Here is a 49,351-nt window from a genome sequence, read left to right on the forward strand (position 1 = left end):
TGGGCGGAGGCGACATCCCTCACGCGCCGGGACAGGCCCTGCCGGATATGAAAACGGTCGCTGACCTGGAGGGCGTCGGGAGCGCCCGCGGCGCTGCCTTGCCGGTAGGCGAGTGACCCGTCGCGGCAGGCGATCTCGACGCCGGGGTGCCCACGCAACCATCGGCCGAGCTGTTCGGCTTCCCGGCCTTCCCGGAGGGTGAGCGGGAGCCGGGTGGTGGCGTCCACCAGGAGGGTGCCGTAGGTGTCCAGTACAGCGCGAAGTCGTCCACCTCCAGGACGCGGGGTGTGACGAGCGGGGGGAGCGGCATGCGCATCAGCTGGGCGAGCACGGTACTTCGCGAGAGCGCGACGTCGACGACCCGCAGCATCCGGCCCCGCCGCGGCCCGCCAGGAGGATGCCGACCTCCTCGACCACGCGCTGCAGCAGCGGAGTGCGTCGTTGGCAGCGCTCGGTCCACCCCGGCACCTGTTCGGCGAAGGTCACCTTCGGGCAGGACGGATTCTCGCAGTACAGACGGCGCACACTCAGGTCGATCCGCACCGGCCGACCCCCGACCGCGGTATCTGCAAGGTGACGCACGTAGCGACTGTGGCTCCACTCGCTCGGCACACCACACCCCGTACACGTCGCTGCGGCACGGGAGTTCGTGCGAGCCCGGATCCCGATCACGGGGCCCGTGAGATCGGTCGAGGTCACCAGGACGTCGGCCAAGTTCGGTATCAATTGCGACAGTTCGATAGAACATAGTCAGAGGTTTCCCGCCGCCGACCCGGCAGACCATCATCTCGGGATGATCTCCGGCTACGAAAATCTTGCCAGAGTCGCATTCATTGGTACGCCGACAGCGGGGTCGTTGATCCATGCGGTGGTGGGGATCTCGGGTGGTGTGGGGCGTCGTCCGAAGCGTTCGGGGTGGGCGGCATACGCGTCGGGCGGGGTCACGGCTCGCTGGTCGCGGACCTGATCGGCGGTGCCGAAGTGCACGGAAGCGGGTGTGTGGTAGCCGATCCCGGAGTGTCGGTGCTCGTGGTTGTAGTGGGCGATGAGCGCCTCGAAACAACTCGCGGGCGTGCGCGAGCGAGTCGAAGGAGGCGGGAAAGTCTCCCGTGTACTTGACGGTAGTGCGCCTCGCTGTAGGGGTTGTCGTTGGGGACCCTCGGCCGGGGAGGGCTCCGGGCGATCCCGAGGTCGAGCAGGAGTTGGGAGACCTTCCTCGAGGTCATCGACGTTCCGCGGTCGGCGTGGACGATCTCGGGGACGAGACCGTTGCGAGTTATCGTCTCGGCGACGAACTCCCTTGCCCTGTCCGCGGATTCGGCTCTTTCGACGGTGTGGCCGACCACGCTTTCGCGAGGAAGGCCGTTGCCCGGCCGCTCGCCCGGTGAGCGGCGCGATCGCGCCACGAGAAGCGCCGTGAGGTACACCCTCAGGGCGATGCCGCGCGTGACGCCGAACGCGTGGCCGGTGGCCTTTCGCGCGGAGCCGGAAGTCGACAATCCGGGGGGGCGCCCAGGAAACGGGCGGACTCGGATCGATAGGCGAAGGAGGACGCCGCCGCCGACCACCTCGCCATTGACTTGTCGCAATCCTTGACGCATCCTATTGAGGCAAGACATGAGACAAGGGGGCGTCATGTCGAAAGGAACGACTCCCGATGGTGCCCGGTCGATGCGCCCGGCGGATCTCGAGCGGGCCGGCGTGTGGCTGGCCGGGCACGGCCTGGCCGACGTCCGACCGACACCTTTGCTGGCCGCGCGTCTGGCGGCACGGCGAGGTACCCGTCTGGCCGCTCACGTCCTGCTGGCCATGTTCGTCATGGTGGTCGCCCTCCTCTACGTCACCGACCGGCCCGCCGACGCCGCGGATGACGGGTCCGGGCCCTACCGGCACTGGTCGTTGCCGGTCCTGACGGCGACGGTGGCCGCTCTGGTGCTGGCCCAGTCGCTGCTGGACAGGTGGGTACGGCGGGTCGATCTACGGGCCGGCGCGACGTTGCCGCGACGGGTCGCCCACCCGGTCCGGCTCGGCTGGCGCACCGTTCTCGGCGTGCCGCGTGCCGCGTGTGCGGTTGCCACGTTCGCGGGCGCGACGGCGTTGGCGATCGCCGCCCTTACCGTGCGGGACTCCACCGCGCGCTACGCGGCTCTCGTCCTGCTCATCGCCCTGTGCGGGGTCGCGGTCGGCATGGTCGTGCAGTTGCGCCATATTCTGACGCACCCGGTCGTGGCCGACGACGAGGTCTCGCTGACCGCCGACGTCATCATGCGGGTCGAGGACGCCCGCGAGGTTGCCACGCCCACCGTGGTGTGGTGCCTGCCGGTTGCGTCGGTGTTCGACACCGCGCTCGGCTGGTGGAACGCCGCCTGGCTCGTCTTCGTCCTCCTGGGCGCCGTCACGCTCGCCCTGATCACCGTGCGGACCGCGCGGAGCAGCACGGTGGCGCGGCACGGCACGAGCGGCCGGTGAACCGGTGATCGTCATCGAGTCGGCCTCGCCCGTCCCGCCGTTCGAGCAGCTCCGCGCGCAGCTCGCCCGGCAGATCCGGGACCACACGCTAGCCGTGGGCACCCGGCTGCCGACCATCCGTCGCCTGGCCGCGGACCTCGGCCTGGCCGCCAACACCGTCGGCCGGGCCTACCGGGAGTTGGAGGAGGCAGGGCTGATCGAGACCCGCAGAGCGGCCGGCTCGTTCGTGGCCGCGGCCGGCGAGGAGGGACGCGAACGGGCACGCCGCGCCGCCGCCGAGTACGCCGCCGTCATCGCCGGTACCGGCATCGACGCAACCGAGGCCATCCGCATCGTCCGAGCGGCACTGACCAACGGCACCGCGACATCGCCCTCGTCCTGACCGAGAGGGGCGACGGGGCCCGGCTGGACGACGTCGGCCTGGACGTCGCCGCCCGTGGGAGCGGGATCGGGTGGTGGGTCGCCCGGCAGCGATCGGGGTGGGACCGGCTCAACCAGGCACAGCGCGAACAGTAGTTCGCATTGGGGCCGACTGCGTCGGGACGGTCGACACCGCGGCCGATGCCTCGGCGGCGACGATGCCGACGCAGGGTTGGCCATGGCGCGTGCATTCGCGCGCAGGCACGCCACACTTGCCGCGCCGATCGATGCCGTGGTCGACGGATACCCGATCGGGAAGTGGTTGGAGAACCGGCGGGCCCAGGACCGGCGGGGCGGCCTGGCCGCCGGGCGCCGCGTGAGGCTCAACGCCCTGGACGAGGGCGAGGAGTGGCACCCGGCGCACTGGCCCGTCGCGTGGCAGCGCCACGCCCCCACGTCGCCCTGAACCAGCGCGGCGCCCTCGTGAGCATGAGGCGATCCGTCGGCACCGAGAGCGCCGAAACCCGAGTACTCGCCCCGGGGTTGCCGTGGAACGACCTGCGGAAGCGAGTCGTCCCCAAGCGTTCGGGTGTGGGCGCGGCCCATCTCTGGAAACACTACGGGGAGTAGCTGCGAAGTACCGGTCGATGTCGCCGCAGGGTGGACGAGTGGCACGTGCCTGCCGGTTGGATTCGACACAGTGCCTTGACGCTCACGTTCCGGGGCTTCCAGTGCCGCGTCCGGCAACGTTTGCCCCGTCGCGGTGTCCGGTGCGGTGCCTCGGCGTGCCGCCGGAACGAGCCTCGTACCCGTCGTACTCGGCCGTTTCGGCGGTGCGGCGAGAGGCCGTGCCGGGCGCCGCGACGGGGTGAACGTTGCCGGACGCGGCACTAGGCCGCGTATCCAGTTGAGATCAACAGGTGCTCCGGCTGAGGTCCTTGAGCCAGATCATTGCGGCGCGAAGGTGGAGGCCGGCGAGGTAGCTCTCGGGGGTTTTGTCATAGCGGGTCGCGATGCCTCTCCATGCCTTCAGCTTGTTGATCAGGCACTCGACCGTGTTCCGTTCCTTGTAGAGGTCGGCGTCGTGGCGGACGGGCCTGCCGCCGCCACTGCCCTTCCTCTTGCGGTTGGCGGCCTGGTCGTCCTTTTCCGGGATGACCGCCTTGATCCGGCGTTTCCACAGGTGGGCGCGGTTGCCGCGGGAGGAGTAGGCCTTGTCCCCGGCGACCGCGTCAGGCCGGGTGCGGGGGCGCCCGACGGGCCCGCGGACCCGTATCCTCCCGAGGACGGGGACGAACTGCGGGCTGTCGGCTGCCTGTCCCGGGGTCGGGACGAACGCCAACGGCCGGCCGTTCCGGTCGCAGGCGAGGTGGATCTTCGTGGTCTGCCCGCCCCGCGAGCGTCCGAGCAGGGCGGCCCTCAGCCGGATTCGGTGACGGCGCCGGACGCGTCGTCGTTCCTCCCGGTCCGGGTCGATTCCGACTTCGTTCCCGTCTCGTCCCTCCGGCCCGCCCCCTTTTGTCGCGCCTTCTCCTCCTCTGCCGCGGCCTTCTCCAGGGCGGTGAGCGTGTCGGGGTCGAGATGCACCCCGGCGGCGTCGTGGTGTGCCCGGACGGTGGTCGAGTCCACGCTCACCAGCGACGGATCCACCCCGCCCCGTCTCGCGGCCTCCGCGATCAGGCCCTCCGGCAGGGCCTCGAAGACACCGGCGTCGCGCCACTGCCGGAAACGGTTGTGCACGGTCGGCCACGCACCGAACCGCTCCGGCACCTCACGCCACTGCGCACCCGTCCGGAACTTCCGGATCACGCCCTCGAACTGCTGCCGCAGCCGCTCGGGATACGGGCCGTACGCACCGATCGGCAGGTACGGCCCGATGAACTCCCACTCCACGTCCGTCAGTTGCTCTCGCGTCACACCAAGACGATCTACCAGATCACGATCGCCCTGACGACGAATCCCACAGATTGATCACAACCCGATACAGGCCCTAGTGAAGGTTCCGACGTCCTGGGGTCGACTGTCGGAATCGACCAGGGCGAGGGTCATGTTGTTGAGCAGATGTGTCTTGCCGACGCCGTTGCGCCCGATGAGCACATGGATGTTCGTCGGCGGGTCCGACTCGGGTACGACGTCGAGGGAGATCCTCGCTGCTTTGCCTCCCGGCGACGTGGGAGGTTTGTACCGCAGGAGATAGGGCGTCAGGCGTGCGCGCCCGTTGGCCAGACGGTGGAACTGGCCCTCCACCGCCGCCTGCGACACCGAACGCAACAGGGAAGTGCCGGTGACGGGTTCCTCCAAGGCGCGAACGAACCGGGCCGGGTCCAGGGCCACGTCGTTCAGGGCTTCCAGAACCTCGTGTCGGCCGTCGTCCCCGAGCAACTCGGTGAGGTCCAGGTAGTAGCTGTCATCCTGCCCGAGCGAGAAGAAATCCTCACCGAGCCGGATGAAGGACCGCGGCAGGCGCGGTCGCCGTGCCGCTGGCGCGCCGCCACCGGGAAGCGGCTCGGTCGAGAGTTCGACGCCGCTGCTCAGTCCCTGCCCCATGCCGAACTGCCCGATCTTGACCTGACCGATCAGGTGCGTCTCGCCTTCGAACCTGACGTAGAGGACGTATGTCGTCTCGTAGCGAAACCAGTCGTCCCAGTCGTTGGGGACCAGGAAGGCGACCTTCTGCGCCACCCCCGACACCGGCACCGAGTCAACCACTTCGAACTGCACAATCCCGCCCCTCCGGCTTCGCTCCGCCCCCGCTCGGCATCATGCGCCGATGCACACACGACGGCGATGAATCTAGTGATCGGGCAGGCGAGTTGGCGATGGAAACACGTGTAACGCCTCGTTCGTCGCCCGCGCGTCTTCGAAGGCACGAAAGAACACTGACGATCAGGATCACCGCGAAGCCTGATAGTACGACTTCACTGGTGCACGGGGCCCGCTCCCGCAGGCTACGCAAGGCATAGAGCGAAGGGCCCGGCAACCTCGGGCCGCGCTCGGCCGGCTCCCTGCACCATCCCTGTGGCAATGTGCCTGCCCCCCAGCAGGAAAATCCCACCGCGGGGCACGGGCCGGGCGGGCCGACTTCGCTCGGCGAAGGGACCATTTCACGTTGTGAGCCCCGTCGGGGCGGCGTCGGATGTCAAGCCGGTGGTCGTGGAAAACCTTGCCGGGAGGGCGCCAGCCGGGGCACGGGTCTGTTCCCGCGGGCACATCACGCGTAGTCCGTTGAACGTCGCTCCGAGTCCTGGCGCGCCTCGTCCCTCATCGAGGAGGCAGCCCGATGTCCGAGGGTGCTCGTTCCAGTCCGCGTCCGTGGGGTTTGCGTCATCTGACCGGGCACGGCCCCGGGGCGACGGTGAATCTGCTGTACTGCGGCGTCGAGCTCGATCCGGTGACCCAGACCACCCGTTACCGCGACGTCGACGGGCGGATCGTGACGATGAGCGATCACGCCAAGACCGCGCCGGCCACCAACACCATGGAGGCGACCGGCGGTTCGGACGGCAGGGATCCGGGGCAGGGCGGGGCACCGGACCACCGCCCGGTGACGAAGACCGACGAGGATTGAGTACGCATCCGCGCGGGGCGGGGACGTGCCGCCCGGTGCTGGTGTGTGCCCCGCTCGGCGATCGCAGCGCGGACGCCGTGATCGAGGCGCTGGGCCGACGCGGAGTGCCCGTGGCGCGCATCGACCCGGGCGTGGATTTCCCGCTCGGGTCGACCCTGTCCGCCTGCTTCGACCCCGGCCGCGGAATGACGGGCGTACTGGAGACGACGAGTCGTCGCGTCCTTCTGGACACGGTGCGCGCGGTGTATCACCGGCACGCGACGGACTACGGGCCGGCGTTCACGCATTTGTCCGACCAGGACACCCCGTTCGCCGTCGCGCAGGCGCGGCACGGCCTGGGAGGTGTGTTGGCCGCGTTGCCGTGTCTGCACGTGAACCATCCGCACGCGGTGACGGCCGCCTCGTACAAGCCGGTCGGTCTGGCCGCCGCCCTGCGTGTGGGTCTGACCGTGCCGCCGACTCTGATCACCTCGGATCCCGACGCGGCCCGGGCGTTCGCGAAGCGGCACGGGCCGATCGTCTACAAGGTGCTGCGGACCGTGCGCTATCGAGACCCTGACGACCGGCCGCTGACGGTGTGGACGACGGCGGTGGACCCCGGCGACATCGACGACGCCGTTGCCGGAACGGCCCACCTGTTCCAGGCACGGGTGGATGCCGTCGCCGATCTGCGGGTGACGTTCGTAGGTGGGCGGATGTTCGTCGCGCGCATCTACTCGGGCCTGCTGGACTGGCGCAGCGACTACGACCGGCACCGGTACGACGTGGTCGATCTTCCCGAGTCGGTGGCGGCGGCCGTCACCCGGTACATGCGCGATCAACGCCTGTCCTACGGAGCCCTCGACCTCGCTCTCACCGCCTCCGGGGAGCACGTGTTCTACGAGTGCAATCCCCTGGGTCAGTACGGGTGGATCGAGGCGGCGACGGGGATGTCGATCTCGGCGGCGATCGCCGACCTTCTTCAGAACGGATCCCCGACGTGAACGCTCCCTCCTCCCCCGTCTCGGCCGCGGACGCCGTCGCGTTGCGGCGGCGCCTCGCGGACCGGCTGGCCGCGGCCGGTGATCTGCGCGGTCCGGCGTGGCGGGCGGCGGTGGAGGCGGTGCCTAGGGAGGTGTTCGCGCCCGCGTGGTTCGAGCGCGTCGATACCGAGCGGGGCACGATGTGGTCCCCCGTGATCGGGGGCGCCGCGACGTTGGCGCGGGTGTACGAGGACGCCACGCTGGTGACCCAGCTCGACGGCGGGGTGGCCCCCGGGGATGTAGAGGGTCCGGTGTTCGGCGCGCCGTCGTCGTCGTCGACGCTGCCCGGCCTGGTCGTGGGGATGTTGGAGGATCTGGGTGTCGAGGACGGTGATCGCGTTCTGGAGATCGGCAGCGGCACCGGATATTCCACCGCCCTGCTGGCCCGGCGCCTGGGCGACGACCTCGTGACGTCGATCGAGGTCGATCCGGAGACCGCGCGACGGGCGGCCGCGGCTCTGAAAGCGGCCGGATTCGAGCCGCACCTGGTGGTGGGTGACGGCCTCGACGGGGTCCCGGATCGGGCCCCGTTCGATCGGCTGGTCGCGACCTGCTCGGTACGCGAGATCCCGCGCGCGTGGCTGAAGCAGTCCCGGCCCGGCACGGTGATCCTCGCCAACCTCACGGGCTGGCTCTACGCGTTCGGGCAGGCCCGTGTGACGGTGACCGGGCCCGGTCGTGCCGTCGGCGAGTTCCTGTCCGGCACCGTGTCGTTCATGCCCGCCCGCCGGCACTCCCCGCCCGCCCTCGACACCGGGGCGGCCCCGGCCGCCGCAGGCTCGGGCAGGCCCACCGAGCTCGGGCCGGAGATCCTGCGGAACTGGGTCGGCCGATTCGTCCTCCAGGGGGTGTTGCCAAACTCGCAGCAGGTCACCGCGCAGGTCGGCGACGGCCCCTTTCTCGACCACGTCCTGGACGTCGACGGCTCCCACGCCACGCTCCTGCCGCAGGACGACGGATCGTGGCGGGTTCGCGAGGGCGGGCCCCGCCGACTCTGGTCCCTCGCGGAGCGGGCCGTGACCGCGTGGCGGGCCCAGGGTTCGCCGCCCATCGACGCCTTCCGCCTGTCGATCGCCCCCGACCGGCAGACGATCCACCTCCGGATCACTCGCTGAGCTGGGACCTCCCCCGCCTCGAACAGCGGCGCCGCTGACCCGTTCCTCCAGGGCACACGTACGTTTCGGGGCCGGGACTCTCGTCGAGTCCCGGCCCCGAAACGTACGCGGCACCGCCGTTGCGCGTCAGGCGCGTAGTCGGGCACATCGCGCGCGGAACTCGTCCGGACGGCGCACCAGGGGCGAAGAGTTGCAGCCAGGGCCAGCCAGTCCCACACCCGCCCCGTCGGCCGCTGCGGTGCCGAAGCGCTCGTTCGCCATGTGCGCGGTGGCGTGGCACCGCGTCGCGGTTGGCGAGCCATCGGCACACGCCGGCGCTCGTAACCCAGGACCAGGACGTCCAGGCGTGTGCCCTTCACGGACCAGGCGTCCGGATGCGTGGGTCGGGTTGGAGGTATTGCCGCTCGAGGAGGGCGCGTTCGCCGTTGGGCGAACGCACCATCACCCTGTACGGCATCGACATCCGGACAGTGTTCCGCCAGGTCCGGGCGGGTGCGGACGGCAAGAGCGACGTTCCGTCGGAGTCCAACCTGACGAAGTTGGAGCGAAGCAGGACGCCGAACGTTTGGGTCACGCGCTCGTCCCTGGAGGCCGGGGAAGCGAACGGCTCGACAATGCGGTGTCCGGAGCGCTCGCGCGCAGCGTGGAGTGCCCGCGCGTCCGGGGTGATCTCGGCGGCTACCGCCGCACCCACGACCCCGGTCCGACACCGCCGCACCGGGTCCCACCCACCAACGGCCGTCGGAAAGAACGTGGGCCGGCCGTTGGTGAGTCATGTGACGACCCTCAGGCAGGTGGGGCCGTGGGAGAAGGCGGTACCGACTGCGCTGCGGCTACGCTCACTCGCGCCGCAGCGCGAATCTCCGCGTTGTCCGTTCGGCGGATGACGAACAACTTGGCCAGGGCTATCACGCTCGGTCCGGAGAGCACTGCGGCCAGCCACACATGCCCTTCCACACCGACCACCGCCGCCGCCGACATCGTTGCCAGCGCAATGACGAACCCGAACACCTGACCCGTCATCAGCAGCCGGAACGCACGTCGATCCCGGGCCTCCGCAGCTCGTGCCTGCGTCAGATGGACCTCGTGGTCGCGGACCAGCTGCGGCTCGAGCGCCTTGAGCGCGATGCGCATGTGTTCCGGCGGAAGCCCGGCCCACTGTGCCGCGATCACCGCTCCACTGGTTGCCGCACCCACCGGCACAGGACCTCCTGCGGAGGATGGCACCGCCCGCGGTTCCGACCCGGTCACCGTCGACTCCCACCCGGACGCTGGACCCGGGACGGTCGCGCAGCACGGCTCGGGTGGGGCGGCGGCCCCAGAGCGCGAAACAGGCGATCCAGGCCATCGGCGACAACCGCGTACCCTACGAGGCCTGGCGTCGGGGGCGGCATCGGGCGCAGCCGACCGATCGGGTCCACGACACCTGCGGCCGTTGTCGTGTCCGTGTGGTCATCACCCGGCCGACCGGCTTCGGCCGCGTCGAATCGGCTCTCGAGACAGGGAAGGACCCCCCGGCGCAGCAGCGCCGCGTGCCACGCGTCCAGCGCGCGCAGTGCGGAGCCGATCGCGTCGTCCTCCCGGGCGTTGCGCATCGCCCGATCCACCATCGCTGCCGCCGCGCCGACGCCGGCCGTCAACGCCACGGCGGTGCAGGCTGCGGTCGCCAGCAACCACGGTGCGGGGGAGCCGCCGGCGAGCGCAATCACACCGGCCACGGTGGCCAGGGCGATCGCGGCCGCGCCTCCGGCAAGGATCACGAGTGCGCTCCCGAGAGCAATCCGGCCGCTTCTCTCCAACTCGCGCATCGTGACGCCGGCTTCCCGCTCGGCGCGCAGCAGCATCTCGTACTCGGGCCACGCGGCCTCGGCGATGTCGGCGGCGTGGTCCAGTGCGAAGGTCCGCGCCTGTTCCGTGGTGGCCCAGGCCCGTTCCGTGTCGTGACCGGCGTCTTGAGACAGGCGGGCCTGGATCCCGGGAGAGCGCACGGCCTCATCGACGACGTCCTCGAAGTGCCGACGGTGCTCTTCCCTCTGGAACGGTCCGTGTTCGTCCATGCGGCCCCCACCGTGGAACGCGGAGAATCTCCCGTCGGTCAGTGTGCGGCGGGCTCCCGGCCGGGGCCACCGCCTTTGCCAACTCCGTACCCGTGGGCGTCCTCCCCTGTAGTGCACGTACCCGACGATCCACGGAGGAGCGCGGGCTGTGGAGGGGCCCCGGCCAAAGGGGAAAGGCTGTTCGGCATCGATCGCCCGGACACGATGACCGCCCGGGCGAACCTGGCTGCCTCGTATCGCCGGATGGGCCGTACCGAGGAAGCGATCAGGGCTCATGGACGAGTCCTCGCAGACCGTGAACGGTTGCCGGGCGTCGATGATCCCGACACGGTGGCCGCTCGGCGACACCCGGCCGTCTTGTTCCGGGAGACCGGTCACACCCGAAGGAGCGATCGAAAGCGGGGAGCGGATTGCGGCGGACTACGAGCGGTTGCTCGGCGTCGAACATCCCGGCACCGATTCGCCGGTCGACGTTTTCGAGGCCCCGACGCGACGGTTCAGATTTCGTTCGTGTTGCCATGGCGGCTCCCGTCCCCGGCCCGGTTCCCTGGAAAGGCCGGGACCCGGAGCTCTTGCGGAGGAGGGCGTCATCGCAAGGCGACGTCGAGTCGGCGTATCTGCTCGACGAGTTCGGGGGCACCGTCGGTCGCTCCGGCGGCCGCATGGCGCAGGGTCGTCAGGTCGTTGGCCACGCACTCGCGCCGATCGGGGCTGCTTTGTCCGTGGGCGAAACTTTCGAAGTCGGCGAGGGCGTGCGAGTAGTCGTCGAGGGGGGAGAGCACGGCGATCTCGGACGTAGTCAGGGCGGGTCTGCCTCGATCACGTTCCAGGGAGACCGTGAACCGGTAGGCCCACCATCCGCCACCCGCGACGACGGTGTCCGGGCCCAGGGTGAAGGAGATGTTCTCGAAGTTCTTGGGGGCGACCTGCCATCCGGGAAAGTCGACCGTGTGCCTGAAGGGCACCGGCGGCACGGGATCGATGGGGATCCTGACGCTGTAGCCGGGCAGGACCACTCCCTCGCCGCCGATGTTGCGGCAGTCCGCGATCCGGCCGATGTAGGTCACGGTGACGACGGCGTTGCGGATGAACGCGATCTCCGCACTGGTGTTGTGCAGTGAGATGTGGATCTGCGGTTGCCTGGGCATCGGCGCCACGGCGGAACCGTCCTCGGCTTTCCCGGGGACGTCGGCCGCCCCGAAACTCACGTCCGCGACCTCGAGATCGGAAGGCGGGCCGGTGGCTCCCAAAGGGCCCGTGCCGCCGGGGGCGCCCGTCCGACCGCGGGCCCCGTCGGAGTGGTCGTCGAGCAACGGGATCACGTCCGTGACGCTCAGGACGACCAGAGCCAGCACGACGACGGTCGCGATCACACCGGACCACACGGCGGTTCGTCGCCTTCGCGGGGTCGACGGGTGTGTGGCGCCCCGGAAGGGAGTTGCAGGGCGCAGGACGGGGGCAAGTTCGGGGAATTCGCGTAGCAGGGCCCTGGTGCGCAGGACGAACGTCTGCTGGGCGTCGCGGGCGGGTTGGGCGGCGACCATGAGGCCGACCGCTGCGCCGAGGTCGTCGTCCCAGACGGGGCTTCCGCTGAAGCCGGGTCTGACGTGCGCGGCTTCTGTAGTGGTGCGGGAGAGTTGGACCCAGCCGCGGCCGGTGGGGCCGCTGAAGGTCCCCTTGTGCCAGATTCCGTCGGGGTGGTCGTCGGTGAAGCCGACCACCCGGGCCCGGTGGTCCCACACGCTCTCGGCGTCGGCCATTGGCAGCGAAACGGCGCCCGGGAGGACGTCGCGCAGGCGCAGCAGGGCCGCGTCCCCGCTCTGGTCCGCCCGGATCGGCACCCACCGCAGTACCTCGGCCGTCGCCGTGGGAATGACCCCCGTCCCATCGGCCAGCGGCAGGTCGACGACGACATCCGCCCCGATCTCCACCGGGGCGTCGCGGGGCAGGTCCAGTACGTCGGAGACGACGTGGGCGCAGGTGAGGACCAGGTCCGGGGCGACGAGGAAACCCGCGCCGCCGATCGTGCCGTCCGCTCCCCTGACCCGCACCACCGCCGACACGAGCACCGAATCCGGCTCCCGCGCTCCGCTGCCGCCGTCCTTCGCCACCGTGTGCCTCCCCCGTGAACGCGACCCGGCGCCGGGTCAGTTCCCTTGCGTTGCCTGTGGGCCGTTCGCGGGTGGTGCCTGGGCGTCGCGGCGGTGCCAGGTCATGCCGACGGAGAAGTTCGCGGCGACGGACGACCCGGCGATGAGGATCCTCGCGTCCGCGGACAGCGACATGCCGAACTGCAGGGTGGCGTCGTCCGGCGGGTACGCCATCAGGCGACACTGATCCACGAAGGCGTTCGCCACCGGACGGATCACCCCCAGCATCTGCCCGAGCGTCTCCTCCGCCCGCCCCACGCTCCGACCGCCCCGGCCGACCCGCACCAGACTCTCGTCGACCTCGGTCACCTGCACCCGGACGACGTCCTCGCCGTTGCCCAGGGGCACTTCGACGATGTGGGAGGACTGGCGCTCGCTCACCGCGCCACCCCGCCGCCGAGGCGCGCGCACGCCATGAGGGCACCGGTCGTCCCGGCACACCGGCCGCCCGTGTCTCGGGGGTGGGGCTCGGGGTGTCGAAGGCGATGCGGTGTCGAAACGAGGGACATGGTGCTCCATATCGACGTGGCGATAGCGCTCCGCGAAGTCGACCTGACGGAGCGGAGGTTCACCGCGATCGTAACGACGCACAGTCGTCGGGACTCCCCGTTTCCGTAAGGTCACACAACCCGAACGAAGTCGTCGCCGACGGCCGTGGTGGTTCGCCACGACTCCCCGCTGCCAGCTGCCGGTACCGGTCGGGGATCGACACGATGCAGGCCGGCCCGCTCGCACGCGGCGACCGGTCGTCTCCTACGCGCCGGGGTGCACACGCAACGCTCCCTGCTCCGTGTCGCACCCGCCGTTCGATTCCCCGCATCCGGTGCCGGCACGGAGCGGTCGTCGAAGCCGGCTCGGCCCGCGTCGGCGATTCCCTCGGCGAGCCGCAGGATCCGGCCGGCAAGACGTGCCTGCCGCCGGTCCCCCGAGTCGCGACTCCGCCCGAGCGCGGCGTCGAGCCGACCGGCGCCAAGTGAGTGCGGTCGAGGCGTGTCGGAGGGACCGCGGTGGCCGGACTGCGGCCCCGCCCGGTTTCGAGCGGTGCCCGTTCGCCCCGTCTCCTTCGTTTCTCCGGGTGGCGGGCTCGACTCGGGGTGCCACGGGCGTGTTCATCGCCGTCGAAACCAGGCGAGTACACCTCGGCGAGTGGGGCGACGGGGTGCTTCGGGTGCTGTCGGCGCTGCGGGTACCGACCGGGGAGGCGGCGCATCCGGGCGCGGTGGAGGTGTCGACGGTCGTGGTGGGGTCGGCGTACTGGTCTATCTGGCTCTGACACGAAAATGGTGAAGACTCGTACAGGTCAGGCGGTTGCGATGGGATCGAAGCGGATGGTGAAGCCGAGGCGGTTGGCTTCCTTGATCATGCGGCGCATGGCGCGTTCGGGATTGCGGCGGGCGAAGTGGTCGGCGCCGAGTTCGCGGTAGGGGGCGTGGTCGTTCAGGACGTGCCAGATGGCAATCGCGATCTTGTGCATGACGGCGACCAGGGCGCGTTTCCCGCCCCGACGGGCCGAGATGCGGCGGAAGAACACCGACAGGTACGACTCCTTGTTGCGGATCGCGGCCATGGCTGCGACTCCAAGCAGGCGCTTGAGGTTGCCGTTGCCGTGTCGGGTGCGCCCGGATCTGCTCACCCCGGCCGACTCGTTCTGCCTCGGGCAGACGCCGATCCACGAGGCGAGGTGCTGGGCGGCGGCGAACGGCGCCATGTCCCCGCCGGTCTCCGCGATGATCACCTCGGCCGCGAGGCGACCGACCCCGGGAATGGTGTCCAGGAGGTCCAGGTCGCGCTCCCGCTCGGCCAACAGAGTGGCGATGCGCGTGTCGAACGCGGTGGCGGCGGATCGCAGGCGGTCGATCTCGTCGAGGTAATGGCGGACCATGAAGGCATGGTGGTCGGTGAAATCCCCGTCCAATGCCTCGATCAGGGCGGGAATCTTGGCACGGGCCTTGCCGACGGCGAGGTCCGCGAGCCGTTCGGGGTCACGCTCGCCCGCGATCGGCGCCTCCAGGATGGCCCGGACCGAGACGCCGACCACGTCGGTCAGGACCAAGGTGAGCTTCATACCGGTGTCCTCGAGTTCCTTCTCCAGCCGCTGGGCCTCCCAGCCCACAGCGCGCACGATCTCGGTGCGCCGACGGGTCGGGTCACGCAGATCACGCACCGCGCGCTCGGGCACGAACGAGGCCATCACCATCCCGGACGCACCGGCCCGGGCCGGGAACGCCGCGTCGCTCGGGTCGGTCTTACGGCCCCGAATGCCCTTGAGATGGGCGGGGTTGACCAGCATCAGGTTCAGGTGCGGTTGCAGCAGGTAGTACAGCCCACGCCAGTAGTCGGACGTGGCCTCCATGACCACCACCTCGACCCGACGTTCGACCAGCCACGCCAGCAGGCGCCGCAACTCGGCCCGGGTGGTGCCGAACCTCTCCGTCTCCAGACTCCAGGTCCCGGTCCGCGCCGGATTCGGGGTCCGCGCGCAGGCCGACAGGAACCGCTTGCCCAGGTCCACGCCCGCAGACCGCAGATGGATGACCTCGTCCTTCACGTCCTGCCGCACCATGGTCCACTCCCGACACACGAGTGAAAGAGCGGACGCCCCGGAGGGGTCAAGGGAAGACTCGGAATCTGACACGCGTGCTCCCGGCGGCGAGGAACGCCACCATGGCGACAAACCGTGGTTCCCCGGGCTGACCCCCATCGCCATCCTGGCAAACGAGTTCACCGACATCGCAGAGCAACCGGCTGACCGAGGCACCCGCCTCATTTTCTCGTCCCCGAGGTGATCAGCGCAGCCACTCAGGCGGTCCTGGCAAGATTTTCGTAGCCGGAGATCACTTCTGAGAGTGGAGGTGATCTCCCCCAAGCGCACTCATGCGGTGCCGTCTCGGGATGCGGGTCGAGGGGCTCCCGACGACACGTAGCGGTGGCCCAGTTTGAAGAGGCGGGGTCAGTCGTCGCTGGGCGTCATGTCGTATTCGCCGACGTCCAGATCCGCGCCGGTTGCGGCGAGGAAGTCCACCACCACGCGGCCCAGGCGCCAGCCGAAGAGGTTCGTGTCGTCCACTGAGCTGGAGGGCTTCTCGTCATGCCGGTTGAAGAAGCGTTCAACCTGGAGAATCGTGCCCCAGGGGCCTTCCTCGGCGCCGCACCGCCCGGTCCGCGCACACCACCCGCGCCAACGTCGTCTTCCCGAAACCACCGGCACCGTGCACACCCGTCGTGATGCCGACCGTGGCGCGCCCGGCCGCACACACCGCCGCGACCACTTCCGCACCCTGCGCGCGCCACCCACCAGTCCTCCACCGGCGGCAGCGCTGGTGCCAGCGGATCCCCCGCGTCCGCGGCCGGGCGTTGCACCAGCGGCAACACGGCGCCCACCACGATCAACACGCCCAGCGCCGGCCACGGATGCGCCCGCAACACGTCCAAACCCCAAGGCCAATGCCCCTGTTCCGCGGCCGGCCCACCCAACACCCCGCCCAGAGCCGCCACCACGGCCCCCACCACGACCAGACCCCCAGCCACCACGTTCCGCATGCCCACGACGACCCACCCCCGCCGAGAGGCTATCCACGCACCCACGGAACCGCCGCGCCTTTCGAACCGAAAGACCACACCCGCCGGCATCGCCGACCGTGGAAACGGCCGTGGCCTGCTCACCAATCCGGCGGACGTGTTCGCGGTGTCGGTCGAGAAGGGAGGAGGCCGCCCGAACGGGCCCGGGCCGCGCTCTCTCCGGGAGCGATGAACACATCGCCGAAGACGGCCCGGGTGGCCGGTGCGTCCGGCGTGGTCCGTGCAGTTCGCCGGACCACTCGTGTTGCACGGCCCGTTCCCCCGTGTGGTGACCGTGAGGCGGGGCCTTCGACTCGTGCCGGACCGGACCCCGCCGCCGGTCGATCCCGCGGTGTATGTGGGAGGTTGGGCGTCGTCGTGTCCGGCCGGTGCGGAATACGGGGGTGTCGGGGTGGTCGTTCGGGTGCTCGCGGGGCGGTACGAGTTGGTGCGGTTCGTGGGTCGGGGCGGGATGGGCGAGGTGTGGGAGGGCTTGGACCGCGTGATCGAACGGCGGGTCGCGGTCAAACTCCTCGCCCACGAGCCGGGCGACGAGTCGGGCACGGCCTTGTTCTTCCGGGAGGCGCGTGCCGCGGGCGCGTTGCACCACCCCGGCGTGGTCACCGTCCACGACCTCGGCAAGGACGATGCGGACGGGTCGCTGTTCCTGGTCATGGAGTTCCTGCGGGGCCGTGATCTGGCGTCGATGCTGCGCGAGAGCGGTGCGCCGCCGGTGGCGGTGGCGGTGGAGTGGGCCGCGCAGACGGCCGCGGCGCTGGCGCGTGCGCACGCGTCGAACGTGGTGCACCGGGACCTGAAGCCGGCGAACCTGATGCTCACCGACGACGGAGTGGTGAAGATCCTGGACTTCGGGATCGCGCGGTTCGTGGAATCCACCAACCGCTCCAGCAAGGTCATGGGCACCCTGGCGTACATGCCGCCGGAGCGGTTCGACGAACACCCCGGCGACGCCCGCTCGGACCTGTACTCCCTCGGGTGCGTCCTGCACGAACTTCTCACCGGCGACGTCCCCTTCGACGCGAGCGGCCCGGTCGCGATGATGAACGCACACCTGCGCAGGACCCCCACCCGGCCCGGCGATCTGCGCCCCGACGTGCCCGCGGCCCTGGACGACCTCGTCCTCGAACTCCTCGCCAAGAACCCCGCGGACAGGCCCGCCGACGCCGACGACGTCCACCGGCGCCTGCGCGGCCTGCCCGCGCGGGCGGTCTCCGCACCCGAGCGGCTTGCGCCACCGCCGGCGGCGGCACCGCCCACCGAACCCAACCCGCGCGTGCCACCGTTGGCCGGACACGCCGCAGGCCCGGCCACGCGTCTGCCGACGATCACCGCGCCGGTCACGCCACCTCCGGCCGGCCCCGACCCGCACGACTCCCCGAAGTCGCAACCCGCCGCGGACGAGCGAGGCGACGACGACCTGGAGACCTCCGGGAGCACGCCCGCGTCGCCGGGGCGGCGCCGGTTCCTGTGGCTGGCCGCGGGCGCCGCAAGCGCCCTCACCGGGGGCGGCGCCGCAACCGCCCTCGTCCTGGGCCGTCACACCACCGCGCCGGAAAAACCCCTCGTGACGAGACTGTGGACGTACACCACGGCCGACAGGGTCACCTCCTCGCCGACGGTGGCGAACGGCGTTGTCTACGTCGGCAGTTGGGACCACAACGTATACGCCCTGGACGCCGCGACCGGCATCGAGAAGCGGAGGTACCCCACCGGGCGCCGCGTCCTCTCGTCGCCCGCGGTCGTGGGCGGCGTGCTCTACGTCGGTACCGGCGACGGCAGGTTGTACGCGCTGGACGCCGCGACCGGCGACCAGAAGTGGTGGTACTCCACCGGGTACGACGTCCCGACGCCCGCGGTGGCGAACGGCATGGTCTACACCAGCCGTTGGGACCGCAACGTTTGCGCGCTGGACGCCGCGACCGGCAACGAGAAGTGGAGGTACCCCACAGAGCACCCCGTCGTCTCGTCGCCGGCAGTCGTGGACCGCGTGGTCTACGTCGGCGGCGGCGAAGTCGTGTTCGCGCTGGACGCCGCGACCGGCACCGAGAAATGGCGCCACACCATCGAAAGCGAAGTCTCGACGCCCGCCGTGGCGAACGGCGTGGTCTACGTCGCTGGCAGGAACGGCAACGTGTTCGCGCTGGATGCCGCGACCGGCACCGAGAAATGGCACCACACCACCTATGGCGTCTCGCCGCCGGCGGTGGTGGACGCCGTGGTCTACATCGGCAGCTTGGCCACCGCGGTGTACGCGCTGGACGCCGCGACCGGCACCGAGAAGTGGAGGTACCCCACCAGGGACCTCGTCGAACCGTCGCCGGCGGTGGTGGATGGCGTGGTCTACATCTGCAGCAATGACCGCAACGTGTACGCGCTGGACGCCGCGACCGGCACCGAGAAGTGGAGGTACCCCACCGGGGACCTCGTCGAATGGTCGCCGGTGGTGGCGGGGGGTGTGATCTACATCAGCGACGACCACGACGTATACGCCCTGCGGGACACCACCTGAGCCGGCCGCATACGGGAGCGCCCGCGACCGTCGCGCATGCGCGCCGCCCCCGGTCGACCGGGTCCCGTGTCTCGGCCACCCCCACGGGCACACCAGCCCGACGGCCCGACGCTCGCGGCCGGACGAATCCGGGATCGGAGAACGGCCGGTGGACTCGGTGTTGGTCAGGACCTCGATCCAGCCGAACTCGCCCGCACAGTCGGCCTCCAGGCAGATCCGGCCGTCGGCGGTGACGGCGAAGACCACTGCGGCGCAGACCGGGCCCGGTGCGCGTACGTGCGCCACGCAGGCGCGTTCGACGTCGCTGGGTGGCGTGATCGGGACGTGGCGGCAGCCGGCCGCCGGGGTGATGCGCCGGTCGAGAGCGCCGCCGGTGGTAATGAACGCGGCGACCGCGCATGCGTGTGACACCGGCCCGTCCGCAGGGATTCGAGAATCCGTGCATCACGGCGGTCCGGGCCGGCTTCGAGCCGGGCGGGAGTAAACGGTTCCGCGGGTGTGTCCACGTACCCGGTCCGCGTGTCCCGATCAGTGGGTGCGGTCGCGTGTGCGATGAGGGCCTCGAGTTCCGGGGCCGGCCATCGGCGGGCGTCGGCGAGGGGGACGTGGTGTCGGCCGGTGGCGATGTCCTCGAGGAGGTCGTCGAGGGTGACGCCCGGGCCGACGTCGCGGGTGGTGGCGGGGGTGGTTCCGGTCCAGGCCCAGCGCAGGGCGGCGGCGAGGGCGTGGCGTTCGTCGGTGGGGGTGAGACGGATGTGGGTGTCGGGTGTGCTGTGCAGGAGTCGGCGGGCGACGCCGGGTGTGGTGGCGTGGTCCATGCCGCCCCGGTAGGGGCCCGCCGATGGCAACAGGTCGGGGTGGTGGGTGTATTCGTGGTCGACGAAGACGGGCTCGTCGCCGGGGCCGATCAGGATGTTCCAGGGTGGGAGTCGCCGTGGCGCCATCCGGCGGCGTTCAGGCGCTCCAGTGCCGTGAACGCCCGGTAGGCGATCGCGGTCAGGCGCGGTGCGAAGTCGGGCGGCGGGTCGGGGACGCGGCCTCGGGCGCACCACTGCCACAGGTCGACGCCGGGCAGGAACTCCACCGCGGTCCAGGCCCTTTCGCCGACGTGTCCGTGTCGGCCGTCGGCGGGATGCAGACCCCGGGCGAGCAGCAACCGCACGGCGCGGGCCTCGTGCAGGAGCAGGGCCGCGGCGGCCGGATCGGTCATGGTCTTGATCTTCCAGCGGCCGGCCCGCCAGGCGTCGGCGTGGTGCGTGGTCAGGGGGCGGGGCTCGTCGGTGACGTCGAGGGCGGCGAGGGCGGCGGCGAGCAGCGGGTCCATCGTCACATCCTCGCGCGTGCGCTCGCGGTGCGGTGTCGGGTGGCGGTGGTTGCGCGGGTGTCGTGCGTGAGGAGGCGGGCGATCTCGGCCGAGATCGGCAGGCCGGTGAGGGCTTCGATCCAGCCGAACTCGCCCGCGCGGTTGGTCTCCAGGTAGGTCCGGCCTTCGGCGGTGACGACGAAGTCCAGCGGGGCGTAGACCAGGCCGCGTTCGCGCACGGGTTCCACGCAGGCGCGTTCGACGTCGGCGGGTGGCGTGATCGCGGCGTGGCGGCAGTCGGCGGCCGGGGCGGTGCGCCAGTCGAGGGCGCCGTCGGTGGTGATCGACGCGGCGAACGCGAAACGCGCGGTGCTGCGGGTACCGGACGGGCCGCAGGCCCGGGCCGTGTTCACGGTGACGCCGGCGTCGGTGGGGGGGCTGTACGAGGTCGGGGTGCTGTACTGCCTCGGCGACGCCGGCGCCGCCCTGCACGCCGGACGCGACCTCCACCCGGGGCGGTTCCCCACCGCCGAACGGCGTGGACGCCTGCACACCGACCTCGCCCGCGCCTGGTGGCAACTCGGCAAACCCGAACAGACCGCCGCCGCGCTGGCCGCCGCCCACCACGAAGCACCCGGCGAGGTCCGCGACCGGCCCACCATCCGCCGCGTCGTCACCGAACTCGCCGAACGACACCCCAAGGCCATCGGCGTCCGCGACCTTCTCACCACCACCGGGATCCGTTGAGGGTATCGGCCCGCGTTCGTAGGTGTCGGTCGCGTGTGCGTCGACACCCTCCTCCGACGCGCAATCACGGGTTCCCGATGGCATCGATGATGTGCGGGGCGGAGGCCAGGCGCAGTTGGGCGGGCTGGAACTTGCCGGGGCCGGGTGTGGTGTAGCCCAGGACCACGACCCGAAGGCGGGTCCCGTCCGGGTACCAGCCGTCCGTGTCCCGCCACACCGGCTCCGCGTACTCCGGCTCCAGCAGCCCGACCTCGCCGTTCGGCATCTCGACCATCATTCCGAAGGGGCGGTGACGGACCACGACCGCATCCACCACCGTGCCCCGCGTATAGCCGTTCGCCATCGGTCCCCCAGCCCCTCGTCGGAATCCCTCGCCGTACGATGCGCGAACGCCGCGACAGGCCCGGGACGTTCCCGGAAGGGATCCCCAGATCGCGACACGCAGCACGTGATCACCGCATCGCATCAAGGTCGGTCCCTGCACCCGCGAAGGGCCATACTGCACGTCGTGGACCGCGAAGACCTGATTGCCGCCCTCGAACGACATGGGACCGATGCCGCCGGCCGGGCTGCTCTGGCTTTGCGGGCCGGGGCTTCCTTCCGGATATGGGCCGAATCATCGGCGCCGGCCCGCCAACTCCTCGACGTTTGGGCGTGGCGGGCGCAATGCATGGCGGAGGATGGCACCGTCGCCCTCAAGGACTTCGAACAGGGCTTGCCGGCCCTTCGACGTGCCGGAGATACACCGGTCGCGTTGGGGCGAGCGGACATGACCGAAGGCACGCACCTCGTCTTCCTGACCGCCGATCCGGGCTCATGCGTTGCCGTGCTGTAACCGCGCGCACGCAGCCCCAGGGTCGGCTGCCTGGCCGGGCGGAGCAGATCAGGCCCCGATACGCTGGGGCGATGACCGGGTTCGACGACACCGACCGGCGGCAACTCGCCCTGGTGTTGCACGAGTACGCCGAGCACGTCCTGGACCAGTCGGCCCTGCTGCGGGTGCGGACGAAGTACGGGGACGCGTACCTCGAGATGTTCCGTACGTTCCCCCCGGGCACCACCGACGGCTACTTCCACTCGATCGACCCTCTGCTGCCGCCGCTCGGCGCGCGGGAGAACCGGTTCACCCCCGCCCACGAGATCCGACTCGCCGTCCTGCTCCACGCGTACGCCGAACACGAACTCGACCAGTGGACCGCGCTGGAGACACGCACCACCCGAGGTCCGGTCCACATCGGGATCACCAACTCGACTCCCCACAGCGGGACCCACGACGACGCCCGATCGCTCGATCACCTCCTCCCCACACCGGCCACCGACAACCGAAGCGACACCCGCTGAACCCGGTCGACTCCGAGCGGTTCCCTTCCGCGGGGTCCTCTGCGGAAGGCTCTGCGGTCGGCGCCGCCCGGGAACGGCCGCGGCTCGTCCACACCCGTCCGGCCTTGTGGGCGCCCGGCGGGTCCTGGCAGGTTGGGGGCGTGATCCTGTCGTTCGTGCGTGAGGGGCGTGCCGGTTCGGTGGAGGCGATCGTCGAGCGGGTCGAGGATCCCGCCGCGGTCGGACAGACGGCCGAGGCCCTGGGCTTCCCCTGTCTGACCGCCCGCGTCACCCACCCCGGTCGCGGCTACGGTGCCATGTTCGGCTGGGTCCAGCTCGTGTGCTCCAGCGACGACGCGTCGGGCGGCGCGGTGTTCGGGATGGACCCGTTCGTACTCTTCCCCGATGCCCGTTCGCCCTACTGCTACTTCGGCCTGGCCCCGACCCTGTTCGACTCCCCTGCCAGACTCGACCGCGCGCCGATGTCCTGGCTCGCCCACACCTTCCTGGCCTGGACCCCGATCACCGAGACCATCCAACGCCACGTCGTCCCACTCGTCGGGTTCGCCTGGGGCTTCGACATCGACACCACCGGGAACATCACGATCCACGGGCCCACGCCGCTGCCCGACACCGCCTGGACCGGCCACCTCCCCCCTCCTGCGCGCACACCACCGCGCGTGGACCTTCGCCCCACAACGCACCGCGCGAGACCGGAACACATAGCGCGCGACAGCGCCCTGCTCAGGGTAGGGCCGGCACTCGGATTCGTCGGGCCGCCGGACGGCACGAGGCTGTATATACCGCGGCAATCGACGATGCCGTGGACGAGCGGCGAGCCGACGACTACGCCCTGGAACGGGCGTGGACGCTGGTGTCGCGCAGGTCGAGCTCGTCGGCGCAGCGGTCGATCAGGCGGACAGCGCCGGGGCGTCCCGAAAACCGTTGGTGGAGGAGATGCCGACGATGGATCCGCCACGCGCCTCGACGATCATGCCGATCGGCCGCACACCGTACACCGGCACGTTGAGGCCGCCGAACCGGGACACGGCGGTCTTGACGCCCTTCTGCCGGTCGGCTTCGGAGGTGACGCCGAGTTGGACGTGGCAGGCGTCGTCGCCGAGCGTCCGGCCCTCTTTGTCAAGCACGTCGTCGAGGGCGACGAAGTGGCGGACGTGGGATCGCCGTGGAAGTCGTCGCCGACCTCGCGCCGCCGCCGATCGCCGGTCGACGCCTCGAAACGTGCGGCCGGGCTGCTCGACGCCGGCACCGGCGGAGGCGTCGATTGCGCCGTAGACGCGCCCCGCCGCGACTCCTGCCGACCCGACCCGACCCGGCGCGGAGCGGCGCGGGCGGCGCCCTGGCGGTCAGCTGCCATCGATCAAGCGGGTGGCGAGGTTCGGGTCGAAGGTGCCGGCCGCAGTACCAGGGGCGTTACCGCACGGGCCATCGGAGTCACCCGGCACCTTGATCCACAGTTCGTACTCGGCACCGCCGGTCCCCGCCCGGGACGGTTTGCCGAGCTTGCTGCCGGCCGGGTTGCACCACGCACCGTTGGCACCGCCGTTGCCGTTGCGACTGGTGTCGATCAGGTACTTGGCGGTTCGTGCCCCGCCGTTCGGCAGCGCGGCGCGGACCTTCTCGGCGTAACCGGCCGAGTCCGCCGTGGTCTTGTAGTTCGAGACGTTGACCGCGAATCCGCGCACATTGGCCACTCCGGCCCTGGCCAGCCGCGAGGCCATGGTGGTGGGCTCGATCCAACCCGCGTTGCCGCCGTCGAGGTAGACCTTGGCGTTGGGTGCCTTGGCCTTGAACTGCTCGGTGGCGTAGCGCAACAGGGCGAAGCGGGCATCGCGTCCCTGAGTCGACATGCAGTCGACGTTGGCCACGGCGTCGGGTTCGATCACCACGATCGCCGAGCGGTCGCCTACCGCGCCGGCGAAGTCGGAGATCCAACGGCGGTAGGCGTCCGGACCGGCGGCGCCGCCGGCGGACGCGGCGCCGCAGTCCCGGTCCGGGATGTTGTAAGGCACCAGGATCGGCGTGCTCCGCGTGGCGGCGGCAGCGTCGACGTACGTACGCACCGCCTTGCCGATGTCCCCGCTCCAGGCGCCGAACCAGCGTCCTCCGGCCTGCGAGGCGATCGCGGTGCGAATCGTCGCCGCACGCGGGTCGGAGCCGTGCTCCCGTACCCACGCCGCCGCGTTGTTCATCGGGTCGGTGTAGAACTTCTCGCCCGGACTCGTCGGAGGGACCTTGATGGCGGGCGAGGACGTCGTCGTGCCGGCCGGCGGGGAAGCGGAGATCGGTGGGGCGACGGGGGTGTCGGCCGGCCTCGCACCGGGGCGGGAGGAGGCCGAGGGTTTCGCGGGCACTCCGGGGATCGGCGAACCGGTCGGCCGCAGCGACACGTTGTCCACGGTCGCCTGGAACCCCTCGGCGCGCCCCCCGAATTGGAAGGTGACCTGGGTCGCGTCGATGCCGGGCATGGCCAGGAAGCGCAGCGTATGCCCGGCGGTCTTCCCGGCGAACGTGACGGTTCGGTCCAAGACGGTCCTGTAGGGCGGGAGATACGACTGGACGGTGATCCGAACCTTGGCGGTCACGGTCGCCGAGGCGTCGAAGGAAAGCGTGTACACGGCGAGGTTCGTCAGATGCAGACCGCCTTGCCCGAGCATCGAATCCCAGGGCGCGCGGGTGCGGTCGGGCACCGTAATTCGCGCCCGCCCCTCCACGGTCTCGGCCGTGGTCGCACCGGTGGTCCACCAATAGGCGGGTTCCGGCTCGAAGGCCCCGTTGGTGACGAGATCCTCGTTGCCGGCCGCGGGCGTGGCCTGCCCGACGCCCGCCAGGCCCACGACACAAGTCATCGCCAAGATTGTCGCCGCCATCGTGCGCCGAGCATGCATGTGTCCTCCGTGAGCCCGAGCGAACGGTTGGCTTGCCGACAAGCTAGGACCTCGTTCACGGCATCGCTATCCACCGAACGCGAATCGAGGAACCGGTGCGAAGTCGGGAAGCGGGAATCGGCGGGCGGTCGTCTCGCGATCCGGGTGATGGGGCCCGGGTGGTGTATGCGGTTCGCCGCCGATCGACCGGAGCGTCTGTCCGACGAGCCCCGGTTCGGCCCCCTCGCCGGCCGGGTACGGGTGGGCCGGGCTCCTCACCGGAGCCGACTGGCGCGGACCGATCCGAGGCGAGCATGCCCTGATGGGCTGCTCGTTCCGGAGCGGCCTGCGCGACGCGTGCCCAACGGGTTTATGGCGGGGTGCCGGAACCATGCCGCCCCCGGTCGTCACTTGGCGTAGTTGTGGACGGCGGCCGTTCGGGGCGCTGCCGGCGCCGAGCCTGTTCGGGGACCTGTCGGTGGGCGGCTGTGTCGCAGTGGTACCGGCGATCGTGGTGATCCGCCCGGCTTCGCCGCTGGTGTCGTTGGTGGGTACCGCCGGTGGTGATTCGGCGCGTCCGTGTCGCCGGTCCGGCCGCGCCGGCCGGGAGGCCGCCGGGGTTCGCCTCGCAGGCGGCAGCACGCCCGGAGTTCGGGGTATGTCGACGGCGCCCCGGGCGTTGCGGGGATGGTGGATGGGGCGGCCGGGGCGCATGCCGGACCGGGGGTTGGTGCGGGTGGCGCGGAGGCCGTCGATGGGGTTGGGGTGGATGGCGGGCAGCCCTGGAGTCAGGCGCTGTCGCCGTCCACCCGCACCCCCTCCTTCCGAGCCACGTCACACCCCATCAACCCCCGCGTGAATCGTTCATGTCCCGGGTGTCGTCCACGGACCCTCGCCGGCCGCTCCCGCGGGAACCGGCCGTGCTCGGCCACGCCTTCCCGTGCGCGTGGAACCGGCGGCCCGGCGCCGGCTCGTTCACGATGCGCGGACTCCACGCCCGAATGGCGAGCGTTCCGGCGGCCCATCCACGCCGAACGCGACAGGCACACCCGGCCCGCACGACCGCGGTGCTTCCGGGCGGGAGGCACCCGCGCAACCCCGGCCCACGGGCCCTGTGACGCCGGGCGTCAGGCGGCGGCGCGGGGCGTGTCGCCGATGCGGCGCAGTGCGTCGTTCAGGTCGGATTGGGTGTGGTCGAGCCAGGTGGTGGTGAAGTCGGTGCCGGCGGTGGTGTGGTCGGGGCGCCGGTGCAGGCGGGGGTCCTCGTCCGGGTCGGCGGCGCGGGCGCGGGCGACGGCGTGGCCGGCGCGTGCGGCTGTGGCGAGTTCCTCGCCGGCGGCGTCCAGGTAGGCACGGTTGGCGGGTTCGGTGACCTTCGCGAGGTTGGTGGGGTCGGTCAGGGCGCGAGCGATGGCCTCGAGGGTTCTTCCGGTGAGCTTGCGGGCGGTCAACGCCGGGGGCAGTCCCGGGAGTTTGGCCAAGTGCGCGTGCCAGCGAGCGCGGGCACGTCGCCGTGGACTTCCCCGAGGGTGGTATCAGCCACATCGACGAGATCTTCACCGACGGCCTCGTCCATGTGTCCAATCTGCCGCAGGCCGAGGGCAGATGGGCGACGATGCCGCGCACGGCGGCCGAATCCCACTACCTGCTCCGGGCCCCGCTGAACGACCCCGAGCACGTCCTCGAACAACTCGCCTCGATCCACGACACGACCAGGGTCGGCGCCGAGGACCTCGACGGCACGCCCACCACCCACTATCGCGGGGCACTCCTCGAGGACGCGATCACCCTGCGCATCACCGAGAAGATACGCACCGGACTCCCGGACATCGCACCACTGTTCCCCGACGGTCGGCTGAGCATCCCCGCCGACGTGTGGCTGAGCACCGAGGGCCGCGTCGTCCGCACCCGACTGACACTCCAACAGGCGGGCATGGACGTCGTCACCACCACGGCCCTCTCCCGCCACGGCACCCCGGTCCACGTCGACGCACCCGCGACCGAACAAACCGTGCCCGTCGACACCATCAAAGGCGTCCTCCCCGGCTGACCGTCACCCCGCCCCGGTCCCGGACACCACACCCGCCAGGGCGGCGCGGGCGTTCGACGGACGCGGGGCGAACGTGTCGGTGCACGGGTGTGGGGTGTCGGCCGGGACGGGTGTGCGAGGATGCGCGCGTCCCCCAGGCAATCCAGTGATCGGTCGGCCCTGTTCATGCACACCGCCCGCGGGCGTCTCATCGCCGCCGCCGTAGTTCCCCTGCTCCTGGCGACCGGGGCGTGTCGGTCCGGCTCGGACGAGGCCCGTGATCCGAAACACTCCCCCAACGGCCCTGCCGCTGCTGCGAGTTCGCCCGCGGTCGCGTCGAGGGGCGCGTCCGAGGCGGCGCAGGCTGGGGAGTTCACCGTCGAGCGGTTGCGGGCGGCCTGGGTCGTACCGGGCGACCTGCCGTCGGGGTGGACGCCGACCGGGGAGGTCACCCGGCCGGCGCTGAACTCCAGGGCGACCAGGCCACAGTGTCAGCCGATCGCCGACCTTCAGGACCTCTCCGGGCCCGCCGCGCCCACGGCCGTGACCCACCTCGGACTGGACTTCGAGGACGCACCCGGCACCGTCAACGCGGTGAGCATCGCCGTGCTCCCCGGAGACGGCGCGGCCAAGGCCGTGGAGGCGGCCCGGAGGGCGTTGCCGTCGTGTGGCGACTTCGCGGTGTGGACCGACGACCCCGCCGATCCGGGTGCCACCGCCGAGTACGCACTGACCGGCGGCCCGGGCCACGCCATCGGCGACGACAGCCTGACGATGGACTTCGACACGGGCGAGCAGTACTCGTCCGTCGTCACCGTGGTGCGGGTCGGGCCGATACTGCTCAGAGGCACCTCCGTGGGCATGTACGGTCCGCGGCCGACGGCGATCCCCAAGGCCGTCATGAAGGCCCAGGCCGACAAGATCGCCGGGCCGACACGCCCCGCACGATGAGATCGAAAACGGAGGCCCGCCCCGTGGGGCGGCTCGAGGCGGCCCCGTCGCCTCGGCTGTGCGGTGCCGATCGTCCGTACGAGCCGGCCGCCGGGATATTTCGCCGGCACGCTCGAGTGGCGCCCGCACAAGGTCGCCGCATGGCGACTCCTCTGCCCGGATGGGCCCTTCGTAACGCGCGTGGGGTGTGTCCGCATCTCGCCGTGGACGACGCGTCGTTGCTGCGGGTCTTTCATCCGGGCCGGCGCACGTTCGACCGGGAGCCTCGGCGTAGGCGATCATGCCACGCGGACCGCAGCCACCCTGTGACCGGCGAGGTCGGGGTGGAATGCGCTCAGTGCAGGATTTCGACACGCATCCTTTCCTTCGGCGTGGCGATGTCCCAGTAGCGAACAGTGCCCCGGGCGCCATTGAAGGCGCCCGTGCCGCCGGTGATGGCCATGTCGAGCGTACTCGCTTCGTTCGTCCGCAGTGATTGCATCGTCAGAGAGCCACGCTCGAGTTCCAGCGTGATCACGGCCTGCGACGTGATCTTGTCGCCCTCGACGTGCACGACCTGAGATGTCCCGGCCCCATATCCGACTTTGCGGCCGTTCTCTACGGCGGTGGCGCAGTAGGCGCTCATATCGCCCAGGCTCGGCCCTGCCGGACCGAGATCGATAGGCTTGTACTCAAGATCCCTGAGCTGGAGTTCGAAGACCTCGACCCGTTCTTTTTTCGAGGTATCGGCATCCGCGCTGCCCACGGCGAAGACCCCGACCGCGGCGGTGACCAGCGACAGTGCGGCGAATTTCGAGATCATGGATCGTGTGGTGTTGTTTCCCATGGTGGAACCTCCTCATTATTGCGATTCTCTTGTGCGAACAACGTGAGGCGGTGGCGTACGCCGTCGATCCCGCCGGTCGCCGATGTCACCGTTGCCTCGTCCACTTCGGCGAACCCGCCGCCGGCCGTGCCGTGCGCCGACACGCGTCCGCCGTCGGCCGCCAACACGAAGGCCCGGGTGCCGAGTTCGCCTCCGACGCCGTCCAGGAGCACGTTCACGGATCGGGTCCGCGAAGGCGTCCCGAACCTTGCCCGTCCATCCGTCCTGTGTGTGGTCGACGACGGCGTCGGCGCCCAACGACCGCGCCAGTGTCGGCTTCCGTTCGCCTCGCGCCACGCCGACGACCCGTGCTCCGGTCCGGCGGCGTGTACGAGATGCCGGTTCCGGTCACGCCGTCGTGCGCGAGCGCGGCCGCGTCCCGCGGATCCGGGCCGTCCGGTACGAGCACCGAGCGATCGGTGCCGGTGACGACGGGTTCGGCGTACGAGCCGCTCGTTCCGGCGCCGGCCACGACCCGGCGGCCGATCCACACCGAGTCCACGCCGGAACCGACGGACACGACGGTCCCGGCAGCCGCGCCACCAAGCGCGTGGGGCCGGCCGATGCCGAACGCCTCCCCCCAACCGCCGCGGATCCGCGTCGCGACGCAGATCGTGTCCACAGCCCCGGCCCGCATCTCGTCCACACCCCCTCGTCCGCGAGGCGACCGGGAACTCCGCCCGCCCGGTCACGAGTACAGTCTCAAACCTGAACCGGACTTGAAGTCAAGCGAGTTGCCCGACAAGCCGCGGAACGCGGTCTCGATCGTTCCCGCGCCGTCGCGTGCCGCGCCGTATCCGACCAGCCTGTGGAGCCGCCTCCTTGCTGCGCCGCACGGACGACGGGACGTCGGCTCCTTCCCGTTCCCCGCGGCCCGGACTACGGCGGTTCGTCGACCGACGCCCACGCCCCCGCTCCACCCCGCGAGCCCCGTACGGGAACCGACGGGAACACCTCGACATCACCCGACACACGTAGAACGGTGTCCGGGCCCGGCCTCCGGGTTGCGGACCGGCGTATGCGTCCACTCGAGCACACCGTCTCGATGGGCACCGTCCCGGACCTCCTCCGGGGTGAGTCTGGTCAAGCGCTGCCGGATGAAAATCCGGCAGGACGGCATCGACTCCTTGCGCAGGGTCTGCCGGCTGCCCTCTCCTCCCACGAAGACGATCCCGAAGTCGGTGGTGCGCTCCCGGCCGGCTGCCGCCACCCTGTTCCGACCGCGGCTTGGCGGTCTTCCACGCGGCCGACGCGTCCCGCCGTCCCGGTCGAGTCGCTCGGACATCCGGAACGATGCTGCGGGGTTGAACGGTGACACGCCGGTTGTGGGATCCGCAGCCGCCGGGCTCGCTGTTCAACCCTCCTGGGGTTAGTCGATGTTGACGGGCGTCGGCCGTCCGAGGCTGTCACCATGCGGCAGGTCGTGCTTCGCCGCCGAGACGTCGAACCCGCCTGCGGAAGCCCTCGTCACTGGGTACGCGACTGCGTCGCGTGGACGACCGAGTATCGGGGCGTGACCGTACCGATGGCAGCCGCCATCGCGGACACCGAATCCGCGCTCCACGCCTCGTGCGTCACCCTTCGCGCGGCCGGCGCGCGGCTCCTCACACGCGCCCAGGCGGCGGGCACCGCGCGCGGCGACCTCGACGGCGACGACCTCTTCGCGCTGGTGGCCATACTCGCCTGGCCCGGCGACCAACTCGCACTGAAGCCACGCGCGGATCACCTCTTCGACGTCGTCGCAAGAGCGACCCCGACCGGCCCGGACCACGGGATACTCGTCGCATCGAACAACGCAAGCGATGACGACCGGCCACTGCACGACGTGGCCCGTCGGTCTCCTGGAGAATCGATGCCACCGCCATCCCCACCATCCCCTCCCCCGCCTCTCGACATCCGCTACCACCCGGACGCGCTCGCCGATCCCGATACCGACCTTGCCCGTGTCCTGGCCGAGGTCACCTGGGACGAAGACATGCGGGCATGCCGGACCGCCTGCTTCGGCGTGCCGTACGACTACTCCGGGCGCCGTCACGATGTCGCACCCATGCCCCCGCGGATCGCCGCGATCGGCACCCGCGCCGGTTCACACGCCGGTCATCCCTTCGACAACTGCCTGGCGAACCTGTACGAGACCGGCGACAACACCATGGGCTTCCACCGGGACTCCTACGACGGCCTCAGCCCCGGCAGCGCAATCGCGATCGTCTCCCTCGGCGCGACGCGCCGCCTCGCCTTCCGCAGCCTCGACCGCAACCACCGCCACGAACTCGCCCTCGTGCACGGCTCGGTGCTGCTCATGACCGCCGTGACCCAACGCGGCTGGACCCACGCCGTCCCCCGGGAACCCGCGGCCGGCCCCCGCGTCAGTCTCACCTTCCGCCAAGCAACGACGCGGCCGACGAGCTAGCTGGGACAGCAAGCAGGTCACCGGAGCGGCATCGTCCAAAGTCGCAGGTCACGTTGTGGGACACCCCGCTGGACGGCCAGGTTCTGCGGCAACGGGATCGACAAGGCCGGGCCCGTCGTCCGAGAGGAAGCACGATGAGCGAAAAGGAACCGGACCTGACCGTCGCCGTGTTGATCGCCGGCCACGTCGGTTGGCCGGCTGTCTGGCACGCCACGGCGGCAAGTCCTACACGCAGGCCCTCACCTACGGCATCGGCATCGCCGCGTCGACGCCGCTGCTCTACTTCCAGGCACGCAACGCCTGCTGAACGTCGGGCACACGGGCGGGCACGACGAACGCGAGCCGCGCCCGGGACCCGGATTCGGCCGTGCCCCGGCCGAAATGCCCACGCCGCCGCCGGCCGCATCGACCAACCGGCGTCGACCGCTCCCCCGCTGATCCGACACCGATGCCGTTGCCTCGCATGCCGACCGGGGCAACGGCACGGGCATCGCGCCCGCGTTCCCGACCGCCGGCGCGAACGACCTCGACTGAGCCGGCACCCTCGCCGAACAGACCCGATCCAGGGGTCGGGCGCAACTCCCAAACCCTCTCGCCCACCCGCCCCGCTCACAAAGCGTCGTGCGCCGGACTCACAAACCGCCGTGCACCCCTGCCACCCCGACCAGCGGTTTCCAAACGATCACTCGCAAGCCACGGCGCTCCGCCACATCCGGAGCCTTCTGTTTCCGTGCTCCCGTGCACGAGTGTCCGAGGTCGTGTGCAAGGCCGCCTGAGACAGGATGTGTTCGCGAGCGCAGCAGCGCATGGTCGGCACCCGCTCAACCGGAGGCCTGCTTTCCCTGGCAGAGCTTCGTCTCGATCGCGGTGAGCATGCGCCCTGCGACGACCGCCGCAGTGGCTTCGTCATCGACCTGCTTGTCCTTGAGCATGCCCTTGGCCAACTCGTCGACAGACAGGTCACGCATCGTCGTGACGAGGCTCCCGGGCACCCACCGGCCTTGACCGTCGTGCGTGCACAGACGTTCGCGCGTCGCCTTCGCGTTGAGCACTTGGTCGTCGAGGGTGCGCTTCCTGCCCTCTTCGGTTGCCCTGACCTTGTATTCAAGGGAGACGGCGATGGTCTCCCGGAGAAAGTCGGCGAGGGTCGGTTCAATGTCCGGCCTGGCCGCGATCTCCGCGAGACGCTGGTCGGCCTTGGCTCGGACGTCTGCATCGAATGCGGCAGGCGCGGCCGATCCTCCGTCGCGGCCGCACGCCGTCGCGGCAAGGCCGAGCGCCGTGCACAGGGCTATCGCGGCCGTGGTCGCTCGGTACTTCATGGTCCCCACCCCCTGGATGCCGCCGCGCGGTACGCCGGCGGCTCGATATCCGCCCGATCGTAGGGCCGCGAGGCCGGCGGTGTTCCGGAAACGCACAACCCGAACGTCCCGGTTGCCCTGTGGCCGATTGACCACAACCACACTCTTGCCTTCGGTAACCCCCACGGGCTCCGAGCCTCGGGAATCGGCATGACCGGCAAGCACATGGGCGCCGACGTCGGGCGGTGCGCCGGACCGAGCATCCCGCGTGCGGGCCCGTCGGGGCGAGGGCTGCCGGCCGACCCGCGGTGCGCCGCCGATCCCAGCCGATCCCTAAAAGCGGAAACCGAACAATCCGCCGGTGTCGAGGGCGTCGGTCAAACGCGCGCGAATGTGCGGTTCGGGGTCGAAGCCCCGCCGGGCTGCTTTGCCGAGGTCGTCGGTATTGAGGGTGGCGATGTACTGTATGCGCTCCTCGTGGGCGACTTCGGCGGCGAGGGTCAGGGCGGCGGAGAGTTGGCGGTCGTCGACGCCGTCGAAGAGATGGCTGTCGTGGATGAGGAAGTCCGGGGCGCGTCCGTGGCGGTGGTGGGCCAGGACGGCAAGGGTGAGGTCGAAGCAGAACATGACCATGTTCCCGATGCCGCGGCTGTCGTCGCTGTGGACTACGGCGTGTTGTCGGGGCGGGCACGACGATTCGGCACGGTGCTGGAGGGCGCGTTCGCCATCCACCGCGGCGAGTTGTGCCGAACCGTACGCCTGCCGCTGCTCGTGTCCCCCATCGACGAACGAGCCGCCGGCCAGGCCCTCACCTCGTACGTACTGCGCGGCTCGGACGACCCCGCATTCCGCTTCGCGCCGTGACGCCAAGCGGCCCCGGCGTACCCGCAGGTGTGTGATACCGGCCATTTCGGCATAGCGCGCCGGCCTGCCATCAGGCACGGCGACTGCCCCTCACGTCGCGAGTGGTCGTCGGCCATCCTCGACGTGCCTTCGCCCGAAAAGATTTCAGCCTCGACGTTCGCCTTCCGGTGAGCGGCGACCGCCCGAGGACGGTGCCGCCCCTGCGGGTGGCTGCAAACTCGGCCGGGCGGGCTTCGGTATCGGCGAGGGGGCGGTGAGCCGCTCGATTTGCTCGCGCAGGTTGTCGGCGTGCGTGGCGGCACGAAGCCAAGCACTACCAGGAACACCAAAACCGCAGGTCATCACCACAACCGCGAGTCTCCAACAAACCCGGAGCGGTTCATCCAACCTGCAACGCCCCAGCCCACACCAACCACCCCGGAATCACAGGGGCCGGCGAATCGCCGACCGTTTCAGCATTCTCTCCCCTCATGCACCCGCGCTGGAGGAGGATCACCCAGCGGGGGCGAAAATGACACCGTCGGCCGGGAGAATCCTCGCGGAGCGCTACGAGTTGACACACCTGATCGGTAGCGGCGGCATGGGCCAGGTGTGGAGTGCGCACGATCTCTTCATCGACCGTCGAGTCGCCGTGAAGATCGTCCTGGGGCAGGATCGTCCCGACTCAGTTGAGATGTTCCTGCGCGAGGCTCGCACGGCGGGAGCTGTGGCTCATCCGGGTGTGGTTACCGTGCACGACGTCGGCCAGGACGTGGACGGCACTCTGTTCTTGGTGATGGAGCACCTGCACGGTCGCGATCTCGCCGCCATCCTCAAGATCGACGGCCTCTGCCGTGTCGACCAGAGCCTCGTCTGGGCTGCCGAGATCTGCGACGCACTCGGCGCCGCGCACGACGTGGGCCTGATACATCGGGACATCAAACCCGCGAATCTTTTCCGCACGAACGATGGTCGCATCAAGATTCTCGACTTCGGCATCGCCCGTTACACCGAGGCGGTGTCCGCCAGTGCCAGCCGGATCATCGGCACGATCGCGTACATGCCCCCCGAACGCATCAACGGCCGGGTCGGCGACCACCGTGCCGATCTCTATTCCCTGGGCTGCGTCGTGTACGAACTCCTCACTGGGGAACCGCCTTTCGGCTCAGGCGAATTCGCGCCACTCGCGCTGGCCCACCTCACCCACGAACCGACACCCGTGTCGGCGTATCGGCACATCCCTCACGAACTCGACTTTCTCCTCCTCGATCTCCTCGCCAAGGACCCCGACCACCGGCCACCGGACGCAGCGACCACCCGCCGGCGGTTTGCCGACGTCGCCGTCACCATCGCGGCGCAACATCAGGTCCAGGCAGGACCTCGAGCCGCGAACAGAGCGGAGCAGGAAAACGAAAACGCCGAAAGAGCCCAACATGAACGCCCCACGACCGGGCCGGCAGTCGCACCCCCGCGCCGCTGGGAGGCGGTCGCCGCCCGCGCCAGAGCCGCAGAAGACGCGAAGAAGCGCCCGCCCACGAATTGGCCGGTCTGGGCATTCCTCACCAACGTCTTCCTAATCCTGGCCACGCTCCACGGGCATGCGGGCAACCTCGTCGGTGCCGGATTCATGCTCTGCCTGGGCTTCGCCGCCTACTGGGCCACGATGTCACGCGTCTCCCGATGCTTCGACGAGCACCGAAGTCGAATCGTCATGTTGTCGTGCCCGGCCCCAGCGGTCGCCGGTTCGATCGCGCTCGCAGTCATCTGGAGCGCCTGACCACGTTCCACCCGCCGCGACCGGCACACCTCCAGACGATCGCCAGGATCTCCGACTCACTCACGATCAGCAGCCAAGACGGCAAAGCCGTCGTAGAGTTCGCCTTCGCCGCGGCAACCGTCGAGGGACTCTTCCTGGGCGAGTCGAAGAAGAACGACTGCCTCGCCGACTCCGCGAAAGGGACCCCCACCGAGTTCAACAAGCTCCTGAACGGATGCCGCGCACTCGGCGCGACGCACCTGGTCCCGGTCACCCCCAGGAACGCCTGGAAGCAGGCGACCATCGACAAGCAACTCCAAGGCGACGCGGCACGCGGCGTCAGCGCCCCGAAGTACTCCTCCTGACATGCCTGGGCATCGACCCGAAGATCACGACTCTCGACGGCAAGCCATTCACCATGGACTGAACCGGCCCTGACAACTCCCGGGCCGAATCGGCCGAACCAGCGGCACCACCGGGGAGATCGAAGTTTCCGTTGACACCGCGGGATCGGATGCGCACGACAGTCGTGAAGCGTTGCTCCTGGCGGGCTCCATCGCGGAGGGAGCGATCGTGGAGGGCCGGACCGACGCGGTCTTCGTCGACCACGCCATGGAGATCTCGAGGTTTCGCCGAGTGGCCGACGAATGTCTCGAACGGCGCCCGGAGAGCCCCGACCACGTACACGTCTGAGCCGTGCCATGATCGTCTTCGAGGGTTGGGCGACGTGGAGCGAGGCCGTCGACGAGCTGTCCGACGCGTTCCTCACGGTCGCCTGTCCGCGATGCGAGGCTGAAGTCACCATCGCCATCGGCGGGTACGGCTACCACTCCTGCTGTCGCGACTGGGGTCTGGGTGACGTGGACCGACGCCCGCCCCGACCGGCACGACCGTAGGACCTCGAAGGCCTCGGCAAACGCCTGCACGACGTCGCCGCCCGCGACGGGCAGGGGACGTCGGCCCTCGGCCTGACACACATCTTCGGCCACGCGCAATGCGCCGCCCTCGACGACCGGGCCGTCACACGCCACTTCCGAGACTCGCGGGGCGGCCGGTGAACGATGCAACGCCCGCCGGCGAGGCCGCCGTCGAGCGCCTGGCCCGCGCCGCCGACACCCGCGACCGCATCGCCCGCGACCTCGGGGCAGCCGCTTCCACCGACGAACGCCGCAACCACCGAGGCGCACTACGCGTGGCCGCCACCGAGTTGCACGCCGCAGTCCTCGACGGCCACCGCGCCGGCGTACCTCCGGCCTGCCCACCGCCCGCCGCCCCCAGACCCTGGCAAGTGACCGACACGGTATGCGCACACGGCACCGCCCACCCGACGACCCAGCAAGCCATCGCCGCCGCACACGCCTATGGCGTCAGCCCCATAAGCCTCGGCCGCGCCACCGGCATCACCCCCGCACGAATCAACGACATCGTGCGGGCGGCACCGACGACGCGTTCACGACACCAGGGGCACTCCTGATGCCCGGCCTCGTCAGGAGAAGAGCACGGACCGGAGCTTCATCCTGTCCCCGAGCTTCGTGCCCGGATCCATGACATAGAAGACGTCGCCGTCACAGTCGAACTCGAGGAAGACCGTGGCCGTCGACTTCGTGAGGTTCTGGGGGGCGAATGCCGGAACCCCCTCGGTCGCACCGAAGAGATTGATGCACTCGTCGCTCACGGGGTCGGCTAGACCGGCCTGGGTACCGGCCCCGACCTTGTAGAAGAAGTCGCCGGTTGCGGCGGACGCGGACGCGGGAACGGACAACATCAGAGCGAGCACGCCGGTGGCGGCGATGGCGGCTTGGCGCAGACGGCGCATGGGAGTCCTTCGAGGACAGGCACCTCGCGGCACCGGATGGTTGGATACGAGATCACCGTAGAAGGCACCAGAGGCATCCGACCGTCGGCGCGCCGACCCGCCGAAACGCCTCGCCCGAAAGGGTGACACCCGGGCAACCAGGCACAATCGACACGCGCGTCACGTCCACGTGACGACCTCGACCGAAGCGGGTCGGGCGAACGGCGGCACCTCCCATCCCAGTGGCCGGTCCGGATCGCGCTGCTCCGAGATCTCGACCTCGAGGCGCCGAGGCACTCGCCGCATCCACCACCGAGCACCCTCGTCAGGATGGCCGGGCCAGGGAATCGTCGCGCTGCGAAATCGCCCATCGATGCCGTCGAGTTCCACCTGCCGGATCTCACGGACACGCGGCGGAAGCAACGGCCAGGCAATCGCGAGCGCACTCCGACACCACAGATCGCTGTCGAACTCCGGCGCACACCACGGGTACCATCCGACGTCGCACACCCGGCCCGGTACCGGCAACCCTCATCCGGCACAGCCAAAAAGCAACCGCCCTCGAATATCGGGCGCCTCCTCGTGACCGCCCAGATTTGCCTCCACACGCGGTACGGAACGACTGCCTAATGGCCCGATTATTTCATGATTCGCGCGCGCACCGATCGGGCTTTGCACAGCGTCGCGTGGCCGAAGCCCGCACGATCGAAAAAATCTTTGCCGCTACCGAAAGAGAATTAATGATGGCCGATATGGATCTCGATCCGGCGAAGGACCGGCAGGACGGCGAAACGCCCGCCATCCATATCGAGCTCGTACGGAACGAGACCTACATCACGTAGCCCGGGAAAGACACTACCTCGTCTCGTCGAAGAGCGGCCCAGTCCGCCTCACACAAGATGGACGGCCCTGCTTCACAACGCGCCGGAACGACACGAAGAAGGTTGTCGCGGTACTCGACCCCTTCGATAATTCCGGCCTCACTGGAAAAGTGAAGATGACCCCGGAAGAAATCCCGGAGCGCCGATTTTCATTATAAACCACACAAAATACCGATCACATACGGACACCGCGAGAGCCCGGGGGTGAAATTCCCCCGGGCAACCCGACCGCTAGGCTACATTGAGAAAGAACCTCTCGTTGTCGCCGCCGTTGGCCTTGATCTGGCAGTTCACCGTTCCTCCGGGTCCGGTGGCGGAGGTCACCCCGCTACCGGTCACCATGCGCAGGTAGGTGCCCGGGAAGGCCGTCGACTCGAGGGAGAATGAACCGTCGCCCTGGGCGTGGGCGTTGAACTTCTCCCAGGGACCGATGCTGTATTGACAGTTCACCATCCCACCCCCGGCCTTGGTCTCGGGGACGCCGGTGCCATCCATGCGCAGGTACACGTTCGGGAAGGCCACCGACTCGAAGGAATACGAACCGTCGGTTTGCGGGTGGACCTTGAATGTCGTCCAGGGACCGGTGCCGTACTGGCAGTTGACCGTCCCACCTCCGTTGTCGGTGGCGGCGGTCACGCCGGTGCCGTCCATACGCAGGTAGATATTCTGGAAGAACGTCGAACGAATCGTGATCGTCGCGTTTCCCGGCTTTGCAAGATCGGTTGCAGATAACGGCATGACAGCCTGTTTCCTTCCATCTGGGCGTTTCGTGGACGCAGTCCGGATTCAGTGCCACCGGCGGCCTGTACGGCGCGCCGGTATACCGGCCCGGCGAGATGCATTCCGGTCGGCACTTTACGGCGCCGGACGGCAGGGATCTTGGCAGCGCACTGAGCCACTTCCCACATAAAAGAACCGGCAATATCGCAGGACAAAAGCGGCGGCGCAGCCGCTGCCCATGCTTTCCGCCCCCTCCTGCATTTCCCGCTCAGCAGGCCCCGAACGCACTGTATTCGGGAGGGCACGACATGTCCAGACTCGGCGCTTTGGTAACACTGTGCGAATCCCGGTATTGATCAATGCCGCACCCGGAAGTCGACAGGACTCTCGACAAGGCCCGCCGTCTCAGGCCACCGGCGACCGTGCACACCTCTCCCGTCGCCTTCATCCGAGACCGCACACGCCGCGTTCCTGCGGAGGAGGCACCCGGGTATCGGGCCGCACTCGAACGAGCCCGTGCCCGCCTTGCCGACGCCCGTATCGCCCGCGAGGTGGCCGTGGCCGACGATTCCCACATGTCGTTCCTGGCACCGGCCAGAGCGTCGACCTCGAGGAGATCGACGACATGGGCCACTGCGAGTTCGAAGGCCTGCCGCGATTCTCATGTACCGCGACGGATGCCGGGTGGAAAGCTCCGTCGGCGGCCCCGGGGACCGATGCGCCGACATCATTGCCTCCCACCGGACCCGGGGTCGGGTCGTGCTCCAGTGCAAACACACCACCCGAATGTCCTCGATCGCTTCCGGCGACATGCAACGACTCAGCGGAACGGGACGCCCCCGTCCACCGAGCCGACACCGTCATCGCCTGACCAACGGCACCTTCACCAAACCCGCACGGAACCTCGCCACCGATCAGCGCATCCACTGCCTCGGTCGCCACGAGTTGCGTCGTTGGGCAACCTGGGGCGACCATCTCGTCGACATCCTCGACTCGACACGAACCTGGGACCGCCCGGTAGCGCAACCGCAGGAGAACCGAACCGAGTTGCGCGGCGGCGGCAAAGCATACGCGCCGGAACCGACCTGACGGGGCGCCGACAGTCGGGAAGAGGCGAAGCTGCCGCAGCCGGTTCATTGCACACGCGATGAATGGACAGGCCGGCGGAAGCCGTCTACTTGGAACTCGCGGACGGCGGCGGGCTCGAGGCCGAGGTGGATCTCCTCAATCGGCCCGACGCGCGCGGCGCGCCGCCGGACGCGTGGACCGCGAGCCGATCGGCTCAACGACCCGATCTCGGGCGGACCATCAAAGCCCGCCCGGAGCACAGGACGTTGACACGACGCCGCCCGGCCGGTCCCTCCCACGGCATCCGATCCCGCCCCGCCGTCACGGCGTCGCGCATGACGGCGCGTCCTACGGCTCCACGTCCGCCGAGTCCAGGTCGGCGCGGATCCGGGCGATATGCGGGCGGTGCGCATCCACGGCCAAGTTGCCTACTGTCACGGTCGGTTGCGTTCGGGACGGCGGTAGCTGGCGGGGCTTCGTGCGGTGACGAATCGGTGCACGGTACGTCGGCGGGCCGTCGTCCGGGCGGTGGCCGGTCGGGACGGACGGGGGCCGGGGCCGTTGCAGGGACGCGTCCGCTCCCGTGTCATTGCTCTCGGCGGGTTCGGGCGCGGTGGGGTCGTTGCGCAAGGCGCGCCAAAGGGTGTCGACGTTGACGCCGAGGAGTCGGGCGATTCTGGACACGGACAGCGGGTATCGGGGGGCGTCGTCCGGAGGGACGAAGGTGGGGGTGGTCATAGGCACTCAGTACCTGGCGGGGGCTCTCGCGCTGCTCAAACGCCTCGAGTTGGCGCCTGCCAACGCGCGGGCAGTGCTCGAAGCCGCCATGGACGCCCGACGCCACGGCCACGGCCACGCCCTACGCCAGGCGTTCCTCGAGGACGCCGCCGAGGCATACCTCACCGACCACGAATCCGACACACTCGACGACGACTGGTTCGAACAAGCCCTCGCCCACACCACCGCACGAGTCCACACGCCACCGCACCCCTCACCCGCATCCGCCCACGCAAACGCAGCCCCAACCCAACCTCGAGTGACGGCCCGACCTACCGACTGGCCGACTACCTCGAACAACACGCCCGCACCACCCGTAAGACTCTGTGGCCCCGGGGCTTCGTTCTGGACCGCCGCCACGACGACGCCCCGTACCGCGGGCCCAGGCCGTCCACCCCCAACGCTCCCTCCACGCCGTCGAGCACGGACCGACGCGCGCCGACGATGTCTCCCCGCTCGATTCGTCGGGAGTTTCGGGGTTTCCCGGCGCGACGGCATGATCGACGGGCAAACTCAAGGCTGTTGCGAAGACCATCGTGGCTGCGAGGTGTCCTTTGTCGCTCCATCGCGGTTCCGATGGGCGGGTCCATTCCATGACCGTGCGGATCGCACCGGCGGACCTTCCGGCCGGTACGGCGGCGGTGGCGGGCTGGTGGCCCCGGCCGAGTGTCGGGTCCGCGGGCGACCACACCTCGCCGACCCACCTCGAACGAGCCGATCGCGAACACCGGGTCACCGGCTGCCAGGCCTTGGCGCGCCATCCCGTCCGCCGCCGCAGCGGGAGCGAGGGCTTCGACTGGGACGGCCCGTCCGATCTTCTCTCCGAACGCGGAACCCCGAATCGTGGCGCGGTCCACCGTGGGCCGGCGTCCGACCGGCCGGCCCGGTACTCCGGTTCCCACCACAGTTCCTCAGCCCGGAACATGGGCTTGACCTCGACCGGAGAGATATCTCGATCCTCAAGTCCGCGTCCGCAACTGGCGGTGGACGCCCGACCGAAGGCCTATGGGCTGGTCTACCGCGAAGTGGTATGCGTCATCGCCGAGTTCGCCTGCGGACACGGCATGGGTCGTGGCCGCCGGCAGCGACGGTCGAAAGCCCGCCCTCAACCGCCGACCTCCTTCCGCTCCTTCCCGGCCCCGAACGGGATCCCGGCGAGCCTCGGCATCCGACCACGACCATCCGGGATTCCCCACCACGGTCACACTCAGCGAAGGCGAGGTTCGCATGCCTGGTACGAGCCGAATCACCTCCATGGTCGCCACGTATTGGCCCGGCTACGTTCAGATGGTGGGGGAGGACGCCGTTGCGCTGATCGTGGACGAGGTGCGGGCGGGCCGCGACCCGCTCGCCCTGTATCAGCCGACACGAGGGGGTGAGCGGTTCGATCTGCGCGCGATCATCGAGCTGTTGACGGCGGGAGTGGTGGTTCTCGACTTCGGCGTGAGAATGATCGACCGGCGCCGCGGCTCCGACGAGCCCCCTCGCACGGTTCACGAGATCCACGTCGAGTTGGTGGCCGAGGCGGACAGGCTCGACCTGCCGCCGTCGGTGCGCGATCAACTCCCCGAAATCGCCGCGGGTCTCGAGGAGCAGGGCCGATCCGACCATGACGTGGACCCCGAGGGGAGTACCGAGGAGGGCACCGACGAAGACCCCACGGCCGGCGCGTGAGCCGTTTCGGAACGCGAGGCCGGGATATCCGCAGTACCCTGATAGGGGCGGTGTTGGCCGTCCAGCGTGCGCAACCGCTCTTGTCGGAACATCTCGTGCGCCACCGCGCCGGTCGAGTTGCGGTCGGCACACTGGCGCTGTTGGACGCCATGCCGTTCGTCCTCTTCTTCGCAGTGCTCTACATACATCATCCCACGTGGGAGAACGCGATGTTGTCGGCAACGTCGTTCTCGACCGCGTTCGCATTGCGCCAGTGCATGCTCAACCTGGCCTCGTGGATCAACGTCCAAGCGGCAGACGCATACATTGCCGCCCCGCACCGGACGATCCGCGAGGTACACGACACGGGCGCGTTGGCGGGCGCGGCACTTCTCGCGCGCCTGCACCGGCCGCACGGACTCGGCCCCGACGTCCGGGTCTTCGACGTGCGGATGAAGACCCGGGCCCTGGAACCCGACACCACCTTCGTGAACTACGTCGGTACCTCGTTCATCTTCGTCATCGGCCTCGACGGCCCCGACGGCCACCTGAAGCGCTTTCGAGTGCTGCACGAGTTCGGGCACGTCTCGAACGCCGCAGTCCGGCTTTGGAAACGCGAATTCAGCGGGCCGATCCAGATCGGCGCCCTGGCACTCCTCGTCGTCTTCTTCCCCACCGGAATGGTTACCGATCCGGTCCTGTGCTGGGGATTCGCCGCCTTTGCCGTAATCGTGACAGCTCCGTTCGGTCCGAACCGTCACAACGACGCCAGGGAACACATCGCCGACACCTTCGCCATCGCCCACATGCCACCGGATCAGGCCCGCCGCGCGGTGTACGACCACTTCACACGCCTGCTCGCCGACACGTTGCATCGTTTGAACAGCGCTCGCCGTACCAGGGACTACACGCGCGCGCTCGAGGTGGCCGAGCCGTTCTACATCCACCCGGACGTGAAGGTGTTGGACCTGGTGAGGCCCTCGTACTACCTGAGCCGGAGCCTGGAATGGCGTCTGTCCTACAGCGCAGCCCTCCACACCCTTCGCACACGCGCAGCGGAGGCCGTGGCCGAGTGTCGAAGCGCGGGAGAAGTGGACACGGACCGCCACGCCAGGGCCCGGCCACTCGTAGCGCCGGGGTGGTGGCAGGTCCAACCGCTGGCAACGATACCCCTGGTGATCGCACTGGGGCTGCAGGTCGACCACGTTGCGACACGGGTATGGATGTTCCTGTTGGCCGCGCCGGTCGTGCTGTGGTTCGTAGCCTTCCTTCTGCAAGGACGCGTCGCTTCCTGGGAGCGGCGATTCAACCTCCGGTACGAGTGGCACCACGGACTCTTCGCCTGGCTCAGTGGGAGTCTTGCCGCTCTCGGCGAGACGCGGGCGGACACGGCGGCCGAGACGACGAACGAAAAGTACGGAAACCTCGCACAGCCGAAACCAAACCCTCCCACTCCCGACTTCGGCGAGACCCGGCCCGGCACATCGGCGGAGACGACGAGCGAGAAGGAGCCACCCCGCGAGCCGTGGGGAGAGGCGGTCCGCGCCGTCCTTCCGGGTTTCACCCTCCTTACGATGCTGATGGCGTCGCTCCCCACCTTCACGCACCGCTGGCTCTCCACGACCGTGATGGCGACGGCGCTTGTCGCCTACCCGACTCTCACATTCGCGATCAGCCGATCCCTACGGCGGCTGTACGCATCGATCGCCGTGTTGCTCGCCGTCCCTCTCGGCATCGCCATGGCCGTCGCCGTCTACTGGGCCGCACGATGACAAACCTCGACCTCAGGCGACACAGACTCCCTGAACCACCCGATGTCCGCGTGGTCCGGGCGAGCCCGAATCCGCTGTATCGCACGGGTCGGCGCTCCGACGGAGCCAGGGACAGCGGGGACCGGAGCGCCGGGGTGCCCCGAATCGGTGGAGGATCGACGGCCGGCTCGCGGCACCCGGTGGCCCCTCCGCCGATCGGCGCGGTTGGCCCGGCACGTCCCACCGCCGAAGGGTTGTCCTCGCCGGTCCACGAGTTCCCCGACGTCGATCCACCAATTCAGCGGCGTGTCACGGCCGGGCCCGACCATCGGCTTCGCAACGCAGCAGTGCTGCAGCGTCGTCCGGCGCCGTCGACCACAGCAAGACCGGACATCGCTCACCGTCCGCCGTCGAAAGAGCAGTCCCGTCCCGGTCACGCGTGGGCGACGACCGCGGTGGGCCGATCGATCAGCCGGTGACCGGAACCGGTACAGGAACCGTCCACCGGCGGCCGGTCGCGGCATCGCCCGCCCACACGGACTGCTCCCCGGCGGTGATCGTGACGCCGTGGTCCCGGCGGCGGATCCGGCCGTCGTGCTCCCACGCGTCCCGCGCCGCCTCGATCTCGTCCATCAGGGGCCGAGGGCCGCCCTGCCCGGCGCGGACCCGGCCGTCGGGCAACGTGGTCACCACCGCCCGCGACCGGACGCCGTCGTGGATCCACGCGTTGACGCCGTCCTCGTCGGTGTCGGTGATGTACACGACGTCGGGCAGCGCGACCCGCAACGCCCAGAGCAGATCGCGGTCGGTGTGCAGCGGCGCCACGTCCCGCGCGAGCAGGCGTTCGTCCGATGCCACTCCTTGTGTGCGAGCGGGTCAGGACGGACGCGAGACCTGGCTCACTATGCGGTAGTACGTGCCTTTGGCCAGATGCGGGTGGTTGGGGACGACGATCGTCCGGCCGCAGCCGTCGCGGAGCTTGCAGTGCGTGGCCACGCGCACCAGATGGAAGCCGTGGCCTTCGAGGAAGCGGATCAGATCGACCGCCGAACACGGATAGCCGGGAGGCGGTGGTCCCGTGCGGACTCGTCGGGTCATGGAGGTCCTTCCGTCGACCCGGCGGCATCGGCGTACGACGCGACGCCGGGGAAAGGTGGGGTGCCTCCAGTGAGCGCGTCCAGGCACGCCCGCATCGAGCCGGCCGGACAGTTTCGGCAAATCCCGGACGCCCCCGAACCCTGCGCCGTTAGGCTCCGGACACATCCGGACACCCTGGGGGGACGCGATCGTGTACGACGACGCCGACCGGGCGACCAAGGAATTCGCCGAATGGCTGCGCAGGGTCCATCGAGAACACGGCAAAGGCGTCTCGGTACGTGCCATCGAACAGGCCACGACCAAGTCCGCGTTCGGTACGCGGGTTCCGCGCTCGACGATCTCGGCAGCGCTGAACGGCACGAACCTGCCCACGTACGACAACGCCGTGGCGATCGTGCGGGCGATGAACGGCGACGCGGCGCTCCTTCGCGAATGCCGCGAACGCTGGATCACCGCGCGGGCCCGCAGGACCGGCGACGCTCCCGCCTCCTCGGTCCCGAGCGACACGCGGAGCGCGGCGCCGAAAGCGGGGAACCGGCCGGTGCCCGACCCCGGTTCGGCCCCATTGCCACCCCCTCGGCCACGTCACCCGCCCGCACGACCGGGCGCAACGAGCCTGCGCCGCGGCCCGATCCTCGCCGCGACGGCCGCGGCCCTGGCTCTGGTGCTGGTCGGTATCGGAATCCACGACCGGCTCGGGAGTCGGTCCTCGCCGGGGGACAAGGCCGGCGGGGGCAATCCGAGCGGGGGCATCTCGCCGGCGACCGATCCGGACTTCGCAGTCTCCACACGGTTCATGCCGCAGGACGACAAGGGCCTGAGCGCCGCGAGCCGCGACGAATTCCGTCCGACGGCCGCGCAGCGGGAGATCATCACAAGGCCCTTCTCCGTCGGCCACCCGGAGGTCGCGCGGGTGATGGACGAGGCGGGAGCGATCACCCTGGACTCCGTCACGATCGGCATCACCCTGACCGGCGACGGCAGCCACGACGTCAACATCATCGACTTACAACCCGACATCGTCGAACGCACGGCACCGTGGTCGGGGACCTTCTTCTGCATTCCGCCCCAGGAGGGAAGCCCGACCATGCAGATGGGCTTCGACCTGGACAGTCCGCGCCCGATCGCCCGGACGATCGAGACCTCGATGCCCGATGTGGGAGAACTGGGGCGGCCGTTCTTCAACGAGAAGACCATCGCCCTGAAGAAGCGCGAGCAACAGGTCGTCATCGCAAGGGCGTCCACCGCGCGCAGTCAGGTCGCCTTCCGCCTGCGCGTCACCTACATGCTGGGCCGGGTCCGCAAACAGGCCGTCATCGACGACGCCGGCCGGCCGTTTCGCGTCACCGCACTCAACCGGGTCGGCTCGGACGACGTTTCATACCAACGGATCTACGCCTTCGCCGGCAACTACTCCCTGCGCGACGTCGGAACCGGCAGGATGCCGAAGTCCCAGGCGTGCCACTACTGAGCGCATGCACGGCCGGATCGGATGTGTCTCGGCCGCCGCCGGGAGGCAGTGCGCCGCGAACTGCTCCCACGCTCGGGGACGTTCGGTTCGGGGGAGGTGATCCGATGCCGAACGCCCTTGTGCTGCGGGCGGTGCGGGGACGCTTGACCGGTTGGGTCGAGAGGGAGATGTCGACCCCGACGGCCCTGCGCGCGGGCGGTTCGGGCCCGGCGGGGCGTTCATGGCCATGCCCGGCCACCGCTCCCCCGTCGCCGACGTCGTCCGCCCCGACCACCGGCCCGACGCGTCGACCACGACACGGTCGCCGTGGGCCGTCGCGGGCGGCGACCGCCACGACGAGGCCGTCATGGGGCTGTTGCTGCCCGGACCGTGGACCCACTGGAACGACGAACCCGAAGAAGCCGGTGTCCGGTCACGGCTATGGGTCGGCGACGAGAGCGGCACATCCTGGGCGAGCGTCCGTCAACACGGACCCCGCCGCATCTGGGACGACGTCCACACGGCGTGGCGGTGGTGGAACGGCCACGCACGGCCCGCGTTCGACACCTTCGGCCTCGACGTCCTGCCCGACGGGCAACAGCACGTGCGGTGCGACACGACACTTGGCACGACCTGGACCGTCCCCACACACTGAGCCGGGCTCGGGACCGAAGCGGAAATGCCCGGGTCGAGCACCCGACAGTGCCGTGCCCTCGTGGAGGCGGTGCGCGTGCGACGTGCGACGTGTGGCCCGAGGACGTCGGCTCGGGGGTGTGGGTGGGCATCATCGGGAGCGGCGGGCGAAACCGTCGACCGAGCGGATCGCAGCATCGGAGACGCGCCGGACGTAAGCCGGGGGCCGGCGGGGTGGATGTCGAGGTTGCGCAGCCCGGAGAAGTCACCCGCGCGCACCCGGTCCAGAACGGCACGATCCTCGGCCCGCTCCTCCGGCGTCAACGCCCACTCCAACACGATCTTCGCGTAGAGCTGATCGAACGGGGTGTTCGCGAGCTACTCCTCGAACTCGACACGCTCCTGCGGACCCAGCCGCTCACGAATCTCCGCGATCGTCCCCGGGCCTGTCGTACTCCGCCATCACGCCTTCCGAGTCCGTCGGTCCTCCCAGTCTGCCCGTTCCACACACTCCGTGTCCGGCCCATCGCCCGAGGGCCGCAGAGCGTATGTCACGACCCCGGATGCCGGGGCGGCCGAGGCGGCCGCGCGGGCGCCGGGTCGGGTGGCGATGTCGGGCGTGATGAACATCGGCCCGGCGACGTCGGCGGCGCTGCCGTTCCTGGCGCGCCTGGCGAAGTACCCTGCCGGGACGAGTCGTTCGCCCCGGTGTTGCCGGACGCCGCGCCGTCCGGACCGATCAATTTTGACAACCCGGTGGACCCGGCGATCGGCTGCCCCGAGGAGGACCACCCCGAACGCGGGCTGTGTCGGGCCGCGTTCGTCACCCACCGGTCGTGGGTACGCCGGCTCCTCGACGACTCCACCCTCCCGGCGCACGCCCCGCCCCACGACGACGAACGCGCCGGCCCGCACACCACCGCCCGACCGTGACACCACCGACCGGCCCGCCACCGCCCCGGCAGCCAGGATCGGGAACCGACCGTCGTCCGGCCCGGCCGGGATCGTCCGTGTCGGCCGTGCAGGCGCTCACGCGGGCGGCTCGACCCGCCCCCGCCAGACGACCGCGTCGAGGGAATCCATCGACGCGTCGTCCAGGAACGGGCTCGGATCGTTCCACCCGATGTCCCACCACGCCCACGACACACTCCCGCACAGAACCCAGTGCCCGACGGCGCCGCCGTGCAGGGCGCTGGTCCCCGTGACGGAGAAATACCTCGCCCGACGGTGCTCCGGCACCGGCACCTCACCCGGCGGCGGCACATCCAACGGACGCACGACCGCACCGGGCACGTACGGCTCGATCATCGCCTTCCGCACATCCCGGAAACACACGTCCAGGACCCGGTCGTCCTCGTAACGGATCCCGTACTGCGTCTGACGACGGAACACCATCCTCGAATGACCCGCGTCATAGGCCCACAACTGCAACGGCGACTGCGGCACCACCAACGGAAACCCACCCGGCACGAACCTCACCCCGAACCCTCCCCCACACCACGGCCGATGCCCGTGAACCCCCACCACCGCACCATCATCCCCCGCCACGACCACCCGACGACGAACGAACCCCGAGCCCCGAGCGAGGACCGCGCGACACTTTCGACGGCGGCACACCGTGGCCGGCCCCCGAGGATCACCAACCCAGCGTCGTGCAACACCACACCCACACGAGACACCGCGACGGGCCCGCACCGTCGGAGCGGTCGTACAGGCGTGCCCTGCCCGACCACGGCGACCGCGACAACCCGCAGGTCTTCCCAACGGAACCGACCATCCGTCCCGGATCCCGCAAAACCACAGGCCACACGCCAGACAAAGCCGAACAGGACAGCAAAACCCAGGCCACGCAGTCAAGATCCAAAGTCCCAGATACTGCAAATCCCCTGGTCAACACAAGATCGATCGACAAGATCCTTCAAAGCAGCCGGGACGGAGCAGCCGGGACGGAGCAGCCGGGACGGAGCAGCCGCGACCCGCCGACCACGTCGGCGACGCGCGCGGAGGTGTTCGCCGTGATCGACGCCGCGTTCGCCCAACGCCGCAAGACGCTGCGCGCCGCCCTGGCGGGCTCGGCGGCGGCGGCCGAGGAGGCCCTGCGCGCCGCGGACATCGACCCACGTACGCGCGGCGAGGCGCTCGGCGTCGCGGAGTTCGCCCGCATCGCCGAGGGGCGACCGGGGCGCGGGGGGGCCAGCCCCCCGGGGGCGCGGGCAGGGCCGGGGAGCGGAACCAGGTGCAGTATGTGAGCAGCCGGGTTCGGGGCACCCACGGGAGGGTGGG

49 protein-coding genes and 5 pseudogenes are annotated in these 49,351 nt (G+C 70.0%); 28 read left to right on the forward strand and 26 right to left on the reverse strand.

The genetic code is table 11. The features are described from left to right. Window positions 1-71: 71 nt before the first annotated feature. Window positions 72-227 (reverse strand): annotated as a pseudogene (locus ACWGR4_RS30625) (ISL3 family transposase); the annotation flags it as partial. Window positions 228-315: 88 nt separating this feature from the next. Beyond that, window positions 316-582, reverse strand: coding sequence for a hypothetical protein (locus ACWGR4_RS30630; protein WP_452129460.1), 267 nt, complete (start codon window positions 580-582; stop codon window positions 316-318). Between the two features lie 1,053 nt (window positions 583-1,635). On the opposite strand from ACWGR4_RS30630, the gene ACWGR4_RS30635 reads away from it, so the two are divergent. From ACWGR4_RS30635 to ACWGR4_RS30645, 3 genes are all read left to right on the forward strand, one after another. Beyond that, window positions 1,636-2,469, forward strand: a complete 834-nt coding sequence (locus tag ACWGR4_RS30635) for a hypothetical protein (protein ID WP_452129459.1) — start codon at window positions 1,636-1,638, stop codon at window positions 2,467-2,469. A gap of 4 nt (window positions 2,470-2,473) precedes the next feature. Further along, window positions 2,474-2,851 carry a GntR family transcriptional regulator gene (locus tag ACWGR4_RS30640; RefSeq protein ID WP_452129458.1) on the forward strand — a complete coding sequence of 126 codons (378 nt, stop codon included), beginning with the start codon at window positions 2,474-2,476 and terminating at the stop codon, window positions 2,849-2,851. A 216-nt stretch (window positions 2,852-3,067) separates the two neighbouring features. Further along, window positions 3,068-3,295, forward strand: a complete 228-nt coding sequence (locus tag ACWGR4_RS30645) for a helicase associated domain-containing protein (protein WP_452129457.1) — start codon at window positions 3,068-3,070, stop codon at window positions 3,293-3,295. 447 nt (window positions 3,296-3,742) lie between these two features. Here ACWGR4_RS30645 and ACWGR4_RS30650 read toward each other — a convergent pair. Together ACWGR4_RS30650 and ACWGR4_RS30655 are read right to left on the reverse strand one after the other, a co-directional pair. Further along, window positions 3,743-4,746: pseudogene (locus ACWGR4_RS30650) on the reverse strand (IS5 family transposase). A 54-nt stretch (window positions 4,747-4,800) separates the two neighbouring features. Continuing rightward, entirely contained in the window at window positions 4,801-5,550 is a 750-nt protein-coding gene (locus ACWGR4_RS30655; RefSeq protein WP_452129456.1) for a hypothetical protein, read from the reverse strand. 559 nt (window positions 5,551-6,109) lie between these two features. Here ACWGR4_RS30655 and tgmA point away from each other — a divergent pair. Genes tgmA through tgmC form a run of 3 tightly spaced genes read left to right on the forward strand, consistent with a single transcriptional unit; the run spans window position 6,110 to window position 8,534 of the window. Then, window positions 6,110-6,397, forward strand: coding sequence for a putative ATP-grasp-modified RiPP (gene tgmA / locus ACWGR4_RS30660; protein WP_452129455.1), 288 nt, complete (start codon window positions 6,110-6,112; stop codon window positions 6,395-6,397). Then, a complete protein-coding gene (gene tgmB / locus ACWGR4_RS30665) occupies window positions 6,394-7,380 on the forward strand; it encodes an ATP-grasp ribosomal peptide maturase (protein WP_452129454.1) in 987 nt (328 codons plus the stop codon). Before tgmA ends, tgmB begins: the two co-directional genes overlap by 4 nt. Continuing rightward, entirely contained in the window at window positions 7,377-8,534 is a 1,158-nt protein-coding gene (gene tgmC / locus ACWGR4_RS30670) for an ATP-grasp peptide maturase system methyltransferase (protein WP_452129453.1), read from the forward strand. The genes tgmB and tgmC overlap by 4 nt, the downstream gene beginning before the upstream one ends. 786 nt (window positions 8,535-9,320) lie before the next feature. Here tgmC and ACWGR4_RS30675 read toward each other — a convergent pair. Then, a complete protein-coding gene (locus tag ACWGR4_RS30675) occupies window positions 9,321-9,731 on the reverse strand; it encodes a hypothetical protein (RefSeq protein ID WP_452132990.1) in 411 nt (136 codons plus the stop codon). A gap of 50 nt (window positions 9,732-9,781) precedes the next feature. Further along, a complete protein-coding gene (locus tag ACWGR4_RS30680) occupies window positions 9,782-10,591 on the reverse strand; it encodes a hypothetical protein (protein ID WP_452132992.1) in 810 nt (269 codons plus the stop codon). Between the two features lie 204 nt (window positions 10,592-10,795). Between ACWGR4_RS30680 and ACWGR4_RS30685 the strand changes: the two are divergent. Next, window positions 10,796-10,963 (forward strand): annotated as a pseudogene (locus ACWGR4_RS30685) (tetratricopeptide repeat protein); the annotation flags it as partial. A gap of 215 nt (window positions 10,964-11,178) precedes the next feature. On the opposite strand, the gene ACWGR4_RS30690 reads toward ACWGR4_RS30685, so the two are convergent. Both ACWGR4_RS30690 and ACWGR4_RS30695 read right to left on the reverse strand, forming a co-directional pair. After that, window positions 11,179-12,702 carry a S1 family peptidase gene (locus ACWGR4_RS30690; protein ID WP_452132989.1) on the reverse strand — a complete coding sequence of 508 codons (1,524 nt, stop codon included), beginning with the start codon at window positions 12,700-12,702 and terminating at the stop codon, window positions 11,179-11,181. A gap of 36 nt (window positions 12,703-12,738) precedes the next feature. Next, window positions 12,739-13,122 (reverse strand): CU044_2847 family protein, encoded by a 384-nt coding sequence (locus ACWGR4_RS30695; protein ID WP_452132988.1) that lies wholly within the window; start codon window positions 13,120-13,122, stop codon window positions 12,739-12,741. A 724-nt stretch (window positions 13,123-13,846) separates the two neighbouring features. On the opposite strand from ACWGR4_RS30695, the gene ACWGR4_RS30700 reads away from it, so the two are divergent. Next, on the forward strand, window positions 13,847-14,014 hold the full coding sequence (locus ACWGR4_RS30700) for a hypothetical protein (protein ID WP_452132987.1): 168 nt from the start codon (window positions 13,847-13,849) through the stop codon (window positions 14,012-14,014). 27 nt (window positions 14,015-14,041) lie between these two features. Here ACWGR4_RS30700 and ACWGR4_RS30705 read toward each other — a convergent pair whose 3' ends face one another. Then, entirely contained in the window at window positions 14,042-15,304 is a 1,263-nt protein-coding gene (locus ACWGR4_RS30705; protein WP_452132986.1) for an IS110 family transposase, read from the reverse strand. A gap of 1,407 nt (window positions 15,305-16,711) precedes the next feature. Here ACWGR4_RS30705 and ACWGR4_RS30710 point away from each other — a divergent pair. Further along, the gene (locus ACWGR4_RS30710) at window positions 16,712-18,829 is read left to right on the forward strand and encodes an outer membrane protein assembly factor BamB family protein (protein ID WP_452132985.1); all 2,118 of its coding nucleotides are present in this window, start codon (window positions 16,712-16,714) and stop codon (window positions 18,827-18,829) included. 907 nt (window positions 18,830-19,736) lie between these two features. On the opposite strand, the gene ACWGR4_RS30715 is transcribed toward ACWGR4_RS30710, so the two are convergent. Next, window positions 19,737-20,153 carry a hypothetical protein gene (locus tag ACWGR4_RS30715; protein WP_452132984.1) on the reverse strand — a complete coding sequence of 139 codons (417 nt, stop codon included), beginning with the start codon at window positions 20,151-20,153 and terminating at the stop codon, window positions 19,737-19,739. Between the two features lie 2 nt (window positions 20,154-20,155). After that, complete coding sequence (locus ACWGR4_RS30720; RefSeq protein ID WP_452132983.1) at window positions 20,156-20,545, reverse strand: hypothetical protein; 390 nt, start codon at window positions 20,543-20,545, stop codon at window positions 20,156-20,158. Between ACWGR4_RS30720 and ACWGR4_RS30725 the strand changes: the two genes are divergently transcribed. Beyond that, complete coding sequence (locus ACWGR4_RS30725) at window positions 20,538-20,879, forward strand: hypothetical protein (RefSeq protein WP_452132982.1); 342 nt, start codon at window positions 20,538-20,540, stop codon at window positions 20,877-20,879. The genes ACWGR4_RS30720 and ACWGR4_RS30725 overlap by 8 nt on opposite strands. A gap of 64 nt (window positions 20,880-20,943) precedes the next feature. On the opposite strand, the gene ACWGR4_RS30730 is transcribed toward ACWGR4_RS30725, so the two are convergent. After that, entirely contained in the window at window positions 20,944-21,222 is a 279-nt protein-coding gene (locus ACWGR4_RS30730) for a hypothetical protein (RefSeq protein ID WP_452132981.1), read from the reverse strand. Between the two features lie 165 nt (window positions 21,223-21,387). Between ACWGR4_RS30730 and ACWGR4_RS30735 the strand changes: the two genes are divergently transcribed. Then, window positions 21,388-21,714 (forward strand): hypothetical protein, encoded by a 327-nt coding sequence (locus tag ACWGR4_RS30735; protein WP_452132980.1) that lies wholly within the window; start codon window positions 21,388-21,390, stop codon window positions 21,712-21,714. A 71-nt stretch (window positions 21,715-21,785) separates the two neighbouring features. After that, window positions 21,786-22,220: a hypothetical protein gene (locus ACWGR4_RS30740; RefSeq protein WP_452132979.1), complete on the forward strand. Its 435-nt coding sequence runs from the start codon at window positions 21,786-21,788 to the stop codon at window positions 22,218-22,220. An 890-nt stretch (window positions 22,221-23,110) separates the two neighbouring features. Here the strand turns inward: ACWGR4_RS30740 and ACWGR4_RS30745 are convergent. From ACWGR4_RS30745 to ACWGR4_RS30755, 3 genes are all read right to left on the reverse strand, one after another. Next, window positions 23,111-23,347: a hypothetical protein gene (locus ACWGR4_RS30745; RefSeq protein ID WP_452132978.1), complete on the reverse strand. Its 237-nt coding sequence runs from the start codon at window positions 23,345-23,347 to the stop codon at window positions 23,111-23,113. Window positions 23,348-23,566: 219 nt separating this feature from the next. Then, a complete protein-coding gene (locus tag ACWGR4_RS30750) occupies window positions 23,567-25,069 on the reverse strand; it encodes a glycoside hydrolase family 6 protein (protein ID WP_452132977.1) in 1,503 nt (500 codons plus the stop codon). Between the two features lie 1,145 nt (window positions 25,070-26,214). After that, window positions 26,215-26,568 carry a hypothetical protein gene (locus ACWGR4_RS30755; protein ID WP_452132976.1) on the reverse strand — a complete coding sequence of 118 codons (354 nt, stop codon included), beginning with the start codon at window positions 26,566-26,568 and terminating at the stop codon, window positions 26,215-26,217. A 32-nt stretch (window positions 26,569-26,600) separates the two neighbouring features. Between ACWGR4_RS30755 and ACWGR4_RS30760 the strand changes: the two genes are divergently transcribed. Together ACWGR4_RS30760 and ACWGR4_RS30765 are read left to right on the forward strand one after the other, a co-directional pair. Then, window positions 26,601-27,137, forward strand: coding sequence for a hypothetical protein (locus tag ACWGR4_RS30760; protein WP_452132975.1), 537 nt, complete (start codon window positions 26,601-26,603; stop codon window positions 27,135-27,137). Window positions 27,138-27,302: 165 nt separating this feature from the next. After that, window positions 27,303-28,067, forward strand: a complete 765-nt coding sequence (locus ACWGR4_RS30765) for a hypothetical protein (protein ID WP_452132974.1) — start codon at window positions 27,303-27,305, stop codon at window positions 28,065-28,067. A gap of 334 nt (window positions 28,068-28,401) precedes the next feature. On the opposite strand, the gene ACWGR4_RS30770 is transcribed toward ACWGR4_RS30765, so the two are convergent. Genes ACWGR4_RS30770 through ACWGR4_RS30780 form a run of 3 tightly spaced genes read right to left on the reverse strand, consistent with a single transcriptional unit; the run spans window position 28,402 to window position 29,569 of the window. After that, window positions 28,402-28,893 (reverse strand): allene oxide cyclase barrel-like domain-containing protein, encoded by a 492-nt coding sequence (locus ACWGR4_RS30770; RefSeq protein WP_452132973.1) that lies wholly within the window; start codon window positions 28,891-28,893, stop codon window positions 28,402-28,404. Beyond that, entirely contained in the window at window positions 28,866-29,111 is a 246-nt protein-coding gene (locus ACWGR4_RS30775) for a hypothetical protein (protein ID WP_452132972.1), read from the reverse strand. The genes ACWGR4_RS30770 and ACWGR4_RS30775 overlap by 28 nt, the downstream gene beginning before the upstream one ends. Further along, entirely contained in the window at window positions 29,108-29,569 is a 462-nt protein-coding gene (locus ACWGR4_RS30780) for an alcohol dehydrogenase catalytic domain-containing protein (RefSeq protein ID WP_452132991.1), read from the reverse strand. Before ACWGR4_RS30780 ends, ACWGR4_RS30775 begins: the two co-directional genes overlap by 4 nt. Before the next feature lie 799 nt (window positions 29,570-30,368). On the opposite strand from ACWGR4_RS30780, the pseudogene ACWGR4_RS30785 reads away from it, so the two are divergent. Continuing rightward, a pseudogene (locus ACWGR4_RS30785) lies at window positions 30,369-30,694 on the forward strand (SbtR family transcriptional regulator); the annotation flags it as partial. A 12-nt stretch (window positions 30,695-30,706) separates the two neighbouring features. Beyond that, on the forward strand, window positions 30,707-31,342 hold the full coding sequence (locus tag ACWGR4_RS30790; protein ID WP_452134279.1) for an alpha-ketoglutarate-dependent dioxygenase AlkB: 636 nt from the start codon (window positions 30,707-30,709) through the stop codon (window positions 31,340-31,342). Between the two features lie 821 nt (window positions 31,343-32,163). On the opposite strand, the gene ACWGR4_RS30795 is transcribed toward ACWGR4_RS30790, so the two are convergent. Further along, window positions 32,164-32,664 (reverse strand): hypothetical protein, encoded by a 501-nt coding sequence (locus ACWGR4_RS30795; RefSeq protein WP_452133336.1) that lies wholly within the window; start codon window positions 32,662-32,664, stop codon window positions 32,164-32,166. Between the two features lie 312 nt (window positions 32,665-32,976). Continuing rightward, entirely contained in the window at window positions 32,977-33,552 is a 576-nt protein-coding gene (locus ACWGR4_RS30800; protein WP_452134276.1) for a DUF2326 domain-containing protein, read from the reverse strand. Between the two features lie 508 nt (window positions 33,553-34,060). Here ACWGR4_RS30800 and ACWGR4_RS30805 point away from each other — a divergent pair. The 4 genes from ACWGR4_RS30805 (at window position 34,061) to ACWGR4_RS30820 (ending at window position 36,716) form a co-directional block, all read left to right on the forward strand. Next, complete coding sequence (locus ACWGR4_RS30805; protein ID WP_452133333.1) at window positions 34,061-35,263, forward strand: serine/threonine-protein kinase; 1,203 nt, start codon at window positions 34,061-34,063, stop codon at window positions 35,261-35,263. Further along, window positions 35,206-35,607 carry a hypothetical protein gene (locus tag ACWGR4_RS30810; RefSeq protein WP_452133332.1) on the forward strand — a complete coding sequence of 134 codons (402 nt, stop codon included), beginning with the start codon at window positions 35,206-35,208 and terminating at the stop codon, window positions 35,605-35,607. Before ACWGR4_RS30805 ends, ACWGR4_RS30810 begins: the two co-directional genes overlap by 58 nt. A gap of 336 nt (window positions 35,608-35,943) precedes the next feature. Next, window positions 35,944-36,138, forward strand: coding sequence for a hypothetical protein (locus ACWGR4_RS30815; protein ID WP_452133331.1), 195 nt, complete (start codon window positions 35,944-35,946; stop codon window positions 36,136-36,138). Window positions 36,139-36,296: 158 nt separating this feature from the next. Then, window positions 36,297-36,716 carry a hypothetical protein gene (locus tag ACWGR4_RS30820; protein ID WP_452133330.1) on the forward strand — a complete coding sequence of 140 codons (420 nt, stop codon included), beginning with the start codon at window positions 36,297-36,299 and terminating at the stop codon, window positions 36,714-36,716. A 12-nt stretch (window positions 36,717-36,728) separates the two neighbouring features. Here the strand turns inward: ACWGR4_RS30820 and ACWGR4_RS30825 are convergent, their stop codons facing one another. Further along, window positions 36,729-37,058 carry a hypothetical protein gene (locus tag ACWGR4_RS30825; protein WP_452133329.1) on the reverse strand — a complete coding sequence of 110 codons (330 nt, stop codon included), beginning with the start codon at window positions 37,056-37,058 and terminating at the stop codon, window positions 36,729-36,731. A 159-nt stretch (window positions 37,059-37,217) separates the two neighbouring features. Further along, window positions 37,218-37,427: a hypothetical protein gene (locus tag ACWGR4_RS30830; RefSeq protein ID WP_452134277.1), complete on the reverse strand. Its 210-nt coding sequence runs from the start codon at window positions 37,425-37,427 to the stop codon at window positions 37,218-37,220. 296 nt (window positions 37,428-37,723) lie between these two features. Between ACWGR4_RS30830 and ACWGR4_RS30835 the strand changes: the two genes are divergently transcribed. After that, window positions 37,724-37,879, forward strand: a complete 156-nt coding sequence (locus ACWGR4_RS30835) for a hypothetical protein (protein WP_452133328.1) — start codon at window positions 37,724-37,726, stop codon at window positions 37,877-37,879. Window positions 37,880-38,149: 270 nt separating this feature from the next. Here ACWGR4_RS30835 and ACWGR4_RS30840 read toward each other — a convergent pair whose 3' ends face one another. Then, window positions 38,150-38,656 (reverse strand): fascin domain-containing protein, encoded by a 507-nt coding sequence (locus ACWGR4_RS30840; protein ID WP_452133327.1) that lies wholly within the window; start codon window positions 38,654-38,656, stop codon window positions 38,150-38,152. A 645-nt stretch (window positions 38,657-39,301) separates the two neighbouring features. On the opposite strand from ACWGR4_RS30840, the gene ACWGR4_RS30845 reads away from it, so the two are divergent. The 3 genes from ACWGR4_RS30845 (at window position 39,302) to ACWGR4_RS30855 (ending at window position 43,908) form a co-directional block, all read left to right on the forward strand. Further along, the gene (locus ACWGR4_RS30845) at window positions 39,302-39,727 is read left to right on the forward strand and encodes a restriction endonuclease (protein WP_452133326.1); all 426 of its coding nucleotides are present in this window, start codon (window positions 39,302-39,304) and stop codon (window positions 39,725-39,727) included. 1,983 nt (window positions 39,728-41,710) lie between these two features. Next, complete coding sequence (locus ACWGR4_RS30850) at window positions 41,711-42,157, forward strand: hypothetical protein (protein WP_452133325.1); 447 nt, start codon at window positions 41,711-41,713, stop codon at window positions 42,155-42,157. A 50-nt stretch (window positions 42,158-42,207) separates the two neighbouring features. Next, window positions 42,208-43,908 (forward strand): hypothetical protein, encoded by a 1,701-nt coding sequence (locus ACWGR4_RS30855; protein ID WP_452133324.1) that lies wholly within the window; start codon window positions 42,208-42,210, stop codon window positions 43,906-43,908. Window positions 43,909-44,355: 447 nt separating this feature from the next. Here ACWGR4_RS30855 and ACWGR4_RS30860 read toward each other — a convergent pair whose 3' ends face one another. Both ACWGR4_RS30860 and ACWGR4_RS30865 read right to left on the reverse strand, forming a co-directional pair. Next, window positions 44,356-44,745 carry a hypothetical protein gene (locus ACWGR4_RS30860; RefSeq protein ID WP_452133323.1) on the reverse strand — a complete coding sequence of 130 codons (390 nt, stop codon included), beginning with the start codon at window positions 44,743-44,745 and terminating at the stop codon, window positions 44,356-44,358. Window positions 44,746-44,763: 18 nt separating this feature from the next. After that, window positions 44,764-44,985, reverse strand: coding sequence for a type II toxin-antitoxin system HicA family toxin (locus ACWGR4_RS30865; protein WP_452133322.1), 222 nt, complete (start codon window positions 44,983-44,985; stop codon window positions 44,764-44,766). Between the two features lie 190 nt (window positions 44,986-45,175). Here ACWGR4_RS30865 and ACWGR4_RS30870 point away from each other — a divergent pair, with 190 nt between their 5' ends. From ACWGR4_RS30870 to ACWGR4_RS30880, 3 genes are all read left to right on the forward strand, one after another. Further along, window positions 45,176-46,456: a hypothetical protein gene (locus ACWGR4_RS30870; RefSeq protein WP_452133321.1), complete on the forward strand. Its 1,281-nt coding sequence runs from the start codon at window positions 45,176-45,178 to the stop codon at window positions 46,454-46,456. Window positions 46,457-46,676: 220 nt separating this feature from the next. After that, window positions 46,677-47,090, forward strand: a complete 414-nt coding sequence (locus ACWGR4_RS30875) for a hypothetical protein (RefSeq protein ID WP_452133320.1) — start codon at window positions 46,677-46,679, stop codon at window positions 47,088-47,090. Window positions 47,091-47,824: 734 nt separating this feature from the next. Then, on the forward strand, window positions 47,825-48,001 hold the full coding sequence (locus ACWGR4_RS30880) for a hypothetical protein (RefSeq protein WP_452133319.1): 177 nt from the start codon (window positions 47,825-47,827) through the stop codon (window positions 47,999-48,001). 96 nt (window positions 48,002-48,097) lie between these two features. Here ACWGR4_RS30880 and ACWGR4_RS30885 read toward each other — a convergent pair whose 3' ends face one another. Next, window positions 48,098-48,463 carry a hypothetical protein gene (locus tag ACWGR4_RS30885; protein WP_452133318.1) on the reverse strand — a complete coding sequence of 122 codons (366 nt, stop codon included), beginning with the start codon at window positions 48,461-48,463 and terminating at the stop codon, window positions 48,098-48,100. A 575-nt stretch (window positions 48,464-49,038) separates the two neighbouring features. Between ACWGR4_RS30885 and ACWGR4_RS30890 the strand changes: the two are divergent. After that, window positions 49,039-49,317 (forward strand): annotated as a pseudogene (locus ACWGR4_RS30890) (16S rRNA (adenine(1518)-N(6)/adenine(1519)-N(6))-dimethyltransferase RsmA); the annotation flags it as partial. Window positions 49,318-49,351 lie beyond the last annotated feature (34 nt).

The organism is Embleya sp. NPDC055664 (assembly GCF_053618075.1).

What these genes read in the sequence shown, in the direction of transcription:
- ACWGR4_RS30635 (WP_452129459.1), top strand. Translation starts at nt 1,636, where the DNA reads ATGTCGAAAGGAACGACTCCCGATGGTGCCCGGTCGATGCGCCCGGCG.
- ACWGR4_RS30645 (WP_452129457.1), top strand. Translation starts at nt 3,068, where the DNA reads ATGGCGCGTGCATTCGCGCGCAGGCACGCCACACTTGCCGCGCCGATC.
- tgmA (WP_452129455.1), top strand. Translation starts at nt 6,110, where the DNA reads ATGTCCGAGGGTGCTCGTTCCAGTCCGCGTCCGTGGGGTTTGCGTCAT.
- ACWGR4_RS30680 (WP_452132992.1), bottom strand. Translation starts at nt 10,591, where the DNA reads ATGGACGAACACGGACCGTTCCAGAGGGAAGAGCACCGTCGGCACTTC.
- ACWGR4_RS30705 (WP_452132986.1), bottom strand. Translation starts at nt 15,304, where the DNA reads ATGGTGCGGCAGGACGTGAAGGACGAGGTCATCCATCTGCGGTCTGCG.
- ACWGR4_RS30715 (WP_452132984.1), bottom strand. Translation starts at nt 20,153, where the DNA reads ATGGACCCGCTGCTCGCCGCCGCCCTCGCCGCCCTCGACGTCACCGAC.
- ACWGR4_RS30730 (WP_452132981.1), bottom strand. Translation starts at nt 21,222, where the DNA reads ATGGCGAACGGCTATACGCGGGGCACGGTGGTGGATGCGGTCGTGGTC.
- ACWGR4_RS30740 (WP_452132979.1), top strand. Translation starts at nt 21,786, where the DNA reads ATGACCGGGTTCGACGACACCGACCGGCGGCAACTCGCCCTGGTGTTG.
- ACWGR4_RS30750 (WP_452132977.1), bottom strand. Translation starts at nt 25,069, where the DNA reads ATGACTTGTGTCGTGGGCCTGGCGGGCGTCGGGCAGGCCACGCCCGCG.
- ACWGR4_RS30765 (WP_452132974.1), top strand. Translation starts at nt 27,303, where the DNA reads ATGCACACCGCCCGCGGGCGTCTCATCGCCGCCGCCGTAGTTCCCCTG.
- ACWGR4_RS30770 (WP_452132973.1), bottom strand. Translation starts at nt 28,893, where the DNA reads ATGGGAAACAACACCACACGATCCATGATCTCGAAATTCGCCGCACTG.
- ACWGR4_RS30780 (WP_452132991.1), bottom strand. Translation starts at nt 29,569, where the DNA reads ATGCGGGCCGGGGCTGTGGACACGATCTGCGTCGCGACGCGGATCCGC.
- ACWGR4_RS30795 (WP_452133336.1), bottom strand. Translation starts at nt 32,664, where the DNA reads ATGAAGTACCGAGCGACCACGGCCGCGATAGCCCTGTGCACGGCGCTC.
- ACWGR4_RS30800 (WP_452134276.1), bottom strand. Translation starts at nt 33,552, where the DNA reads ATGGCCGGTATCACACACCTGCGGGTACGCCGGGGCCGCTTGGCGTCA.
- ACWGR4_RS30815 (WP_452133331.1), top strand. Translation starts at nt 35,944, where the DNA reads ATGATCGTCTTCGAGGGTTGGGCGACGTGGAGCGAGGCCGTCGACGAG.
- ACWGR4_RS30825 (WP_452133329.1), bottom strand. Translation starts at nt 37,058, where the DNA reads ATGCGCCGTCTGCGCCAAGCCGCCATCGCCGCCACCGGCGTGCTCGCT.
- ACWGR4_RS30840 (WP_452133327.1), bottom strand. Translation starts at nt 38,656, where the DNA reads ATGCCGTTATCTGCAACCGATCTTGCAAAGCCGGGAAACGCGACGATC.
- ACWGR4_RS30845 (WP_452133326.1), top strand. Translation starts at nt 39,302, where the DNA reads ATGTACCGCGACGGATGCCGGGTGGAAAGCTCCGTCGGCGGCCCCGGG.
- ACWGR4_RS30850 (WP_452133325.1), top strand. Translation starts at nt 41,711, where the DNA reads ATGCCTGGTACGAGCCGAATCACCTCCATGGTCGCCACGTATTGGCCC.
- ACWGR4_RS30865 (WP_452133322.1), bottom strand. Translation starts at nt 44,985, where the DNA reads ATGACCCGACGAGTCCGCACGGGACCACCGCCTCCCGGCTATCCGTGT.
- ACWGR4_RS30875 (WP_452133320.1), top strand. Translation starts at nt 46,677, where the DNA reads ATGGCCATGCCCGGCCACCGCTCCCCCGTCGCCGACGTCGTCCGCCCC.
- ACWGR4_RS30885 (WP_452133318.1), bottom strand. Translation starts at nt 48,463, where the DNA reads ATGGTGTTCCGTCGTCAGACGCAGTACGGGATCCGTTACGAGGACGAC.